Origin of the sequence: Mycolicibacterium bacteremicum, from assembly GCF_002086115.1 — a bacterium.
Lineage (GTDB): Bacteria > Actinomycetota > Actinomycetes > Mycobacteriales > Mycobacteriaceae > Mycobacterium > Mycobacterium bacteremicum.
The window spans coordinates 1-57,671 of the sequence record NZ_MVHJ01000009.1 but is presented as its reverse complement, the minus strand read 5'-3'; the positions used below and the strand labels follow the sequence as shown (position 1 = coordinate 57,671).

Annotated in this window: 40 protein-coding genes and 2 pseudogenes (1 of these 42 running past the window's edge); 29 read left to right on the top strand and 13 right to left on the bottom strand. The window is 65.8% G+C overall.

Features of this window, described 5'->3' with window-relative positions; all coding sequences use genetic code 11:
• The 23 genes and pseudogenes from BST17_RS12720 to BST17_RS12610 all read left to right on the top strand — a co-directional run.
• Positions 1–296, top strand: partial view of a MaoC family dehydratase gene (locus BST17_RS12720; RefSeq protein WP_083058375.1) — the 3' portion only. The gene continues 127 nt to the left of window position 1, outside the view; 296 of the gene's 423 nt are visible here — the last part of the coding sequence; the start codon falls outside the window, past its left edge; its stop codon occupies positions 294–296.
• Positions 293–1,471, top strand: coding sequence for a 17-hydroxy-3-oxo-4-pregnene-20-carboxyl-CoA lyase (locus BST17_RS12715; RefSeq protein ID WP_083058374.1), 1,179 nt, complete (start codon positions 293–295; stop codon positions 1,469–1,471). Before BST17_RS12720 ends, BST17_RS12715 begins: the two co-directional genes overlap by 4 nt.
• A gap of 44 nt (positions 1,472–1,515) precedes the next feature.
• Complete coding sequence (locus BST17_RS12710) at positions 1,516–2,616, top strand: hypothetical protein (protein ID WP_083058372.1); 1,101 nt, start codon at positions 1,516–1,518, stop codon at positions 2,614–2,616.
• Positions 2,617–2,622: 6 nt separating this feature from the next.
• Positions 2,623–3,384 (top strand): PE domain-containing protein, encoded by a 762-nt coding sequence (locus BST17_RS12705; protein ID WP_083058371.1) that lies wholly within the window; start codon positions 2,623–2,625, stop codon positions 3,382–3,384.
• A gap of 906 nt (positions 3,385–4,290) precedes the next feature.
• Positions 4,291–5,232 (top strand): glycosyltransferase, encoded by a 942-nt coding sequence (locus BST17_RS12700; RefSeq protein WP_165762272.1) that lies wholly within the window; start codon positions 4,291–4,293, stop codon positions 5,230–5,232.
• A 442-nt stretch (positions 5,233–5,674) separates the two neighbouring features.
• Positions 5,675–6,475 (top strand): LuxR C-terminal-related transcriptional regulator, encoded by an 801-nt coding sequence (locus tag BST17_RS12695; RefSeq protein WP_407937746.1) that lies wholly within the window; start codon positions 5,675–5,677, stop codon positions 6,473–6,475.
• 152 nt (positions 6,476–6,627) lie between these two features.
• A complete protein-coding gene (locus tag BST17_RS12690; protein WP_234807665.1) occupies positions 6,628–7,389 on the top strand; it encodes a LuxR C-terminal-related transcriptional regulator in 762 nt (253 codons plus the stop codon).
• Between the two features lie 204 nt (positions 7,390–7,593).
• Positions 7,594–9,381, top strand: a complete 1,788-nt coding sequence (gene glmS, locus BST17_RS12685; RefSeq protein WP_083058364.1) for a glutamine--fructose-6-phosphate transaminase (isomerizing) — start codon at positions 7,594–7,596, stop codon at positions 9,379–9,381.
• Between the two features lie 47 nt (positions 9,382–9,428).
• A complete protein-coding gene (locus tag BST17_RS12680; protein WP_234807664.1) occupies positions 9,429–11,000 on the top strand; it encodes an AMP-binding protein in 1,572 nt (523 codons plus the stop codon).
• Positions 10,997–11,218: an acyl carrier protein gene (locus BST17_RS12675; RefSeq protein ID WP_083058361.1), complete on the top strand. Its 222-nt coding sequence runs from the start codon at positions 10,997–10,999 to the stop codon at positions 11,216–11,218. Before BST17_RS12680 ends, BST17_RS12675 begins: the two co-directional genes overlap by 4 nt.
• 11 nt (positions 11,219–11,229) lie before the next feature.
• Positions 11,230–12,645, top strand: a complete 1,416-nt coding sequence (locus tag BST17_RS12670) for a flavin monoamine oxidase family protein (protein ID WP_234807663.1) — start codon at positions 11,230–11,232, stop codon at positions 12,643–12,645.
• 9 nt (positions 12,646–12,654) lie between these two features.
• Complete coding sequence (locus BST17_RS12665; protein ID WP_083058357.1) at positions 12,655–13,641, top strand: NAD-dependent epimerase/dehydratase family protein; 987 nt, start codon at positions 12,655–12,657, stop codon at positions 13,639–13,641.
• Entirely contained in the window at positions 13,641–15,080 is a 1,440-nt protein-coding gene (locus tag BST17_RS12660; protein WP_083058356.1) for a P-loop NTPase family protein, read from the top strand. Before BST17_RS12665 ends, BST17_RS12660 begins: the two co-directional genes overlap by 1 nt.
• Positions 15,077–16,537, top strand: a complete 1,461-nt coding sequence (locus BST17_RS12655; protein WP_083058354.1) for an O-antigen ligase family protein — start codon at positions 15,077–15,079, stop codon at positions 16,535–16,537. Before BST17_RS12660 ends, BST17_RS12655 begins: the two co-directional genes overlap by 4 nt.
• Positions 16,538–16,581: 44 nt before the next feature.
• Entirely contained in the window at positions 16,582–17,685 is a 1,104-nt protein-coding gene (locus tag BST17_RS12650; RefSeq protein ID WP_234807662.1) for a glycosyltransferase, read from the top strand.
• Between the two features lie 4 nt (positions 17,686–17,689).
• Positions 17,690–18,967: a glycosyltransferase family 4 protein gene (locus BST17_RS12645; RefSeq protein WP_083058353.1), complete on the top strand. Its 1,278-nt coding sequence runs from the start codon at positions 17,690–17,692 to the stop codon at positions 18,965–18,967.
• A pseudogene (locus BST17_RS29645) lies at positions 18,964–20,505 on the top strand (bi-domain-containing oxidoreductase); the annotation flags it as partial. The gene BST17_RS12645 and the pseudogene BST17_RS29645, both read left to right, overlap by 4 nt.
• 676 nt (positions 20,506–21,181) lie before the next feature.
• Complete coding sequence (locus BST17_RS12635; protein ID WP_083058350.1) at positions 21,182–22,303, top strand: glycosyltransferase family 4 protein; 1,122 nt, start codon at positions 21,182–21,184, stop codon at positions 22,301–22,303.
• Positions 22,304–22,373: 70 nt separating this feature from the next.
• Positions 22,374–24,458 (top strand): heparinase II/III family protein, encoded by a 2,085-nt coding sequence (locus tag BST17_RS12630; protein ID WP_234807660.1) that lies wholly within the window; start codon positions 22,374–22,376, stop codon positions 24,456–24,458.
• A 5-nt stretch (positions 24,459–24,463) separates the two neighbouring features.
• On the top strand, positions 24,464–25,801 hold the full coding sequence (locus BST17_RS12625) for a nucleotide sugar dehydrogenase (protein ID WP_083058347.1): 1,338 nt from the start codon (positions 24,464–24,466) through the stop codon (positions 25,799–25,801).
• A 5-nt stretch (positions 25,802–25,806) separates the two neighbouring features.
• The gene (locus BST17_RS12620; protein ID WP_083058345.1) at positions 25,807–27,330 is read left to right on the top strand and encodes an oligosaccharide flippase family protein; all 1,524 of its coding nucleotides are present in this window, start codon (positions 25,807–25,809) and stop codon (positions 27,328–27,330) included.
• 9 nt (positions 27,331–27,339) lie between these two features.
• The gene (locus tag BST17_RS12615; RefSeq protein ID WP_083058343.1) at positions 27,340–28,503 is read left to right on the top strand and encodes a glycosyltransferase family 4 protein; all 1,164 of its coding nucleotides are present in this window, start codon (positions 27,340–27,342) and stop codon (positions 28,501–28,503) included.
• Entirely contained in the window at positions 28,500–29,681 is a 1,182-nt protein-coding gene (locus tag BST17_RS12610) for a polysaccharide deacetylase family protein (RefSeq protein ID WP_083058340.1), read from the top strand. Before BST17_RS12615 ends, BST17_RS12610 begins: the two co-directional genes overlap by 4 nt.
• On the opposite strand, the gene BST17_RS12605 is transcribed toward BST17_RS12610, so the two are convergent.
• From BST17_RS12605 to BST17_RS12570, 8 genes are all read right to left on the bottom strand, one after another.
• Positions 29,616–30,425, bottom strand: a complete 810-nt coding sequence (locus BST17_RS12605; protein ID WP_234807659.1) for a polysaccharide lyase family 20 protein — start codon at positions 30,423–30,425, stop codon at positions 29,616–29,618. The two genes, BST17_RS12610 and BST17_RS12605, sit on opposite strands and share 66 nt — an antisense overlap.
• An 8-nt stretch (positions 30,426–30,433) precedes the next feature.
• Positions 30,434–31,210, bottom strand: a complete 777-nt coding sequence (locus tag BST17_RS12600; RefSeq protein ID WP_083058337.1) for an FkbM family methyltransferase — start codon at positions 31,208–31,210, stop codon at positions 30,434–30,436.
• On the bottom strand, positions 31,197–32,345 hold the full coding sequence (locus tag BST17_RS12595) for a GNAT family N-acetyltransferase (RefSeq protein WP_083058335.1): 1,149 nt from the start codon (positions 32,343–32,345) through the stop codon (positions 31,197–31,199). Before BST17_RS12595 ends, BST17_RS12600 begins: the two co-directional genes overlap by 14 nt.
• Positions 32,346–32,383: 38 nt before the next feature.
• Entirely contained in the window at positions 32,384–33,271 is an 888-nt protein-coding gene (locus BST17_RS12590) for a hypothetical protein (protein ID WP_234807658.1), read from the bottom strand.
• Between the two features lie 115 nt (positions 33,272–33,386).
• A complete protein-coding gene (locus tag BST17_RS12585; RefSeq protein ID WP_083058332.1) occupies positions 33,387–34,838 on the bottom strand; it encodes a KamA family radical SAM protein in 1,452 nt (483 codons plus the stop codon).
• 1 nt (position 34,839) lies between these two features.
• Complete coding sequence (locus BST17_RS12580; RefSeq protein WP_083058331.1) at positions 34,840–36,378, bottom strand: sugar transferase; 1,539 nt, start codon at positions 36,376–36,378, stop codon at positions 34,840–34,842.
• A complete protein-coding gene (locus tag BST17_RS12575; RefSeq protein ID WP_083058329.1) occupies positions 36,375–37,322 on the bottom strand; it encodes a UDP-glucuronic acid decarboxylase family protein in 948 nt (315 codons plus the stop codon). Before BST17_RS12575 ends, BST17_RS12580 begins: the two co-directional genes overlap by 4 nt.
• Before the next feature lie 46 nt (positions 37,323–37,368).
• Positions 37,369–38,688 carry a UDP-glucose dehydrogenase family protein gene (locus BST17_RS12570; RefSeq protein WP_083058328.1) on the bottom strand — a complete coding sequence of 440 codons (1,320 nt, stop codon included), beginning with the start codon at positions 38,686–38,688 and terminating at the stop codon, positions 37,369–37,371.
• A gap of 596 nt (positions 38,689–39,284) precedes the next feature.
• On the opposite strand from BST17_RS12570, the gene BST17_RS12565 reads away from it, so the two are divergent.
• The 4 genes from BST17_RS12565 to BST17_RS12550 are packed head-to-tail and all read left to right on the top strand — an operon-like array spanning position 39,285 to position 51,132.
• Positions 39,285–43,625 (top strand): type I polyketide synthase, encoded by a 4,341-nt coding sequence (locus tag BST17_RS12565; protein WP_083058326.1) that lies wholly within the window; start codon positions 39,285–39,287, stop codon positions 43,623–43,625.
• Positions 43,618–46,863 carry a non-ribosomal peptide synthetase gene (locus BST17_RS12560; RefSeq protein WP_083058325.1) on the top strand — a complete coding sequence of 1,082 codons (3,246 nt, stop codon included), beginning with the start codon at positions 43,618–43,620 and terminating at the stop codon, positions 46,861–46,863. The genes BST17_RS12565 and BST17_RS12560 overlap by 8 nt, the downstream gene beginning before the upstream one ends.
• A gap of 4 nt (positions 46,864–46,867) precedes the next feature.
• Positions 46,868–50,125, top strand: coding sequence for a non-ribosomal peptide synthetase (locus BST17_RS12555; RefSeq protein ID WP_133053544.1), 3,258 nt, complete (start codon positions 46,868–46,870; stop codon positions 50,123–50,125).
• Complete coding sequence (locus BST17_RS12550; protein WP_165762270.1) at positions 50,122–51,132, top strand: thioesterase domain-containing protein; 1,011 nt, start codon at positions 50,122–50,124, stop codon at positions 51,130–51,132. The genes BST17_RS12555 and BST17_RS12550 overlap by 4 nt, the downstream gene beginning before the upstream one ends.
• Before the next feature lie 14 nt (positions 51,133–51,146).
• Here the strand turns inward: BST17_RS12550 and BST17_RS12545 are convergent, their stop codons facing one another.
• Positions 51,147–51,725, bottom strand: coding sequence for a YdcF family protein (locus tag BST17_RS12545; protein ID WP_308214761.1), 579 nt, complete (start codon positions 51,723–51,725; stop codon positions 51,147–51,149).
• 102 nt (positions 51,726–51,827) lie between these two features.
• Between BST17_RS12545 and BST17_RS12540 the strand changes: the two genes are divergently transcribed.
• Positions 51,828–53,042, top strand: coding sequence for a hypothetical protein (locus BST17_RS12540; RefSeq protein ID WP_133053543.1), 1,215 nt, complete (start codon positions 51,828–51,830; stop codon positions 53,040–53,042).
• 16 nt (positions 53,043–53,058) lie between these two features.
• On the opposite strand, the gene BST17_RS12535 is transcribed toward BST17_RS12540, so the two are convergent.
• The 4 genes from BST17_RS12535 to kstD form a co-directional block, all read right to left on the bottom strand.
• The gene (locus tag BST17_RS12535; RefSeq protein ID WP_083058319.1) at positions 53,059–53,781 is read right to left on the bottom strand and encodes a GAF and ANTAR domain-containing protein; all 723 of its coding nucleotides are present in this window, start codon (positions 53,779–53,781) and stop codon (positions 53,059–53,061) included.
• 52 nt (positions 53,782–53,833) lie between these two features.
• Complete coding sequence (locus BST17_RS12530) at positions 53,834–54,568, bottom strand: ANTAR domain-containing protein (protein ID WP_133053542.1); 735 nt, start codon at positions 54,566–54,568, stop codon at positions 53,834–53,836.
• A 374-nt stretch (positions 54,569–54,942) separates the two neighbouring features.
• Positions 54,943–55,806, bottom strand: coding sequence for an enoyl-CoA hydratase ChsH3 (locus tag BST17_RS12525; protein WP_083058316.1), 864 nt, complete (start codon positions 55,804–55,806; stop codon positions 54,943–54,945).
• A gap of 1 nt (position 55,807) precedes the next feature.
• Positions 55,808–57,490, bottom strand: coding sequence for a 3-oxosteroid 1-dehydrogenase (gene kstD, locus BST17_RS12520; RefSeq protein ID WP_083058679.1), 1,683 nt, complete (start codon positions 57,488–57,490; stop codon positions 55,808–55,810).
• A gap of 95 nt (positions 57,491–57,585) precedes the next feature.
• Between kstD and BST17_RS28750 the strand changes: the two are divergent.
• A pseudogene (locus BST17_RS28750) lies at positions 57,586–57,671 on the top strand (2-keto-4-pentenoate hydratase); the annotation flags it as partial.

The window sequence follows — 57,671 nt, the reverse complement described above, 5'->3', positions numbered from 1 at the left end:
ATGTCCACCACGATCGGGACAAGGCGCAGGCCAAGGGATCCAAGGACATCTTCGTCAACATCCTCACCGATACCGGGCTGGTCGGGCGCTACGTCACCGACTGGGCCGGGCCGAACGCGTTGGTCAGGTCGATCAAACTGCGCCTCGGGGTGCCCTGGTATGCCTATGACACCATCACGTTCAGCGGTGAGGTCACCGAGATCGACGGTGACCTGGTGACCCTGAAAGTGGTGGGTGCCAACAGTCTCGGCAATCACGTCATCGCCACCTCGACGCTCACCCTGGGGGACAAATGACGCTCTCCGGTAAGGCCGGTCTGTCCGGAAAGGCGGCGATCGCCGGTATCGGCGCCACCGACTTTTCCAAGAACTCCGGCCGCAGCGAGCTGCGGTTGGCCGCCGAGGCGGTACTGGATGCACTCGACGACGCCGGGCTGTCCCCGTCGGACGTCGACGGCCTGGTCACGTTCACCATGGACTCCAACCTGGAGACCGCCGTCGCCCGCTCGACCGGGATCGGTGACCTCAAGTTCTTCAGCCAGATCGGTTACGGCGGTGGCGCCGCGGCGGCGACGGTGCAGCAGGCCGCGCTGGCCGTCGCGACCGGTGTCGCCGAGGTCGTGGTGGCCTACCGGGCCTTCAACGAGCGCTCGGAGTTCCGGTTCGGTCAGGTGATGAGCGGGCTCACCGTCAACGCCGATTCCCGCGGGGTGGAGTACAGCTGGTCATACCCGCACGGGTTGAGCACCCCGGCCGCATCGGTGGCCATGATCGCCCAGCGCTACATGCACGAATACGGTGCCACCAGTGCCGATTTCGGTGCGGTGTCGGTTGCCGACCGCAAGCACGCCGCCACCAACCCCAAGGCCTTCTTCTACGGCAAGCCGATCACCATCGAGGATCACCAGAATTCCCGGTGGATCGCCGAGCCGCTGCGCCTGCTGGACTGCTGCCAGGAGAGTGACGGCGGGGTGGCCATCGTGGTCACCACCCCGGAGCGGGCGAAGGACCTCAAGCACCGGCCGGCGATCATCGAGGCCGCCGCCCAGGGCGCAGGGACCGACCAGTTCACCATGTATTCGTACTACCGCGACGAGCTCGGACTGCCCGAGATGGGTCTGGTCGGCCGCCAGCTGTGGGAGCAGAGCGGGTTGTCGCCCGAGGACATCCAGACCGCGATCCTGTATGACCATTTCACCCCGTACACGCTCATCCAGCTCGAGGAGCTCGGCTTCTGCGGCAAGGGTGAGGCCAAGGACTTCATCGCCGGTGGGGCCATCGAGATCGGCGGGCGGCTGCCCATCAACACTCACGGCGGTCAGCTCGGCGAGGCCTACATCCACGGGATGAACGGCATCGCCGAAGGGGTGCGCCAGCTGCGGGGGACATCGGTCAACCAGGTCGGCAATGTCGAGCATGTGCTGGTCACGGCCGGTACGGGGGTGCCGACCTCGGGCCTGATCCTGGGCTGATTTTACTGTGCCGACGCTATCGGGGGCACGGTAACCTCGAGGCCATGGGGATCCAGCCTGATGTGAGCCCATACGGGGGGCAGACGGTCACCGGCCCGGCCTGGCCGAACGTCGACGAGAACGCGCTGGCCGCGGCCGCGGCGCAGTACGAGGCGCTGGCCGCGAAGATCGGCGGCACCGTCGTGCCGCAACAGCAGGGGCAGTTGACGAAGTTGACCGGCGAGTGGGAGGGCGGCGCATCGCTGGCCGCGGCCGGCGAGGCCAGCACCATCATCGGCGGGCATGAGGCCAACGCCGCGCAGGCCGCGGCGATCGCGGCGAAGCTGCGCACCATGGAGGCCGCGGTCATCCAGACCAAGACGATGGCGAACATCGTCGCCCAGGAGACTCAGGCCGAATGCATGGCGATCCAGTCTATGCCGTTCAGCAACACCCAGGAACTGGTGCAGAGCCGGATCATGCTGGGGCTGTCGCAGAACACCGCGACCGTCACGGCCAATGCATCGTCGATGGCCAACACCATCGGCGCTCCGGCCAGCACCCCGTCGCCGGGCGCGCCCGCGGTCGGCGCGCAGCAGATCTCCCAGGCCGATCCCGGCCAGGCCATGCAGATGATGGGTCAGCTGGCCGGTCTGGTCGGACAACTACCCCAGATGCTCGGTCAGGCGATGGGCCAGGTGACCCAGGCTCCCCAGCAATTGATGCAGACCGTCGGGCAGCCGTTGCAGCAGCTCACCTCGATGCTCGGTGGCGGCAGCGGCAGCGGCGGCGGCATGGGTGCCGCTGGCGTGTCACCGTTCTCGGCCTTTTCGAACCACCCGCTGGCCGGTGGCGGCGGTGCCGCTGCCGGTGCCGGGATGATGCGCGCGGCATCGCTGCCCGGTGGTGCCGGCGGGTCGGCGCAGTCGCCGTTGATGGCGAGCCTGGTCGGAACCCCGCCGGTATCGGTGGCGCCCTCGGGCGCCAACGCCGGGACCGGGGCCGTCGGCGGATTGGCGCCGGTGGCCGCCGGCGGCGGGATGGGCGGTATGGGCGCGCCGATGATGGGGCAGCGGGGCGCCAGCGGTGGCACCAAAACCGGTCTGGCGCTACCCGAATCGCTGGACTATGACCTGGCCGAAGACGATGTCGACGACGATTGGTGAGCCGCGATGAGCAGCCCGTTACGCAAACCTGAAGGCATCAGCTGGAACGCCGCATCGGTGGAGCTGCCACCGATGCCGGTGATTCCGCCGGGTGCGGACGCCATGAGCATGACGATCGCCGCGGTGCTCCCCACCCTGGAAGCCTCGATGACGGCCAACGTGACAACGCTTGCGGCCAAGGAGAACACGTTCTCCGGCAAGGTCGGCGCAGCACAGGCCGCCTACAACACCGGGGATGAGTCCGGCGGGCAGTCCGTGGGGCAGGTGGGCGGCATGCTCGGTCAGCTCACCGGGCAGCTCGGACAGCTCGCGCAGATGCCCCAGCAGGCGGCGAGCAGCCTCGGCGGAGGCGGTGGCCAGGGCGGTGGCGGAGGTGGCTTCGGCCAACTGATGCAGCAGGCGATGCAGGCTGCTCAGGGAGCCGTCCAGCAGGGCACTCAGGCCGCCCAGCAGAATCAGCAGCCCGGCGGTCCCGCCGGCGCTGCGCCGCCCGGTGTACCGGGTGCGCCGACACCGGAACAGCGTGAGGCGCAACAGAATCAGCGTGACGCGCAGCAGGACGAGCGGGAAGTGCAGCAGAACGACCGGCAGGCCGGTCAGGACGCCCGCGAGCAGCAGCAGGATCAGCGTGAGGCCCAGCTGGATTCGCGTGACTCGGCCGCGGCCGGGCCGAGCACCGGCGGATCGACCGCGGGCCCGGCGCCGATCGGACCGCACGGCCCGTCCCGGCCGACCACCGGCGGCGAGGACCTGTCCCGGCAGGTCTAGGCCGGTAACTGTTGGAAAGCCGGGTCGGGTGACGGCGTCTTCGTATGACGCATTGCCGAGTCGGCTCGACGGCAACGGTCTTTGCCATAAGCGAATCCGTGAACTGTAGAACCGCGTGAGCCAGGTCCCGTCGTGTAGATCCACGGCTCGCTTTGTACGAATCATTGCCTAATTGGACGCGAGCGTCCGAACGTGGCTGGTCTGACGGGCACCGCGTCTGTGTCGACCTGAGGCTCGTTCGCCACAGATGCCTGTACGGGTGCAAAGAACCCTTGCAACCTTGTCGTGGGAAGTAGCGTCCGAGCTTTATTGACCGCTCCAGACCTTGGTGACCGAGATCGGTTTGAGACCGCGGGATTTCCGTATCGACCGGACGACCCATAGGGTCCGCGGATTTCAGGCGCGATGCGGAATGAGCTTGTCCTGCAAGGGCCAATCCAGACGGTGCGCTCGAAGGGGGTGAGCTGCACGGAATCGATGGATCCTGAGCCGTCGGACTTTTAGTTGCTTTCCGTGCGGATACTCGGGTGATTTGCTCCTGCATTGAACGTTCACTACGCCCTCGGTGGACTTTGCGGCCTGAGGGATTGGATCCTCTGGCGGCGGAAAATTGGATCCGAAGATCTATATACCGGCTTCGTCGACAGATCGATAGTGATCTCATATGCGATTTGTGCACGGTGAGGGGGCTCGATGGATTCGATAAACGCTACGGCATCAAGGAGGGCCCGCTGGCGGAATGAGCATGGCGCCGTTGATTGGTCCGTCGAAACCGGGCTTCCCAGATCAACATCCTTGAGGCGTGACGTTCATGTGAACGGAAAGTGGATGGCAAAAGGCAGATCCGAGGCTGGTCGTTACGCCGCTGGAATGTTGCGCGCGCTAGCATCAACAGGCTGGTGCAATGTGGTTCTGCATGCTCCTGCCGACGCGGATGACAATGTCTCCGGTTGGCCCGACTGCCAAAATATCGAGGTCCGAACATCCAGATTCTCCGGCACAAGCTTCGAGCAGGTCTATCTCCCCGCAGTCACGGCGGGCAAGGTGCTTTTGAACTTCGAGGGCACAGCGCCGATCTTTAAGCGCAAGCAGGTGGTGACCATGCACGACGCCGTTCCGTTCCGCCGTCCGGCTGGCTTCAGCTGGCGCTACTTGTTGCTGCATTCGCTGGCCTACCGGTGGATCGCCAGGACCGCCCACGGTCTGGTCGCTGAGACCATCTACACAGCACATGAACTCGCTGATGTACTCAAGGTTGATATCAACCGATTCATTGTTGCCGAGGGTGCCGCCGATTGGCTGAACGAGGTGGAACCTCTTCGGCCCGACCTACCGGTGTGGGGTGACCACTACTTGGTGATCGGCAGCGGGTCGCCACACGAGAGCATCGGTGCCGCGGCGGCGGCTATGGCGAACTCTGGTCGCCGGGTGGTGATCATCGGAATGCGAAGGTCGGATCCCACTCCGCATCAATCTGTGGTGTATGCCGAACAGGTGACGGATGCGGAACTGATCTGGCTCTACCAGCGCAGCTCGGCTCTCGTCTTAACTGCAAACTACGCGGGCTCAGCGCTCGCAGCAATCGAGGCCCAGGCGCTGGGCTGCCCAGTGGTAGCGACGGATTCCGGTGCTCATGCTGAAGTTTGCCGAGATGCTGCGCTCTACTTCGACCCGCATGATCCTGACACGTTGACAGCGCAATTGGACCGACTCGACTCGGAGACCGGCCTCGCCGCGGACCTGCGACGTCGGGGTCTTTCGAATGCGAGCCGCTACTCATGGGTCGACTCGATACGCAAGGTCACCGAACGAATGAATCTTCCACATTGCCCGGTAAAGATTTGCTGAAAGGGAGAGAATGCTCGAACGCGATCAGAAATGCTTCGAAACAAGTGGCGCCACATATTTTTGCCTCATCAATATAAACAATCCAATCATGGAGCACCAAGCCTTGAGGGGCCCAGATGCGAGTTCGCTGAAATCGAAGAGTGGGTTGCACACCGCACCGCCATAACTTACAGTCGGCGATAGCTGCGTAGCCCGGGACCCTGGTTGCGCCGGCTCGGGACAAGCTCTGGCTGCCTCGAGTGCCGGCGGCTTGGATGAAGCGGGCAATTGAGGGCACTGTCGGAAGGCGCCCGTAAGCACTCTCGCTCAACAACCCGGCGAATCACTCTGGGATTAGGAGCGGGTAACAGTACAGCGAAGTGCGTGTTTTGCCATATTCACTACGCAGGGGGGGCGAAGATGAAGGCATATGAACCGCCGGTATGTGGACAGGGTGGGAATCGTGACTGCTTCTGACGAGGGCAGCAAACCATTCCAGGTGGCGTCCGCCCTCCAGTCGCATCAGTTCTGGCCTCTGGGCGATTTGCACCGACGACCTAGTTCGCTTAGAGGAGTCGAGCGGCACAGGGAAGGTGTCGACGAAGTCGGCTTGCTCTGCGGCGCAAGGATTTTGATCGTCGATGACTGCAAGCTGTATCGCGACTATCTTGTCGCCTTGATCACCTCAGAGGGGTCGGTGACGCCAGGAGTAGCCTGGGACTGGGCCTCCCTGGTGGCCGCCGTCGAAATGAGCACGCCGACAGTCATTCTGGTGAACATGCGAACCCGGGACAGCGCGATGCTGTTGCGGCAGGCCCTGCAGTTGAGCCCGAGTTCCCGGGTGGTGGTGCTGGGCGTGTCCGGCGACGACGAATCGGAGATCGTCGGGTGCGCAGAGGCGGGCGTGGCGGGTTATCACCTGCGTTCGGAGACCCTCGACGACTTGATCATGGCGATCCAGAAGGTTGGGGCGGGGGGATTCCTTTGTTCGCCAGCAGTTTCGGCGATCCTGCTGAACCGGATCTCATCGTTGGCCGCCCAGCGGCAGCCGGCCAAAGGCCTGGTGCTGACGACCCGCGAGGTTCAGATCCTGCGGATGCTGGAAGCGGGCCTTTCGAATCGGGAGATCGCAGACCAGCTCTGTATCGCGGTCCACACGGTCAAGAACCACGTACACAGCCTCTTGACCAAGCTCGGGGTCACCTCGCGGGCACAGGCGGCGGCCTTGGCGCGCACCATCTTGCCCGCAGAGAACTCCTTGTAACCGGAACCTCGGGGATCTGGTGATCCAGTCCGAATTTCGCTCCATCGGTCCATGTACCAATCGCTGTCCTGCCCCGATAGTGAAGGCATGTCATACGGTGCAGCTCCGGTCCATCGACCAGCCGGACCTGTGAGCGCGTGAATCCCGGCGTAATGGATGACGGGTGGTCGACCGGCAACGGCCGGCCCCCGACCGAACTGCATTCCGTCGGGGGGCGGCGCGAAGAGCCGGCCGGCCCCGATGACGCTGGCCTCCTGCGCGACCTGCGGATCCTGATCCTCAACGACTGCGCCATGTTCCGCGATTACCTGGTCGCGGTACTCGCGTCCTACGGAGCGGAATCCCCGGGTGTGGCGTGGGACCTGGTATCGCTGATCGCGGGCTTCGCGACCACCCAGCCTCGAATTATTCTCCTGGACAGCAGGACACGCGACAGCGCGATGCTGCTCAGACAGGCGATGAAGCTGAGTCCGCATGTGCGGCTTGTGGTTCTCGGCGTGTCCGAGGACGACGAAGCCGAGATCGTTACGTACGCCGAGGCTGGTGTGGCGGGCTACCACCTGCGCAGTGAGTCGCTCGAGGACCTGCTTGTGTTGATACACAAGGTTGCTGCCGGGGGGGCGCTGTGTTCGCCAAGAGTATCGGCAATTCTGCTCCGTAGACTGTCCTCGCTGGCGTCACAGGGCCGTTCTGCAACCAAGGAACTGGTCCTCACTTCCCGTGAGATCCAGATCTTGCGGATGCTGGAGATGGGCCTCACCAACCGTGACATCGCCGAGCAGCTCCGAATTGCCGTTCATACCGTCAAGAACCACGTCCACAGCCTGCTGACCAAGCTCGGCGTGAGCACGCGCGCCCAGGCGGCGGCACGTGCCCGCGCCATCCTTCGACCCCAAGGTCCCCCGGGGAACTAGTCCTGGAACCGGGCGGAGGTTCAGTTCGAAAATCGCTCGGATGGTCCATGTACCAATGGCTCCGGTTCGCCGATAGTGATGTGGTGCTTCGGGGTTTACTCAGGACTATTCGGGAGGGTCGCTGGTGGTCAACATGACGATGCAGCCGACTGAATCCGAATTCGCGCCAATGCCTTTCACGGGCCCACATTTTGGGCACCGTTGATGTGCGGCATCATCGCGTGCCGGACGGACCGGCCGGCGGTCGACTACCTACGGGTGGGGCTGCGCCGACTCGAGTACCGCGGATACGACTCCGTCGGGGTGGCGCTGCGGACGGTCTCCGGTGATATCGCCCGCCTGCGCACCACCGGGCGGATCGGTACCTTGGAGAATCTGCTGGACGGGTGGTCCGGTGCCAAATTCGACGGCATGGGGATCGGGCATACGCGTTGGGCGACCCATGGTGCGGTGACCGAAAAGAACGCGCACCCACATACCGATTGCACCGGCCAGCTGAACCTGGTGCACAACGGAATTATCGTGAACGCAGTCGAACTGCGTGCCGAACTCATGGCCGCCGGACACCGATTTGCCACCACGGTCGACAGCGAGGTCCTCGTGCACCTGATCGAGGACGAGCGCCGGCGCTGCGAGGACATCCTGCACGCAGTGCAGAATGCGCTGAGCAGGGCCCGCGGATCGTGGGCGCTCGCAGTGCTGGAGCAGCAGACGAGCCGAATCGTGGTTGCGTCCCTGGACTCTCCATTGTTGTTGGCGCACACCAGCCATGGTGATTTCGCCGCCAGTGATATCACGGCGATCGCCGACTGGACCGATGAATTCCGGGCGCTGGGCTCGGGCGATGTCGTGGAACTGACCAGCCGTGACAGGTGGCACCGCGGCGGCGTCAGCGTGGCGCCGCCGGCGCTCACTCGGCATCAATGCCGGAGCAGTGATGCCGAACTGGGTGCCTACACGGACTACATGGCCAAAGAGATCGACGAGCAGCCGGAAGCGGCGGCCCGGGTGATCGATCAACTCGCCGAAGGGATCACGACCGGCGAGGCATGGAACCAGCTAGGGCTACCGCCTTTCGAGCGTCTGCGCGTGCTCGGCTGCGGCACGTCGCTGAACGCCGGAAGTGTCATCGCGAACCTGGCGCGCGGACTCGGCAGGATCCCGGTGACCGCCACCGTGGCGAGCGAGGCCGCCACCGATGTCCCGGAGCCCGGGCAGCTGTGCCTGGCGCTGAGCCAGTCCGGCGAGACCGCCGACGTGCTCCGAGCGATCGACACGTCGGGCATGGGCGATTCGACGCTGCTCGCCCTCACCAACAACCCGTACTCCACGCTGGCCCGGCATGCGGACGCGGTGGTGGGATTCCCGGCCGGTCCGGAGATCGGGGTGGCCGCCACCAAGACGTTCATCTGCCAGATCATCGCCGGTTCAGCGCTGATGCTCTCGGCGCTGGTGGCGATGAACCGGCTGTCGCCGGAGGTGGCCGGACGATTGGCCGACGACCTGCGACGGCTACCGGAGCAGCTCGCTGCCGCCGGTGCGGTGGCCAAATGCGCCGTACCGTCGGTCGTCGAAGAAGTGCTCACCGCTTCGGGTTTCATCTTCATCGCGCGCGGTGCCGGCCTGCCCTACGCGGCCGAAGGCGCCTTGAAGCTCAAGGAGCTGACCTATCGGTGGGCCGAACATTACCCGGCGGGCGAGCTCAAGCACGGACCGCTGGCCTTGGTCGAAACCGGCACTCCGGTCGTGGTCGTGGACAACGGTGATCCCAAGCTGGCGGCCAACATCGCCGAGGTGGAGGTTCGCGGTGGCCGGGTGATCACGATCGGATCCGCGGGGAGCACGGTACCGGTCGTCCTGGGACCGGTCGCGCCGTGGGGACCCATCGCAGCGACCATACCGCTGCAGGTATTGGCCCGTACGACGGCACTCGCGCTCGGGCGCGATGTGGACAAGCCCAGGAACCTTGCCAAATCGGTCACCGTCGAGTGACTGCGAACGATCGGCACACGGTGAGCATTCAGATGGGAGCACGAGAGATGAGCGATATTGCGGCGTTGGACGCGAGCGAGCCGGGAGTCCTTCTCGACCGAAATCCGTTCTCGCCCAGTGTCGGCTGCGCTGACGACGTCATGGACGACTTCGCTGCGATCGTGCGAGCGCTACCGGACCATGCCGCTCTGCTGCACAACGGCACCAACGTGAGCTATCGCGAGCTCGCGCAGAGCATCGGCCGTCACGCATTGCGCCACCGCGCTCTCGGATCGGCTGTGGACGCGCCGTCGCGGCTGATCGGGACGATGGTGTCGCATTCGCCCGCGGTGGTCGAGGAACTGTTCGGCATCCTGGGAGCGGGGGCGGCTTTCTGTCCGATCGACTCGGGACTTCCGGTCGCCAGGCAACAGCAGCTCGCCGAGGTGATCGGGCTGGACCGGGTGTTCACCTCCTGGGACGAGGCGCCCGTAGCAGACGATTGCGCGGGAGCGGCCGAACCGGCCCCGCCACGGTGGCAGCCGGAGGATCCGGCGTATGTGTTGTGCACGTCGGGCTCGACCGGTCGGCCCAAGCCGGTGGTGGTGTCGCGCAGCGCCCTTGCGGTGACGGTGCGCGCGTTGCTGAACCTGTTCGCGCTCAGCCCCGGTGACCGCGTCCTGCAGTTCGCGTCGCTGGGCTGGGACACCTGCCTGGAGGAGATCCTGCCGGCTCTGACCGCAGGTGCGACAGTGGTCTTCGACGACGCGGCCCACTCCCATTCGTTCCCGCGGTTCGTCCGCATGCTGGCCGAGCGGGAGGTGACGGTCCTCGATCTGCCGACGGCGTTCTGGCACGAACTGGTGCTCTTCCTGCACGAGGAACACGTGGCGCTACCCGAGAGCGTGCGGCTGGTGGTGATCGGCGGCGAGCGGATCGACCGAACCCGATTGGCGCAGTGGCGCGATCACGCCACCGGCCACATCCGGTTGCTCAACACCTACGGATGCACCGAGACGACAATGGTGACCCATGCGGTGCAGCTGAGCGGGCCCGGCACCGAACCTGCCGTCTCCGACGGCAAGGCGGAGTCTCCACTCGGTCGTGCACTCCACCATGTGCGCGATCACGTCACCGACGAGGGCGAGCTTCTGGTGTCGGGGCCCGCGCTGGCCGACGGCTACCTGGGGTTGCCGGAACGCACCGCGGCGGAATTCCCGATGATCGATCACGGCGGCGGTCCGGTGCGCTGGTTCCGTACCGGCGATATCGTCACCCGCGACGAGAACGGTCTGCTCTACCCGCGCGGTCGCGCCGACGAACAGGTGAAAGTTCTCGGGGTACGGGTCCATCCGGCCGAGGTTGAAACGCATCTGAGTGCGCATCCGGCGGTGCGGGGCGCCGTCGTGATCGGCGAACGGTCACTCGGCCGCACGACACTGGCGGCCTACGTCGTGCCGGTCGGTGCGGTGACTCCGGGCGAGCTGAAGCGCCATCTCCGGGGTCTGCTGCCCAGCCAGTTCGTGCCCAGCAAGCTGATCTTCGTGCGTGAGCTGAGCTACACGGCCAGCGGAAAAGTCGACCGGGCGGCGACCCAGCGCGCCGCCACCGAGCAGGACACCAGAGGCTCGGGCCGATGAGCGCCGGTCACATCATCCAGATCTTCCGGCGGGTACTCGGTCCGGTGGAGGTGGCTCCGCACTCCGACTTCTTCGAGCTAGGCGGCGACTCCCTGTTGGCCACCCGGGTGCTCAGCGCGATCGCACGGGACTTCGGCACGGAGTTGTCGTGGGATGACTTCATCGAAAACCCCTCGCCCGACGGGTTGTTCGCCAAGCTCACGGCAGCGGTGCGATGAACGGGGAGAGCATGCGTGTCGTGGTTGTCGGGGCCGGCCTTGCGGGGCTCGCCGCCGCCGCCGACCTGGTGGCGGCGGGCGCCGATGTCACCGTGCTGGAGGCGGATGACCGGGTGGGAGGCCGGGTACGCGGCGTCGACATCGCTGACGGTGTGGTCGCCGACGGCGGCGCCGCCTACCTGGGAATCCGGCATACCGAATTGCTTGCTCGGATGCGGGAACAGGGTCTGAATGTGGTCTCCACAGGGATGACGGGGGACAGCACTTTCCTGCTGTCGGACCGTCGGACGACCACTGCGAGCCGAGTGCCACCGCTGGACGCAGTGGCACTCGGCGACCTGTTCGACCGGCTGGAGGAACTCGTCGCGGAGATCCGGCCGGACAAGCCGTGGCTGAGTCCCCGAGCCGAAGAGCTCGACCGGCTGACCGCCGCGCGCTGGCTGGCCGACGAGATCGACAATCCGGATGTGAAGACCTTCTTCCCGCTCTTCATCGGCGAGATGATGGCGGCCGATCCTGCCGCGATCTCCGTGCTGCACATGGCCTTCTACCTGCGCTCCGGCGGTGGCATCCGCTATCTCAACGCGTTCGAGGGTGGGGCCCAGCAGTGGCGGATCGACGGGGGTGCACACCTGCTGTGCCTTTCACTGGCCGATCAGCTCGGAGACCGGGTTCGGTTGGGACAGAGTGTCTGTGCTATCGATCAGACCTCCGCGGAGGTGGAGGTGCAGTGTGCACCGGGAGCCGATGGCACACGACCGAGGTATCGGGCCGACCGGGTCATCGTCGCGCTGCCACCGGCGCTCGCGCAGCGCATTACCTTCCGGCCCGGCCTGCGCAGCCCTCGGGCCACGGCGTCCACCGGCCCCGGATGTGCGGTCAAGGTACACCTGGGCTATCCGGCTCCGATCTGGCGCGAGCAGGGTCTGTCCGGATGGTCGGTGAGTTCGCACGGGCCACTGCTGTCGACCGTCGATGACTCTCCGTCCGACGAATCGGCCGGGGTGCTCACAGGATTCGTCACCGGTTCCGAGGCATCGACGTTCTCGGCGCTGTCGGATCGCGAGCAACAGGATGCCGTGCTGGCCCACGTGGGACGGCTGTTCCCGCAACTGCCACCGCCGGACCGGTGCACGGTGACGGACTGGCTCACCGCGAAGTACAGCAGAGGCTGCTATGCCGCGCTGTTCGGCCCCGGAGATTGGCTGCGGCTCGGGCCCACCCTGACCACCCCGCACGGCCGCGTGCACTGGGCCGGCACCGAAACCAGCATCGAATTCTTCGGGCTGATGGAGGGTGCCATCAGGTCCGGCCACCGTGTCGCCGCCGAATTGGTGCACCGAACCGGACCCGGGGACGCGGCGGCCGGCGTGCTCGTATCCAGCCACGCGAGTGGCGCAGACCTCAACCACAGTTCCGTCGAATAGGAGTAGATCATGCGATATCTGGTGACCGGCGCGTGCGGATTCATCGGCTCCACCCTGGTGGACCGGCTCCTGGCCGAAGGTGACGAAGTGATCGGGATCGACAATCTCAGCACCGGCGTCCCGGCCAACCTCGACCAGGCCCTGCGCTACAACAGGATTCGCCCGGGCAAGTTCACCTTCTTGAAGGCCGACATCCAGGCTACCGAGCTGGCCGGCATCGTCGACGGCGCCAACCCCGACGTCGTCTGCCATCTTGCCGCGCAGGTCGACCTCCGCGCATCGGTGACGGACCCGCAATTCGACGCCCGTGCAAATGTGCTCGGCACGATCAACCTTCTGGAGGCCACTCGGCGCGCGGGTGTGCGGAGGCTGGTCTACGCCGCCTCGGGGGGGTCCCGGTACGGTGCGCCGACCAGCCTGCCGGTCGCCGAATCAGCCCCGCTGAACCCGCTGTCCCCGTATGCAGTCGCCAAGGTTGCCGGCGAAATGTACATCCGCGCCTACGCGAGCATGTACGGTATCGCGCCGATCTGCCTGGGTCTGTCCAATGTGTATGGACCACGCCAGAACCCATTCGGTGAAGCCGGCGTGATCGCCGTCTTCGGCAGCAGGATGATCAGCGGGAAACCCGTCACCGTCTACGGCGACGGCACCGCCACCCGCGACTATGTCTACGTCGACGATGTGGTGGACGCATTCGTGCGTGCCGGTCGTGCCCCCTTGTCGACCGTGGGTACCTACAACATCGGAACGGGACAACAGGCCAGCGTCGCCGAGGTGCACCGCGCCATCGCCGCGGTTCTCGATGACCCAGCTCCGCCGTGCTTCGCCGCGTCCAGGACCGGTGAGCTCCACGAGATCGCCCTGGACGCAACGCAAGCAAGGAACGAACTCGGATGGGAGCCCGCCGTCGATCTCGCCGAAGGGATCGAGCGCACCATGCGGTGGTTGCGCACCACACTGGATCCCGAGCCGGCACTGCTGATGGATGCCTGATGAATCCCATGGTGAGACGCCGCATCGAGCAGATCCGGCAGCGGTGGTGGGTGGTGGTCCTGGTGGCCGGAGCGGCCATGCTGACCGCGGTGCCTGCACTGCTGGTCGCCAAGCCGACGTATGTGGGTACGTCGACCCTCGTGCTGTCCTCACCGGGGCGCAACCCGGTCGACGATGCGACGATGGCCGTCGGGTACGCCAGCCTTTTCAACGAGCCCGAGATGATCACCCGGTTGCGGGCCAACCGGAACATCCCGGACGACGTCACCTTCACCGGCCGGACGGTGGCCGCCAGCCCCATTCTCGTCGTCGAGGCCACGGCCACAGATCCCCAGGTGGCCCAGCGAACTGCGGCCAACATGGCCGAGGCGTTTCGTGACGACATCAACTCGGTCCGCAAGACGGGCTATGACAAGGCGATCAAGAACACCCAGAAACAGCTCGATGTGCTCCTCAGCAAGCCGGGCCCGGACGGCATGATCAATCCGCTGGCGCCCGTGGTACAGCAGAAGCTCGACAGCCTGCGGTCCGACTCGACCAATCAACTCCAGGATCTCCAGCTGCAGGCGGGCGTGACCATGATCGCGCCAAATGCGATGTTCGAAATCGCGTTGCGGGCAGTCGGCGGGTTGCTGCTCGGTGTGCTCGCGTCCATCGGACTGGCCGCCACGTCTACCCGGCTCACGAACTCGAGCGACCTGATGGCCAAGACGGGTATGCAGCCGTTGACCGAGGTGCCCGACGGTGGCTCGATCGAGCTGAACAGGTTGCGCGAGGACCGCTTACGCACCCTGGCCAACATCGTCAGCCTCCAGGATCTGTCCAAATCGATGGTCATTGCCCTGACGGATGCCAGGGGCGCCCGCGGAGCGCGCGATCTCGCGGAGTCGCTGGCCAGATTGTCGGCGCAACAGGGACACCGGACCGTCCTGGTCTACGCCGACAACGATGCATCACAGCACGCCCATGGCGCCGGATTCAACGACGCACTGGTCAACAGCGCGCTGGCCAACAGCATGCTCAAAGACGGCGCGGTCGACTCGCTGAGAGTGCTGGGTGCCGGCCCGGTGGTGGCCGATCGCTACTCGCTGATGAGCCGCGACCGGATCTCGGCGGTGTTCGACGAGCTTCGTGCCGACGCCGACACCATCGTCGTCGCGGCTCCTTCGATCGCGGAGACCATCGATGCGCAATCAATCTGCGCCGTGGCTGATTTCACCATGGTGATCGTCGGCAGGCAGTCCTCGCGGGTGGCCGACGTCACGACCGCGGTGGATGCTCTGGCCGACGCGCGGGCGGCGCTGCTGGGCCTGGTCCTGATCGAGGGGAGGGAGCGCACCGCCCCTGCGCGCTCGTTCTGGCGCCGGGCAGGTGCCGACGAGTCGGCCGACCCGACGAGCGCGGGCCGGGCGCCGATGATCACCTGGCGGTCCGAATGAAGGCTGCGCTCTGGTTCGGGATCGTCGCGGCCATGGCGGCGGTGCTGCTCGTCGGCTCGAAGTCCGGCTTTCTGCTGGCGGCCGGCATCGCAGCGTTGGCCGTCGGGCTGTGCGTCCTGATCAGTCCGGTCTTCGCCGCCATCCTGCTGCTGGTGACGATGTTCATGCGGCTTCCGATCCGATCCGAGATCGCCCTGCCTGTCGAGCTGTTCCTCTTGGTCTTCGCCGCACTGGTGGCCGCGACCGTGCTGTGGATGGATCGGACACCCGGTCGAGTGCGTGGCCTCGGGCCGATCGAGTGGGCGATGGCCGCATACCTGGCGTGCAACGTCTACTCGATGCTCGCCGCACACGAGTACCCCGCTGGTGATCCACTTTTGGGCGTAGATCTGCCGATACCGCGGTTCATCGTAATCGCGGTGGGGATCCCGTTCGCGCTCTATGTGATAGGGCGCTACGTTGTCGACAGCACCTCGGCGGTGCGGGCCGTGCTGTGGGCGGTGCTGGGGACGGCGACCTACTCGGCGGCGGTCAGCATCATGCCGGCCGTGGGGTTGTCCGACCTGGTCTGGCCCCGCTATATCGTGACCGAGATCAGGCCGAGCTGGGCCGGCCGGGCGGTCGGCGTCTTCAACCAACCGGTCGTCAACGGCATGGTCCTCGCGCTGGGATTCGCGATCGCGATGGTACTGCTCAGTCGGCGCTCCGACCCGGGATGGCAGCGGTGCGCGGCGCTTGCCGTCGCGGTGGCCAGCGGTTGCGGGCTGTACCTCACTCACACCCGGGCGGTCTGGCTGGCCGGCGTGGCAGTGCTCATCATCGGTGCAGCCCTGGCCAAGGGATACCGCAAGGGCTTCGTCGCGATCCTGGTGATGTTGGGGGCGACGGTCGCGGTGAACTGGTCGACGTTCACCAGTGCCGATCGCACCGCAGGTGGTGTCGCCTCCGATGTCGAGCTGGAGTCCCGGCTCAACGATATGCAGACCGCGCTGTGGGCCTTCGCACAGAGACCGATCGAGGGATGGGGAATCGGCCGGTTCCAGTCCGTCAATACAATCCACCACCAGCAGTGGGCCTCGGACGTTCCGTGGGCCAGCGGCTTCGGCGAGGTATCGCATCAGAACGAACTGGCCATCCTGGCCGAGCTGGGCATCATCGGGTTGACGGCATGGATCGCGGTGTTGGCGCTCATCGCACACCGACTGTGGCAGGCCTACCGGACGCTGCCGGACCAGGAGCTGTGCGGTAAGCCCTTGGTGGTCATTGCGATGATGGCACTGGCCATCATGCTGTGCGCCGGGATCACGGTGGACCTGCGGTACTTCGACTTCTCCACGGCCACCATCTTCCTGCTCCTCGGCGTTGCCGTCGGCTGGTCCGACCGGCACAACACCGCCTCGGTGCCCAACGGCGACGCCCAGACCGTGCGGGACCGCCAGCTCGAGGTGGTCCGATGAATGGGCGTGCGATCAAGGTGCTGTTCATCGTGCCGAATCTGTCGGTGGGTGGCGCCGAACGGCATGTGACCACGCTGCTCCCGCGGATGGACCCGGAGCGGTTCACACCGTCGGTCGTCTGCATCGGTGCGGAAGGCGGGCTCTTCGCCGACCTCCCGGCAGCCGGGATCACTGCGCGCGCTCTGCATCTGGGCGGCAAGTGGCAGATGATCGCCGCGCTGCGCGGACTCCTGTCGCTGCTGCGGCAGGACCGGCCGCATGTCGTGGTGGTCCGGGGGTACAACGCAGAAACCTTGGGCCGCATCGCCGCCCGCGCCGCGGGTATCGAGCACACGATCATGTGGGTGCACAATATCGGTGATCCCGAGCCGCGTGGCACTGTGCGAACCGTCATCGACCGGGCATTGACGCGGTGGACAAGCGCGTACTTCGGAGTGGCCGAAGCGCAGCGTCGTTACATGTCCGAAGAACTCGGCTACCCCGCCGAGTCAATCCGCATCATCCGCAATGGCGTGGACCCGGCGTTGTTCGATGCCGGCACGGACCGCGGTGCGCTGCGTGAGTTCGGCTGGGAAGAAGGAGATCCCGTGGTCGGGATCGTGGCCGAACTCAGTCCGATCAAGGATCACGCCACCTTGCTGCGCGCGGCGCGCATCGTGGTCGACCAGGTGCCGACGGCGCGGTTCCTCGTCATCGGCGACGGTGCGTGCCGCGCCGAACTCGAAGCGCTCAGCGCAGAGCTGCAACTCACGCCGAATGTCCACTTCACGGGCGTGCGCCGCGATGTCGCACGCCTGCTCAGGGCGATCGATGTCTTCACACTGAGCTCGGTGACGGTCGAGTGCTTCTCGATCGCGCTGCTCGAAGCCATGGCGGCCGCCCGGCCCGCGGTCTGCACGGCTGTCGGCGGCATACCCGAGATGATCGACGACGGCGAAACCGGCTACCTGGTACCACCGAGGGATCCGCGGCTACTGGCGGCCCGGCTGCTGGATGTGTTGACGAATCCGCCTGCAGCCCGTCGCATGGGCCGGGCGGGGCGTGCCCGCGTGGAAGACGAGTTCAGTCTGGATCGCAGCGTCGATGCCGCCCAGCTGGCCTTCGAAGACGTCGTAGCCGGCCAATTCACATCGAGTAGACGGAGCTGAAACAGTGCGCCACATATTGATCCTCGTCGAGAACCTCTCGGTGCCGTTCGACCGACGGGTTTGGCAGGAAGCCCGGGCATTGACCGAGGCCGGGTTCAAGGTCACCGTCATCTGCCCGGTAGGCACCGGTCAGGACCGCGAGTCGGAGACGGTGATCGAGGATGTCCGGATACTGCGCTACCCGCTGCGTCCGGCGACCGGTGGCCCGAGCGGCTACCTGAGCGAGTACACGCTCGCGCTGTTCCACACGCTGCGACTGGCCATCAAGGTTCGCCGTGACGGGCCCGTCGACATCATGCATGCGTGTAACCCTCCCGACCTGCTGTTCCTGATCGCTCTGGTGCTGCGCCCGGGCGGCACCCGGTTCGTCTTCGACCATCACGACCTCGGGCCCGAGATGTTCCTCTCCCGGTTCCCCACAGGTGGACGAATCCTGTACTGGCTCACTCGATTGGTCGAACGACTGACCTTCGCCACGGCCGACGCGGTGATCTCGACGAACGAGAGCTACCGCCGCATCGCGATCGAACGCGGCAAGGTCGCCGCCGAGCGGGTGACCGTGGTGCGCACCGCACCCGACCTGAGCCGCTTCATCCGGCGAGAACCCGATGACAGCCTGCGTCGCGGCAAGCCCTATCTGCTCGCGTATCTGGGCGTGATGGGGCCCTCGGACGGCGTCGACTACGCGGTGCGGGCCATCCAGCAGTTGCGTGATGTGGTCGGGCGAACCGATTTTCACTGCATCTTCATGGGCGCCGGCGACTCGCACGACGCAGTGGCCGCACTCAGTGCCGATCTCGGGTTGACCGACGTCGTGGAATTTCCGGGCCGGGTGTCCGACGAGTTCGCGCAACGTTGCCTGTCCACCGCCGATGTGTGCCTGGCCCCGGACCCGCTGAACCCGCTGAACAACGTGTCCACGATGAACAAGGTGGTCGAGTACATGGCCATGGCCCGGCCCATCGTGTCCTTCGATCTGGTCGAGGCACGGGTATCGGCGGCCGATGCGGCGGTGTACGTCGAGCCCAACGACGAGCTCAAATTCGCGCAGGCCATCGACGCACTACTGCGCGACCCCGAGCGGCGCCGGCGGATGGGGGAGTCCGGCTACCGCAGAGTGGCCCGCGAACTGTCCTGGGAGGTGTCACGGCGCGCTCTGGTCCAATTCTACGAGCAGCTGCTCAGCCGGGGCTCGTCCGGACACGTACCGGCCAAAGCCATCGAAACAGACGCGTATCACCTTGATGTGACCAACCGCCCGCACCATTCGGAGGCGAAATGAAGCAGGCCGTGCAGAACTTGAAAACCGGTGAGGTCTCGGTGCGGGAGGTACCCCCGCCCCGGCTGAACCGGGGCGGCGCACTGGTGGCGACGCTCTCGTCGCTGATCAGCGCCGGCACCGAGCGCAACAAGATCGAGCTCGGCGAAAAGGGCATGCTCGGAAAGGCCAAGGCGAGGCCCGAACTGGCCAGACAGGTCGTCGAGAAGGCCCGCCAGGACGGTGTGAAGGAGACCTACCGCACCGTCATGCAGCGCCTGGAAGCCCCCAATCTGCTGGGTTACAGCGCCGCCGGCCGGGTGCTGGCCGTCGCCCCCGACGTGCCGGGCATCGAGGTGGGCGATCTCGTCGCCTGCTCGGGAGCGGGCTACGCAAATCACGCCGAGGTCAACTTCATTCCCAAACATCTGCTCGCCAAGGTGCCCGACGGCGTGGGCGCAGACGAGGCGGCCTACGGAACGCTGGGTTGCATTGCGATGCACGGGGTACGGCAGGCCGAGATCGGGCTCGGGGACCGTGTGCTGGTGGTGGGGCTGGGGCTGGTCGGGCTGATCGCCGCGCAACTCGCCAGAGCGGCCGGAGCCAGGGTGTTCGGCACCGACCTGGATCCGCGCGCGTGCGCACTGGCCGAAAGCATCGGAGTCGAACGGGCCGCGCCACGGGCATCCATCGAGGCCGTCATCGGCGGTATCACCGGTGGCGTCGGTGTCGACGCGGTGGTGATCTGTGCGGCCGCCGCGTCCAATGATCCCATCGAGCTCGCGGCGCAGCTCGTCCGCAACCGCGGACGGGTGGTGCTGGTGGGCACCGTCGGGCTGACGCTGCCCCGAGATCCGTTCTATATGAAAGAAATCGAGCTGAAGTACTCACGGTCCTACGGACCGGGACGCTATGACCCCGGATATGAGGAGCACGGCCACGACTATCCCATCGGATATGTCCGGTGGACCGAACAGCGCAACCTCGACGAGTTCCTGCGCCTGGTCCGTGACGGCCGGGTGGACGTCGCGACACTGACCACGCATCGTCTGCCCGTCGACGACGCGGCCGATGCCTACGCCCTGATATCCGGCAGATCACCCGATGAGACCCGACCGATCGGAGTACTGCTGCAGTACCCCGACGGGCAGGCCGTGGCCGCCCGCACCCAGATCGCGGTGAAGCCGCGCAACCGGCTACCGGCCGAGCGGGTGGGCCTGGGCATGGTGGGTGCGGGGAACTTCGCGACCCGTGTCCTGCTGCCCGCCCTGATGGACACGGGCAAGGTGCAGCCGGTCGGGATCACCACCTCGGGCGGCACCACCTCGGGGCAGGTGGCCCAGAGCTACGGATTCGGGCATTCCACCGCTGACGCCGATGCGCTGGTCAACGACAGCGGCGTCGACGCGGTCGTGATCGCCACCCGTCATGATTCACACGCCGGGCTGGCAACGCAGGCACTGCGGGCCGGCAAGGCCACGTTCTGCGAGAAGCCGCTCGCCACCACGTGGGATGACCTTGAGCAGGTGGCGTCGGCCTGGACGGAGAGTGGCGCGCCGCTGCTCGTCGGCTTCAACCGGCGTTTCTCGCCGCTCACCACGAAACTGAAAGGGGCGCTCCCGCGCGGTGTGCCGCGGGTCATGATCGCCCGCTGCAACGCCGGCCAGATGCCACCCGATCACTGGATGCGCGACTCCATCTTCGGCGGCGGACGGATCGTGGGCGAACTCTGCCACTTCCTGGACCTGGCGTGCTCGATGGCCGAGGGCCGTCCGCTGCGGGTCTCTGCAGAGGCCATCGGCTCGGCCGACTCCGCCGAACTGGCCGACACGATCGTGGTGCAGGTCGCGTTCTCCTGCGGCTCGATCGCCAGCCTGCAGTATCTGGGCAACGGCGACCCGAGCATCCCCAAGGAGCGCATCGAGGTCTACTGCGGTGGGGTGGTCGGAATCATCGACGACTTCTTCGCTCTCGAGATCGCGCAGGGCGGCAAGCGAAAACGTTCGCGAGGTCGCCGCCAGGAGAAGGGCCACCGGGAGGAGATGCGGCTGTTCGTCGACCTCGCCACCGGGTCGGGAGACTCCGAAACCGTTGCCGAGGACGCATTCTGGTCCAGCGCGCTGACTCTGCAGGTGCCGTGGGCGCTGGCCCAGGGCAGGGCCGTGCTGGTCGATCTGCCCAAGGCGCTCGGCGGCCGGGGGCCGACGCCGGGCTGGCCGGCGCCGAGGAACAACCCGGATGAACGTGCGAAGCCGGCTCACCGTCGCGCTGGTGGGTCCGTTCCCACCACCGTACGGCGGCATGGGCGTCTACTTCTCCGCCATCGAGGCGGGCCTCCGTCAGCAGGGGATGGCGCCGCTGCGAATCCCGGTCCCGTATGCCGCAGTGGGAGGATGGCGCCGCGACCTGGGCCGGGTGGCGGCCTTCGCGCGCGCCGCGCTGACCGTGCTGCGCACCCGGCCCGACGTCGTGCACTGCGTGACGGGCAGCCAACCGAATCTTGTCGGCAACATCCTGCCGTTGCTCGCCGCCAGGGTGGCGCGCAGACCGAGCGCGCTGTCGATCGCCGGCGGAGAGTTCCCCACCGCGATCACCGGATACCGCGGTGCCCGTAGGCAGCTCGTAAGGTTCATCCTCACCCGCCCGCAGTTGCTCATCGCGTGCACCGATGAGATCGCCGGGGCGCTGGGGGCGGTCGGCGTACCGGCATCGCGCGTCGTGGTGGTGTCCAATGCCCTGCCGCTCAGGCTGGATCCGCGCGCCGATCAGGTGCTGCCGCCCGAAGTCGCCGAATTCGCCGACACCCATGCACCGCTGATCGCCTCGATCAGCGGCTGGTACGACCTCTACGGCAGCCAGGATCTCGTCGAGGCCGTCGCGGAGCTCCGCGTGACGAACCCCGCACTGGGGCTCGTCCTGATGGTCAAGTCCGGCGGGGACGCCGCGTTCCGCGGCGCGCTGCTGGACCGTGTCGCGCGCGACGGCCTGGCCGACGCGGTCGTGGTGCGTGAGGACGAAAAGGCGGTCTTCCCGATTCTGCGCAGGGCAGACGCTTTCGTGCGCACCCCGCACCACGAGGGAGACGCGATCTCGGTGCGCGAGGCCCTGGCCGTCGGTACGCCCGTGCTGGCCAGCGATGTCGGATTCCGGCCGAGTGGAGTCGTCCGCTTCCGTCCCGCCGACGCGGCAGACCTCGCGACCAGGCTCAGCGAGATCCTCTGCCGAAGCACTGCCGACAGTGCGTTCGCCGATCGCGACCCCGGCGAAGGAGAACGGAACCTGGAGCTCCTGCTGTCGTCCTACCGGCGCCTGGCCGGTGTGGGCGCGTCTGACCGGGAGGCCCAAGATGCCCGAGCTTAGCTGGTATGCCGGTCGGGCAGCCACCATGTCGCCCCGCGAGATGGTCTGGCGGGCAAAGAAAATGGGCGAGATGGTGATTCGCCGCGACGTCTGGCTGGAACCGATCGATTCCCGGATGCTGCGCCGGCCGGTGGCGGACTGGGATGCGCTGCGGCAGCGATTCCGGGACGGCGACGGGCGACCGGTGCTGCTCGACCAGGAGCGGGCCCGGTGGATCGCGGCAGAACAGCCCGCGCACGTGCGCGAGGTGCTGGCCGAGGCCGATCGATGCATCGCCGGCGAACGCGCCTTCTTCGGGTACCCGAGCGTGAACATCGGTCGCTACATCGACTGGAGCTACGACCCGATCACCGACTTCCGCTGGCCCGAATCCACCGGTGGCAGAATCGACCACCGCGAGGCGATCAGCGATCCGAAATGGATCTGGGAGCTCAACCGCCTGCAGCACCTACCGGTGCTGGCGCAGGCATGGCTATTCACCGGTGAATCACACTATGCCGAAACAGCTTTCGATCACCTCGAATCCTGGCTGGACCAGAACCCGGTCGCCACCGCAACCATGTGGCGCAGCCCCTTCGAGGTGGGCATGCGAGCCATCTCGGTGGCGATCGCACTACAGGGGCTGCGGAACTCACCCGCGATGACCACGCAGCGTTACCGTCGGGTGGTCCGCATGCTCGACGCGAGTGCCCGCCACTGCTGGCACAACCGATCCCGGTTCAGTTCGGCCAACAACCACCTGGTCGGTGAACTCACCGGACTGCTGACCGTGCATCTGTTGTTCCCCGAACTGGCCGCGCCCGCCTCGCTGCAGCGACGTGCTGTGCGCGCACTCGAAGCCGCAGCCGAACAGCTGATCCTGCCCGACGGTGCGGGTGCCGAGCAGTCGATCTCCTACCAGATCTTCACCGCCGAACTGTTCTCGACGCTCGCCGCGTTGTGGCGGTTGCGCGGTGATCGGGTGCCGGCACCGATCGGCACCGCGCTGGCGCGCAGTGCACGGTACCTGGTGTCGGTCGTCGGATCCGGCGATCCGGATCCGCGCTTCGGGGACGATGACGACGGCTTTGCGTTGAGATTGGGAGCCGAGCCGAAGCGCACCGTGCGTGCACATCTCGGCATCGTGGCAGCAACCACCGGGGACGAGAGCGCGGCCAGGTATGGCGAGATGACAACTTCCGCCGCCTGGTTCGCCGCCGCACTGGGCACATCGGTGCGCGGGATCGGCAAGGGCGTCGGTCGGGGCGGCAACGAATCGAGCATGTATGCACCGAACGGGGGACTGGTGGTGCTACGACAGAGGCGGAACCGGCTGACCATGGATGTCGGGCCGCTCGGCTATCTCTCGACCGCGGCCCACGGTCACGCCGACGCCCTGTCGGTGACGCTCAGCGACGGCGACGGAGAGATCATCGTGGACCCGGGGACCGGCAGCTACTGCATGAATCCGGACTGGCGAGCCGTGCACCGGGGCACCCGCGCGCACCCCACCGTGTGTGTGGACGGTGCCAACCAGTCGGTGATCGGAGGACCGTTCTACTGGCGCAGGCACGCCGCGACCACCGCACGCTCGGTCGATCTGGAGAACGGCGTCGTCGACGCCGAACACGACGGCTATCGTCGGCTCGACGACCCAGTGACGCACCGGCGTTGGCTGATCGCGCCGCCGGGTGAGTCCACCGTGGTGGTGGTCGATCTGCTGGACGGAAAGCGGACACACGACATCGCGGTGTCCTGGCCCTTGCACCCTGCGCTGGACTGGCTTCCCACCCAGGACGGTCACATGGTCTCCCGGGACAGTATCCCGGTTCTGCAGTTGTGCTATGCCGCAACGACACCGGTCGAAACCGGCCAGGTCCGGGGCGACACCGATTCCGGCCTGGGCTGGTGGTCGGATCGGCTGGAGGGCAGGGAGCCGGCCTGGCTGCTCACCGCGCACACCGGGGCGGGGCTGCCGGTAGCGCTGGTGTCGTTCCTGCACACCGTCGACGCCGGGGTCATCGCGCTGCCCGAGATCACCCGCAGCGGTGAGGAACTGTCTGTCAGTTGGTCCCAGGACGGCATCCGGCGTGGCCTGACGATCGACACCCGTCGGTCGGGGGCCGTGACAACCGTGCCGTGTCCGTCGATTGTTTCGTCCACGCGAGGGTGGTGAGCAGGATGAATCCTGAAACAAAGTCAGCAATAAGTGTTTTCGGCCTGGGCTATGTCGGTTGCGTGAGCGCGGCGTGTCTGGCCTCCCGCGGGCACCACGTCATCGGTGTGGACGTGAACCCCGCGAAGCTGGACGGGCTACGCCACGGCAGGTCTCCGATCGTGGAGAGTGAGATCGGTGAGCTCACCGCCGAGGTGGTGGCCGCAGAACGCCTCACGGTGTCCGCGGACGCCCATGCCGCAGTCCTGAACACCGACATCTCACTGATCTGCGTCGGAACGCCGTCGACCAGTGGCGGCGGATTGACCACTCGGTATCTCGAGGAGGTGACCTCCGAGATCGGTCTGGCGATCCGGGAGAAGAACCGACGCCATGTGGTCGTCTATCGCAGCACCATGGTGCCCGGGACCTGCGAGACGCTGCTGATACCACTGCTGGAGCGGGTGTCGGGCAAGCGTGCGGGCATCGACTTCGGCGTGTGCGTGAATCCCGAGTTCCTGCGCGAGGGCACCAGCGTGCGGGACTTCTTCGGGCCGCCCAAAACCGTGGTGGGGGCCACGGACTCGGAGAGCGCCGAGACGGTCATCGGGATCTACGAGGGTCTTCCGGGCCCGGTGTTCCAGGTGCCCATCAGGGTTGCCGAGATGACGAAGTACATCGACAACAGCTTCCACGCGCTCAAGATCGGCTTCGCCAATGAGGTCGGAGCACTTTGTGCCGCACTGGGTCTGGACTCGCACGCCGTGATGGATGTATTCGTGGCCGACACCAAACTCAACATCAGCCCCGCATACCTGCGGCCAGGATTCGCCTTCGGTGGCTCCTGCCTGCCCAAGGACCTGCGGGCGCTGACCCACACCGCGCGCCGCAACGACGTCGACATCCCGCTGCTGTCGAACCTCCTGGTGTCCAACGAGGTCCATCTGCGACGTGCCCTCGACCTGATCGTCGCGCACGGGCGACGAAAGGTGGGAATCTTCGGGATGTCGTTCAAACCGGGAACCGACGACCTGCGCGAGAGCCCGATGGTCGAACTCGCCGAACGACTCATCGGCAAGGGTTTCGACGTCAAGATCCATGATGCCAACGTCGTACTCTCACGGCTGCTGGGTGCCAACCGTGCCTATATCGACGAGCGGCTGCCACATGTGGGCGAGCTGCTGACCGACGATATCGACACGGTGCTCGAACACGGTGAGGTGCTGATCGTCGGTTCCTGCGCACCGGAGGTCGTCGAAGCCATGTCACGGGCCGGGGCGGACCGGCTGATCGTCGACCTGGTGCGGTTGCCGGATGCCGTGCGACTTCGTGAGACCGTCCACTATCAGGGCATCGGCTGGTAGGTGACATGAAGCAGGCCAACAACGACGTCTCCGGAGACGGTCTCAGCGGAGTGCTCAAACGAGGGGTTGGGTACTCCGCTGTCGGCGTCGTCGTCTGCCAGGTCGTCGTCGTGGTCCAGACGATCGTGCTGGGACGGATACTGGGGCCCGAAGAGGTGGGCGTCTTCACCGCGGGATCGGTGCTGATGGGGTTCCTCCTGACGTTTTCGCAAGGCACGCTGGCCCAGGCATTGATCAAGCGCGAGAACGACATCGAGGACGCCGCGAACACCGTTCTCGTCGTGACCGCCGCGACCGGTGTGGTGCTCGCTCTCGGTGTCCTGGTCACATCGCCGCTCATCGGCGACCTCTTCCACAGCCCCCGGGCCGGGCACATCGCGGCGGCGACTTCGGGACTCGTACTGCTCTACCTGTGCGTGAGTGTCCCGGAGGCCCTCATGCAGCGTGCGTTCCGGTTCAAACAACGAATGATCATCCAGCCCGCGGCGAAGATCTCGTTCGCGGCGGTGTCGATCATCTTCGCTGTGCGCGGGTTTGGAGCATGGGCACTGGTCATCGGCTCCTACGCATCGATCCTGACGCTGTTGGTGCTGAGCTGGTGGATGGCGAGATGGCGCCCGTTCAGGGGTCGCTTCTCGGTCAGGGTTTGGCGCGAAATGGCAGTCTTCTCCTTGCCCTTGCTCTTCGACAACATCGCCACCAGCATTCGGGACACCTTCCAGCAGGTGCTTCTCGGCCGCCGGCTCGGTACGACCGATCTGGGCCAGTACCGCTACGGCTACCAGATGGCGGGCATCCCCGCGATGGCGATCGTCGAGATATTCGGTTACACGCTGTTTCCCGCCTTCGCCCGGATATCGGCCGACAGGAGCCGATTCCGGGAGGCATTCGTCCGGGTTCTCGGGTGGACCTGGTTCGGCGCTCTCCCGATCGGGGCGGTGCTTGCCGTGACTGCAGAACCGGCTGCCGTCCTGCTCCTCGGTGACGACTGGCGTCCCGCGGGCACCACCGCCATGGCGATGGCAGCAGTTCCGTTCGGTGCGGCGCTCAATGCGTTCGGTATCACGGTGATGAAGGGTGCGGGCCGGTCATCACTGGTGAATTGGCTGAGTGTGCTCGGGTTGGTGCTCCACCTACCGCTGATCGTGCTTCTCCTGCCGTTCGGAGTCGCCGGGGTGGGCCTCGGACTGTCCGTCACATATCTGGTCTGCGGCATCGTCAGTGTGTCCCTGAGCTGTTCGGTGGCAGATGCGTCGCCCCGGGACGTCCTGGCCTGCCTGTGGCCGTCGACGGTGTCGGCCGCTGTGGCCTTCGCCGTCGCCTTCTTGCTGGAACATCTTCTGATCAGGTCAGACCGCTTTGCCGAGCCCGTGGGGCTCGCGCTGATCCTGGTCGACTGCCTGGTCTTCGCGCTGGTCTATCTAGGTGTCCTGCGCGTGGCGTCACCGGCCAGATACCGATCGGTGCGCGCCCTTGCCGACAAGGCGGCAACGAAACTGGCCGGCCCCGTCGGTGGCCGGCGAGAGTGAGGTGGGGACATGGGCTTGAAAGTTCTAGTGATCGGGACATATCCGCTGGAGCCCGGTGTCGTGCGTGGTGGGGTCGAGTCGGCGACCAGCACGCTCGTGCCGGCTCTGGCCGAGCGCGATGACATCGACAGCGTCACCGTGCTGCGGTTCCACCACGGAGAGGCATCGACCGAGTACCGGCGGGAGACGCCGAAGATCGACATCCACTACGTACGCGGTCAGTACCGGTTCCGGATGCTCACCGGGGCGTACCTGGACCTGCGCAAGGCGCGAAAGCTGATCGCCGAGGTGGATCCGGACGTCATTCACGGCCAGGAGATCGGACTGAACAGCGATATCGCGGCACGGTGCAGCCCGAACTGCGTGGTGACCGTGCATGGCATCACCTACGTCGAGACACACCTCTATCACCGGAAGAGCATCCGCACCACATTGCGGGCCAAGCTGATACACCGTGTGGCCCGGCGAGTGCTACACCGCGCCAAGGTCGTCATATCGATCTCGAAGTACGACGCAGCGGAACTGTCCGGACTCACCAGGGGGACACGGGTGAGCATCGACAACGCGACCGATCCGCGGTTTTTCGAATTGGCGCCGTCACCGTCGACCGCACCCCGGTTGCTGTTCGCGGGTGCGCTTATCCCACTGAAGAATCCGCTCGGTCTGGTCAATGCCTTCGCCCAGGCACGCAGGACGGTTCCGGATGCACGTCTCGTGCTGGTGGGTCCGCACCCGGATGAGGCCTACGCGGCTGAGGTCCGGGAGCGGGTGGAAATACTGGGCCTGTCCGACTGTGTCGAGATGGAGGGGTTTGCCGACAACGACCGGATGCTGCATGAAATCGCGATCGCGCGAGCCGTCGTGTTGTTCTCGCGACAGGAGAATGCGCCGACGATCATCGCGCAGGCCATGGCGGCGGGGAAGCCGGTGGTCGCCAGTCGGGTTGGGGGAATCCCGGGCATGGTGCAAGACGGTGTATCCGGGTTCCTCATGGATTCCGAGGACGAGGTCGCGCTGGCCGACCGGTTGCGCGCAGTGCTCGATGACCAGAGCCTGTGCCTGCGGATGGGCAGCCGTGGACACGCGATCGCGATGGACCGATTCACCCCAGAGACCGTGGCCGCGGCGACGGTCGATGCCTATCACACCGCTTTGATGAGGAGTCACGCATGATCACCAAGCCATCGCAGCCCGAGAATACCGGGGCAGAGGATGTGGCCGCCCGCCGTGCGCGGATGAAGCTGCTGGCGGCGCGGACGCTCTGCGCCGCAGGCGTTCCGGCGTTCGCGCGGTGGAAGAATTCGGGCAGGCTTGCGATCCTCATGTTCCACGGTGTGGAGGGCGAACCACTCTCGCCGGCCTGTGATTACGTGCATGACGCCGCCACGCTGCGGCGTCAGTTGGGATACCTCCGCCGGCATTTTCACGTACTGCCCCTGCAGGAGGCGCTTGAGCGCCTCCGTGACGGTACGTTGCCGCGCCGGGCGGCGACGCTGACCTTCGACGACGGTACCCGCAATCTCGCGATCCACGCCGCGCCGGTACTGCGCGATCTCGGACTACCCGCCGCGGTCTTCCTCGCCACCGGGCCGATGGGCACCGGCGAGGCGCTTTGGCCCGATCAACTCTGGATTGCGTTCGCGCACACCGCGGTGACCGAGATCGACCTCGGTCCCGTGGGACTCGGCCGCTACTCGCTGCGCAACGTCGCCGATCGCACCGAGGTGCGCAACACGGTCGTCCAGCACTTCAAACAGTTGCCCGATGCCGAACGCATCGCGCGGGTCGACTGGCTCGTCGCCGAACTCGGTGCGGACATCGACGCCCGCGGGGGTCCGTTCGAGATGCTGTCCTGGGACGAGGCGCGCGTGCTGGCCGGGGACGGTCTGGTATCGCTGTACCCGCACACCGTCACCCATCCGATCCTTTCGCGATGCACCGACAACAAGGTGGACTACGAGATCTCGGAATCCTGCCTGGTCGTAGAGCGACAAACGGGCAGTAAACCGACCATCTTCGCGTACCCGAACGGTGGTGTGCAGGACTTCGACATGCGTGCGAAGGGTGCGCTGCGTCGTAACGGAGTCCGCTGGGCGCTCTCGACGACGCATGGATTCGCAGACTCCGATTCCGATCCGCTTGCGCTGCCCCGCATCGGAATCGGGAGCAACCACTCACTGGCGTTGTATCGCCTCAAGATCTCCGGTTTCGAACTGCGCAGGCCACGTCTGCGGGGTGCGGTCGCACGCCGGCGAATCGGTGCCGCCGTCGCCGGCCCGGTGCCTTCAGGGCAACGGCTCGGCGTCCGAGGAGCGGAATCCGGAATGGTAGACGATGTCCGTGGAGTCTGACGGCTCCCGGTACATGCCCTCCTTATAGTAGACAGCGCTCGCCCCGGGAATCAAGGTGCGCACCTGGAACGTATCCGAGCCGTCGCGAAAAGACTGCCGTGCTCCGTTGTGCCACAGGCGTATCCACCCGTCATCGTCGGAGGACGACCAGTGGATCTGCATCGCCACGTCGTGCCACTGCCCGACGTCCAGCGGTGTGTCGAAGATCGAGAACTGCTCAAGATAGGCGCCCGGCGCGGCCTGCTTCTCGATGGTCAGTGACCACTGACCGTTCTCCATGTCCACAGTCCAACTGACCGGTGGACTGCCTCCGGCATAGGCATGCCACTGGTTGGTGACCCCCCAGCCCAGATCGGCGTGGTTCAACGGGAACGACACGTCGAACTTGGTGGAGAACTGATACCAGCACGTCTGTCCCTCGACGCCGCCGGTTCCGGAGCCGCCCTGTACCTCGGCGCGTTCACCGCCACCGAACGGTGGCTTGTCCCCGGGCCGGACCTCGAAACGCGCGGCGCGTCCTTTGGCGGCGTCGGGGACGACACGGGCGGAATAATCGGGGACGAAATCGCTTCCGCTGTCGTTGTATCCTTTGACCTGCACGGTCGGCCACTGGGAGAAATCCCCGGTGGAGTAGTCGCCGACGAACAGCGTGCGCGCGCCCGCTTGCGGTGCGGTGGAAACGGCTATGGCTACGGCCGCCGCAATCACGGCGCTGGAAATACGGTGGGCACGTAGGCGCATCATGGGTGCTTTCAGCCTGATTTCGGGAAGAACAGGAAGTTGTTCACATAGCCGCGGGGCATCGCATGCGGTACGAACTCCGCGGTCAGATAGATCAGCTGGTGTTGCTCGATGTCGAACTCGGCGATGGGATGGGTGCCGTCCTCGTCGAGGAAGAAGCAGTCGTAACCCACCTCGACGATGCGCCCGATGATATCGGTGACCGGCGCCTGGCGGTGCCGTTGCTCGATCTCGATGGCCATCGTCGGCCGGTCCCTGGTGATGGTCTGCCATGCGCCGTCGACGACCTCGTCCTCATGACCCTCGACATCGCATTTCACGAATCCGAGCGGGCCCGCGCTCGACGGGAGCACGCTGTCGAGTCTGCGTTTCTCGACCTGCACCGGCACGAAGCGTTCATCGATGGCGGTCGTCCTGAGACTGGCCAGCGCGTCGATGTCGAGCCGGTGATGTCGCGGGACGTGCAGCGTCGCCTCGCCGTCGCTGTCCGACAGCGCCACCGGATACACGGTGATGTTCGTTCTGGCCATCGACAGCGCGTTCAGCCGCTCGACGTTGGCCGGATAGGGCTCGAAGGAATGGACGGCGCCGTCCGGCCCGACCAGACGCGACATCATCCAGGTGTAGACGCCGCGATTGGCGCCGATATCCAGCACCGATCGGCCGGGCACGGCGCACCGCCGGATGACATCGCACAGCCGATTTCGGTGAAGCCGCAGTTTGAGCCCGCGCAGCTCCGCGCTCAGCCTGGGATCGATGGTGTCGATCCGTCTTTCAAGCAGATTCATGATCCGTGCTCGCTTTCTTCTTGGCTGACCGGGTCCCGCCGAGTGCTCGATGTTCGATGCGGAATCGGAGCCGTGGCTTCTGTACGACTGTCCACGACAGCGTCTCGGTGCGGTTCCCGAAGCTGCGTTTCAGCCGATTCTCACCGGCCATGAAGTCGTAGATCTCGGCACCGTCCTGCCACGCTTTCTTGATGGCCAGAGCGTGGGCGATGACTCCGGGCCGCTCATGTGCCCGTGGCTGCACGAAACCGCTCTGGTAGGCGTAGATCCGATTGCCACGGCGGAAGTTGTAGAGCACGCCCAGCGTCCGGTCGCCGCTCTGTACCCGGAGCAGTTCGACGGCGCCCTCGGCGAACCCACGTTCGATGAGGCGCTCGTGGAAACGCTCGAAGAACGGGTGCACGAATGCGTGTGGCAGTCCGCGCTGCTCCCACCAGGGGATGTGCAGTTCCTTGAGCATCCGGAAGAAGGCCAGTGCCTGCTGCTCGTCGGACGCCGCTTCGATCGTGACCGGGTCGAGCTTGCGCAGTGCCCGGCGCAGCTGTGACCGGGCATTGGGGCTCAGGATCGCGGTGATGTCACCAGCACTGGCCGACAGCGTGCCGAGATCCACGGCGAACGACGACTCCGGCCGCTCCTCCCGGAGCAGGCCACGTGCCTCGACCAGGGCGTCCGGCGGGGGAGTGGCAATGCCCGGGAAGCTGATCTCATCGACTCCTACTGTGGCACAGAACGCCTCGATCAGCCCTTCCCAGCCCACGTCCGGGTCGGCCAACAGACCGTTGTGCTCCAGGAAGATGCAGTCGAGCCGGGGATCCCCGGTGGCGTTGAGAACCCACCGACGGGTGCGCACGATATGGTGCCGCCTGATCTGGGCGTCCCCGAGCACGGCGAGTGCCACGGTCCGGCCGTCCGCCGTGCCCCGCAGTACGCGCGGCATCGCGCTCGGCGGGACCATCTCGAGCAGGGTGCCGATCCAGTGCCAGGACAGGAAGAATGACGGTGCGGCCTCGGCCTCCAGTCGGCGCCATTCCCGTTCCAATCCGTCGAGTGTGTCGATGGGTTCGACGCTGAAGACGACGTCTCCGGAATGCCGCGGCACAGCTTGGAGGCGTGCCTGTTCATCCTGGGCCATGTGCGGTCCAGGTCTCGGGTCGGGAAGCCGACGGCCGGCTACCAGGGCACACACACGAGCTCGCTGTAGAGGTCGTCTATCTGCCTGGGTTCCAGGCTGGCGCTGCGGAACATCTTGGGCCAGTTCGTCAAGCTGAGCGCTAACGGCGGCTTGTGCCCGATGGTCCGACGTTCGGCGAGGGTCGCCAGCAGGCGGTGGCGGACCAACAGGTGGCGGGTCAGCGGTGCCACGGCGTGGCGCAGCAGATCGGGATTGCTGACGTGCAGCAGCATCGCGACCGGTTGATCTTTGTATCTCGACCGTCGATACATGACGTAGCAATGACGCGAACCACGGGTCAGCACGAGATGGTGTGCGGCAAGTGCTTGCGCGTGGTCGATGTAGAGGGCGAGTTCGTTTCCGGTGAGGGTTCTTTCGATGACGGCGGGATCGGAGGTGATGGTGGTCAGTCCCGGGACGGTGGGCCACGGCAGATTCGGGATGAGTACCGCGGCCGTATCGAGGTACCGAAATCCCCACCAGGCCAGGATCTCCTGGGGCTGCACATCGGCGGTCAGCACCGTGAAGTGGTAGTTCTCCTGGGCGAGCAGTGCTTGTAGCAGCGACATGCTGCGCGACCGGAACTCCGGCAGCACACACCAGGACCCCATGTTGCAGAACCGCTCCACCCGGCCGTTCACGAGCCGCTCTGAATACAGGGCCAGCAAGGCGCCGACGACCCGTCGGCCGTCCCAGAGCATGAATCCGTAGTTGGGCGCGTCGACCTTCCATGGCACTGTCGAGCACGCCTGTTTCCACGGGACCCGGTCATTGAGGTTGGCGTGCAGGAATGCTGCGACCCCGGCCATGTCGTCGTCCATGATCGGAGACAACTCGACGTGCACGCCGTCCGCTTTCCCGGAGCCCAGCACCGACGTCTTTGTCACAGCGGGACTTCGGGCCGTAGCGACGTGCTGAGCCTGCGGCTCATTGCACCTGTCGCCATACGCATCATCCATGGCCCGTTCGGTTCCTTCCAGCTGCATGTGGTGTGGCCTGGGGTCAGGCGGGTAGTCGCACAGACTCGTGTTCGGCCGCGGTGTCATCGGCCGGCGGGATATTGTCCTCGGCGCGATCCCAATTCGCGCGCCACCATGCCTGCCCGGATGCCGGCAGGCTGCCGATCGGATCGTAGAACGGGTAGACACGGCTCAGAGCGTCGGCATCGGCCAGCTCCAGACCGGTGCGGTAGTTCTTGTTCCAGTACGAGATGCCCAGTTCGCGCTCGTATTTGACCATCTGGTGTACCCACCGCTTACCGACGTAGGGAACGTCGCACACGAGCCGAGGAGTGGCGAACCCCGGCAGATACCCCATGATCGCCAGCTGAAGCTGCTGGGCCTCCGCCAACGAGGTACGCCAGTGCTCGGCGTGCGGGATCATGTCGCAGAGGTAGAAGTAGTACGGCACGATGTTGGCTTCGCCCTGCAGTGCGAAGCAGAGGTCGAGCAGGTCGTCGGCGGTGGCGTTCACCCCGCGCATCAATACGCCTTGGTTGCGTACGTCCCGGAGGCCGGCGTCGATGAGTGTCCGAGCCGCCGCCGCGACCAGCGGTGTCACCGACTGGACGTGGTTGATGTGGGTGTGCAGAGCCAAATTCACCCCGCGAGCCGCCGCCGTCAGCGCGACGCGATTGATTCCGTCGACCACCTTGGGTTGCAGCCAGTGCTGCGGCAGTGCAGCAAGCGCCTTGGTGGCCAGCCGGATGTCGCGGATGGTGTCGATGTCCAGCAGCTGTGCGATGAACGCCTCCAGCCGCGGCCACGGGACGTTGGCGAGATCTCCACCGGACACCACGACATCACGCACGGTGGGGGTGGACCGCAGATAGCTGAGCATGCGGTCCTGCCGGTCGGCCGACAGCAGGGGCAGGGTGGACTTGGTGATCGCCGGCGTGGACTTGCCGACCAGATCCATGCGCGTGCAGTGCCCGCAGTACTGCGGGCAGGTGGACACCAGCTCGGCGAGCACCTTGGTCGGGTACCTGTGGGTCAGGCCTTCCACCACCCACATGTCGGCCTCGTGCAGCGAGTCTCGTTCGGCGTAGGGGTGCGAGACCCATTCCGGATCGCGGTCGCTGAGCACGGGCAGCATGTAGCGCCGGATGGGATCGGCATAGAAGGCCTCGGTGATACCCCGGCGTTCGGGCCCGCAGTGCGGAGCCATGGTGTTGAGCATCTGCGGGGGCAGCAACATCTGCATGGTGGCGCGCTGCTGCTGGTCGGCAATCAGGTCTTCATAGAACCGATCGTCGAGCAGATGCCCCATCACAGCCCGGAGTTGCGCGATGTTCTTGACCGAATGTGCGCGCTGCCACTGCGGATCCTGCCACTGCGCCTCGGTGACCGCAGCCCAGCCCGGGTACCGCCGCCAGTCCGGCTCGGCCAGTTCCTTGCGGGTGTAGACATACGGCTGGTCGGTTGCGGCGGTGAAGTCCGCTGTTTCGGCCGACATTTCAGTACGCCCCGCCATGCCCGAACACCGCGCGCAGGGTCTTCGTGATGATCAGCAGATCGCCGGCCATCGACCAGTTGTCGACGTAGGAGAGATCAAGGCGGATCGCGTCCTCCCACGCCAGGTCGGATCGGCCGCTGACCTGCCAGAGCCCCGTGATCCCGGGCTTCACCAGCAGTCGGCGCAGCGTATCACTGCCGTCCTCCTCGTCCTGAATCCAGAAGAGGGGCCGCGGTCCGACCACACTCATGTCGCGTCGCAGGACGTTGATGAACTGTGGCAGCTCATCGATGCTGAACCGCCTCAGTATTCGCCCGACCGGCGTCACCCGGGGATCGTTCTTGATCTTGAACAGTTGTCCGTCGCACTCGTTGCTTCCCATCAGGTTGACGAGCTTCTGGTCGGCGTCCTGTGCCATCGTGCGCAGTTTCAGCATACGAAACACCCTTCCGCCGAGACCGATTCGCTCGGAAGCGTAAAAGACGGGGCCGGGGCTGGTCAGTTTGATGGCGGCACCCGCGATCAGCAGAACCGGCAATGCGACAGTCAGCGCCGCGGCGGCGAAGCAGATGTCGAAGGCCCGTTTCTGGAACCGCTCCGCACCCCGATACTGCGGCTTCTCGATGTGCAGCAGGGGCAGTCCGGCTACCGGCAACATGGTCAACCGGGAGCCCGCGACGTCCGTCACTCCCGGGGACACCAGCAGTTCGACGCCGAGAGGTTCCAGCTTCCAGATGAGCTTACGAATCTGCTGAACTCCGAGATGCTCGGTCCCGACGACTGCCAGTGTGTCTGCGCCGTACGTGCGAATCAGTGCCTCCAAGTTGGCCAGATCGCAGCTGCCCCCGCCGACGATGGGTATCTGTTCGCCACGGACCAACAAGTATTCGTCGGGGAATGCCCGGCTGCCCGGAATGCAGGCGCCCACGAAACGGAATCCGTCCGCCGGGCGCCGGGTGAGGTCGTTGGCCAGGCCCGTCACCGCGTCACTGTTCCCGACGGCGAACACAGTGGTCTGATAGCTCCCGTCGGTGCGCTTACGTGCCACGTATCGGCGCGCCAGCCACCTGCTCACCACCAGTCCGAAGACGCCTGCGGGAAGTGCCACCGCGAGGTAGCCTCTGGCGATCTCGAGATGGAAGATGTACTCCGTCATCGCGATGGCGCCGAACGTCCAGATGGACGCCTCGACGGCGCGCCGGTACTCCTCCATGCCCCTGCCGATGATCCGTGTGCACCTGGCGCGGAACCCGGCCAGCAGCGACAACCAGATGATGACGGTCAAGACCGAACAGGCGGTTGCATAACGGTTTTCGTGTCCGGTAACGAAGGGCGGCAGACCGAAGCGAACATACTGCGCGAACGCGACTGCCGCGCACACCACGATGGCGTCGGTGATGCGCAGGTTGGCGGCATAGCGCTCCTGCCACCGCGGACGGGTGAGGTCGGTCCGCGGCGATCGCGCCGTATCCAGTGCCGGCCCTCGTCCGGTATCGGCCACCTGAACCCGCTTGTCGGCGGTACTTCCCGGCGTACTCATGATGCGCGGATCTCCTGCATCGTCGCGATATGCCACTCGATGGTGCGCGCGAGCCCGTCCTGCAGCTCGACCTCGGGGGTCCACCCGAGTAGTTCGCGGGCCCTGGTGATGTCGGGCTTACGGCGGGTGGGATCGTCCTCGGGGAGCGGGTGGCGCTCGATCTCAGACGAGGAGACCACCAATTCGGCTACCAACTCTGCGATCTGGTGCACCGTGAGCTCGGTCGGGTTGCCCAGGTTGATCGGCCCCTGTTCGTGCGAGTCGAGCATCGCCACCAATCCCCGGACGAGGTCGTCCACGTAGCACAGGCTCCGGGTCTGGCTGCCATCGCCGAAGACCGTCAGGGGTGCGCAACGCAGTGCCTGGTCGATGAAGTTGGTCACGACCCGCCCGTCGTCGGAGCGCATCCCGGGTCCGTAGGTGTTGAAGATGCGCACGATCCCGGTGTCCACTCCGCACGAGGAGCGGTAGGCGGTGGTCAACGATTCCGCATAGCGCTTCGCCTCGTCGTAGACGCTGCGCGGGCCGAGCGGGTTGACATTGCCCCAGTAATCCTCTGATTGCGGATGGACCAGCGGGTCACCGTAGACCTCACTGGTCGAGGCCAGGACGAAGCGGGCCGAATGCTTAAGTGCGAAGTCGAGCGCGTTACGGGTGCCTTCCGAGCCGGTGCGCAAGGTGAAGATCGGTCGCTCAAGGTATGCCGGCGGCGAGGCCGGACTGGCCAGATGTACGACGCCGTCGACACATTCGGTCAAAGAGATCGGTTCCAGGACAGTGCCTTCGATGAAGGTGAACTGGGGTGAGGTGAAGAGGTGTTCCAGATTCGTGCGGCGGCCGGTCGACAGATCGTCGATGCAGAACACCGTGTCCCCACGTCCGACGAGCACGGTGCACAGGTTCGATCCGAGGAAGCCGGCTCCACCGGTGACGAGAATCCTCATGAGTGTTGTCCTCTGCTGTCCGAGTAGGTCCGATCAGTGAAAGTCGTCATTGGCATCCCAGCCCGCGATAGGTCCAGCCCGCCGCTCGCCAGATGTCCGGATCGAGGCAGTTTCGCGCGTCGATGATGCGCCGGGATGTGGTGACAGCGGCCAGTTCCTCTGGCCGAAGCCGGCGGAACTCGTCCCACTCGGTGAGCACGAGAACGGCGTCGGCTTCCATGCAGGCCTCGACAGCGGAGAACGCAAAGTTGAGCGCCGGGAAAGATTTCCGGGAGTTGTCCATCGCCTTGGGGTCGTAGACCGTCACATCCGCACCCTCCGAACGGATCTGGTCGGCGACGGCCAGCGCGGGCGAATCGCGGATGTCATCGGTGTTCGGTTTGAACGCCGAACCGAGGACGGCGACCCGTGCTCCGGCGAGTGATCCACACTCCTCCCGGGCCATCGTGACAACGCGGGTACGGCGCCGGAGGTTGATGCCGTCGATCTCCCGCAGGAAGTTCAGTGATTCGCCCACACCCAGTTCGTGTGCGCGGGAGATGAATGCCCGGATGTCCTTGGACAGACAGCCGCCACCGAACCCCAACCCGGCATTGAGGAATCGGCGTCCGATGCGGTCGTCGTACCCGATCACGTCGGCGAGCGATGTGACATCCGCAGAGGCGGCCTCACACACTTCGGCGATCGCGTTGATGAACGAGATCTTGGTGGCGAGGAACGCATTGGCCGCGACCTTGGCCAGTTCGGCGGTCTCGAGGCTCGTCACCAGGAACGGGATGCCCTCGTCCAGAAGCGGGGCATACAGTTCCCGGATGGTCTCCTCGGAGCGGAGATCGCGACGGTCCTCCAGGCCCAGCACGATCCGGTCCGGATGCAAGGTGTCCTGTATCGCGAACCCTTCCCTGAGGAACTCCGGATTCCACGTCAGCTTCACCGCGGCGCCGGCGGGGGCGGTCCGGCGTACCCGATCCGCCAGCCGCTGGGCGGTTCCCACCGGCACCGTCGACTTGCCGACGATGAGCGCGGGCCGGTCGAGATGGCGGCACAGGGAGTCGATCGCCGCCTCGACGTAGGACAGGTCGGCGCTCGCATCGTCCTTGTTCTGCGGTGTGCCGACGGTGATGAAATGTATGTCGGCGAATGCTGCTGCCTCAGAGGATGATTCGGTGAACTCGAGACGTCCGGAGGCCATTCCGTCGTGGACGAGGATGTCCAGTCCGGGCTCGAAGAACGGTACTGCGCCAGAACGCAGTCTGGACACTTTGTCCGGATCGGTATCGGCGGTCAGCACGCTGTGCCCGAGTTGCGCCAGACATGCGGCATGTGTCAGCCCCAGGTACCCGGCTCCGATTACGGCGACCTTCACGTCAGATCCCCCATTCAGGCCGCGGCTCGGACTCCGGTGAAGATTCCGGACGGCGAGACGGCCGATCAATGTCAGCAGGCTGGCTGCACGAACACTCGTGGCGGACACCATGTCGAGTCATCTCGTGAAGCACATGCTCACTATTGTTTGCTGGCTGCCGGCAGTACATGGACCATAGGAACGATATTTCGGATGAATCGCTACCCAGTCCCTGGATTAACCCGGCTAGCTCTCGGTTTCGTGCGCTCGCACCCACGCCGGACCATTACGCTGGTTGTGCAGACGTTTCCGCGGCGGGCGCGGCGCCCTGAGCGCAGATGCACGGTGAAACGAGGGTCCAGAGGAACTAGACCCGGGGGTGATGGAGAACTAGCCCCCGGTTCACCGGTGGGTGTTGCAGGGGCCTCCGGAAGCCGGTGTCGGTGACGAAAATGCCTACACCCCTTTCGGTTACGTCTTGTAACCCCTAGCGAAACTCGCCGCATACTCGTACTCTTCGGTGACAGAAGAGACGTCATATCGTCTTTCGAGCCATGTGCGGGCCAGAGTCAAAAAACCAGCACACCAACATAACCGGACGTGGGGGCGGCCATCCGATGTACTCCGACGCATACGATCCGCTCGACGGCATTGCGATCATCGGCATGGCCGGACGCTTTCCGGACTCGCCGAGTGTCTCCGCGCTGTGGCAGAACCTGCTGGCCGGCCGCGAGTGCATCACGCGCTTCGGATCCGAGGAACTCGAACGTCCGCAGGGCGAAGCCGGGGATGCACAGACCCGTGCGCACTACGTGCGGGCCCGTGGTGTGCTGGAGGGTGTCGACGAGTTCGACGAGGAGTTCTTCGGCTTCACCCCGAAGGAGGCCGCCATCGTCGATCCGCAGCAGCGGCTCTTCCTGCAGGCGGCATGGGAAGCCATCGAGCAATCCGGACACGATGCCCAGCGGTTCGACGGCCTGATCGGTGTCTTCGCCGGGGCCACCACCAGTAGTTACTATCTGCAGAATCTGCTGTCGCGCAACGATGTAACCGATCCACTCGGTCCGATCATGGTCATGCTGGGCAACTCGAACGACTACGTCGCGACCCGGGTGTCCTACAAGTTCGACCTCAAGGGCCCTGCCCTGAACATCCAGAACGCCTGCTCGACCTCATTGGTCGCAGTCTGCACCGCGGTGCAGAGCCTGCAGACCTATCAGTGCGATATGGCGCTCGCCGGTGGGGTGTCGATCATGCTGCCGCAGCGACGCGGGTATCTCCACGAAGAAGGCTCGATCCTGGCTCCCGACGGTCACTGCCGGCCGTTCGATCGTGATGCCGCAGGCACGGTGTCCAGCAACGGACTCGGCGTCGTGGTGCTGCGCCGGCTGCGCGACGCGATCGAGGACGGCGACACGATCTATGCCGTCGTCAAGGGATCGGCGCTCAACAATGACGGCAATGCCAAGGTCGGGTTCACCGCGCCGAGCGTCGACGGTCATGCCCGGGTGATCTCCATGGCGCAGATGCTCGGGGGTATCGATCCCGCGACGATCTCCTATGTCGAAGCCCACGGCACCGGCACCGCGCTCGGCGACCCGATCGAGATCGCGGGGCTCACCCAGGCCTTCCGCACCGGCGGCGCCGAAGAGAACGGCTTCTGCGCGATCGGGTCGGTCAAGTCGAACATCGGACACCTGGACGTCGCCGCCGGTGTCGCGGGACTGATCAAGACCAGCCTCGCACTGCACCACCGGGTACTCCCCGCGAGCATCAACTTCGAGTCGCCGAACCCGAAGCTCGGCATCGAGAGCACCCCGTTCTTCGTCAATGCCGACCAGCGCCGTTGGCCCGAGGGACCGACCCCGCGTCGGGCCGGCGTCAGCTCGTTCGGCCTCGGTGGGACGAACGCACACGTGGTACTCGAAGAGGCGCCCAGTGCGGGACCGGCTGTGCCCGCCTCCCGGCCTGCGCAGCTGCTGGTGCTGTCCGCACGCGACCCGCAGGCCCTCGATCGGGTGGCCCACAATCTCAAGGACCACCTCGAACAGGACCTCAGCGCCGATCTCGCCGATATCGCGTACACCCTTCAGGTCGGCCGCCGTCGCTTCGGGCACCGCCGCGCGGTGGTGTGCCGCGATCGCGACGACGCGATCGCACTGCTGACCACCGCCGACCCGCTGCGGGTGCAGGGCCGGGGCGCACCCGCCGAATTGTCCGGTGGCGTCGCGTTCATGTTTCCGGGGCAGGGTTCGCAGTACGTGGACATGGGCCGTGGACTCTACGAATCGGAGTCGCTGTTCCGGGAGACGATGGACGCGTGCGCGCGGGTGCTGCGGACCGAGACCGGAATCGACCTGCTCGGTGTCCTGTATCCGGGTGACCCCGATCGTGACAGCGCGCACGCGCAGCTGAGTCAGACCGCGATCACCCAGCCGGCGCTCTTCGCGATCGAATATGCCTTGGCCCAGGTGTGGATGTCCTGGGGGGTGCAGCCCACCGCGATGATCGGTCACAGTATCGGTGAGTTCGTCGCCGCCTGTGTCGGCGGCACGTTCTCGCGGGACGAGGCGCTGCTGCTCGTCGCGGCTCGCGCCCGCCTGATGGGCAGCATGCCGGCCGGGGCGATGCTCGGTGTGCGCGCCCCCGCGGATCTGGTCACCGCCGAGCTGACTCCCGATGTGGCGATCGCCGCATTCAACGGACCCAAACACACCGTCGTCTCGGGTCCGCACGACGCCATCGCCGGCTTCGAGGCGAGGTTGACCGCGATCGGTGTCGCGCACCGACGCCTGCACACCTCACATGCGTACCACTCGCCGATGATGGAGCCCGCGGTACAGCCGTTCGCCGAACTGGTGGCCGGAACATCGCGCACCGCACCGGCATTGCGGTGGATCTCCAGCCTGACCGGGCGCCCGATCACCGATGCCGAAGCGTGCGATCCGCACTACTGGGCCCGACAGCTGCGGGAGCCGGTGCAGTTCGCGACCGGTGTGGGGGCGCTGCTGGATCCGCGGATCGCGCTCGTGGAGGTCGGTCCGGGCCAGACGCTTTCCATGCTGGCCCGCCAGCATGAGCGGCGACTGCCCGAACAGCTGATCACGACATCGCTGCATCCCGGTCAGGAGTGGGGTCCGGACGTCGACTGCCTGCTGGCCGCCGCGGGCCGGCTGTGGACTCGTGGTGCCGATATCGACTGGCACGGTCTGCACGGCGGGACCCGCCGGCGCGTCGCGCTGCCCACCTACCCTTTCCGGCGCCGCCGGCACTGGGTCGACCCGAGTCCGGGGCGTGAATCGACACAGCCGGCTGCCTCACCCGACCCGGTGCCGAGTTCCTCTGCATCCCAGTCGATCACGCCCGACTCCGGTGACCGTTCCGCCACCCTGCTGGCTCACCTGCACACGGTGTTCGTCGAGCTGTCCGGAGTCGACCGGTCGGATCTGACGCCGGGTGCGAGCTTCCTGCAGATGGGCTTCGATTCGCTGTTCCTCACCCAGGCCGCCAGTGCGTTGCAGAAGCAGTTCGCGACCACGATCACCGTCCGCACCCTGGTCGAGGAAGCGTCGACATTCGACCTGCTCGTCGACCTCATCATGGCTGCGACACCGGATGACGCCCCTGACCTCGCGGCCCCGCGGATCGCACCCGCCCCGGTCCCGGCTGCGCCGACACGCGCGCCCGTGGTCGGGCTGACCGATCGACAACAGCAGCGTCTCACCACACTGATCGAACGGCACCGCTGGCAAGAGGCGGTCGGGCCGGCCGTCGCGGTGCAGTCCTCGGGTGCGTACCTGCGCGATGCCGGCGGGCGGGCGCACATCGATCTCACCAACGGCGGCGGCGCCGTCTTCTTCGGTCATGACCCGGCCTTCATCCGCGACGCCATCGAGACCGAGTACGCCTCCGACTCGGCGAGCGGATCGCCGGACGCGCTGGCGACCGAAGTCGCCGCCCTCGTGTGCGAGATGGTCGGCATGCAGCATGCTGCGTTCTATCCCGACGAATCCGGTGCCTTGACGGCGGCCGTCCAAATGGCCCGCACCCGGTCCGGGTGCGACACGATCGTGGCGGTCACCGGCGCGGGCCACACCATGGATACCGTGCCGGGAGGCCGGGTGGTCGCCCTCGAGTACGGCAGTGCAGCGGCGCTCGCGACGATCAGGTCGATGCGCGGGGAGCTCGCCGGCGTGCTGGTCGAACCCGTGCCGGTGCGGCGGCACCCCCAACACGCCCCACGGGAGTTCCTGAACGCCGTGCGCGAGGTGACCGCCGAGACGGGCGTGGCACTCATCCTCGATGAGGTCCGCTCCGGATTTCGCACCCACCCCGGCGGCGCCCAGGCGCTGTTCGGTGTGCAGTCCGACATCGCCGTCTACGGCAAGGTCGCCGGTGGCGGACTGCCGATCGGGATCGTCGCGGGCAGTGCGACGTATCTCGATGGTTCGCACGCCGGTGGCTCTCCGCTGGCCCTGGCAGCGGCGCGCGTGGTGTTGCGACGACTCCGCGACGATGGTCCCGCCCTGCAGCGCGGGCTCAACCAGCGCACCACCGCCTTCGCAGAACGGCTGCGCACCGTCAGCGCCGAACTCAATGCGCCGGTGCACATCCGGCATTTCTCGTCCTGGTTCGACGTGTCATTCCCGCCCGGACTGCCACTCGAACCGCTGTACCACGCACTCATGCGGGCGCGCGGTGTGCACACCAGGGAAGACGGGCCGGGATTCCTGACGCTCGCGCACACCGATGCCGATCTCGAGTGTGTCGTCTCGGCCTTCGGTGAGAGCCTCGCGCAGATGCGGGCCGACGGTGTCCTGCCCGAGCGCGCCGCGACACCGCGCCGAGGCCGCGACGCCCACGGGCGCGAGGCCTGGTTCGTGCCCGATCCGGACCGTCCGGGCAAATATCTGCAGGTTGTCGGTGCCAGTGTCGGGGAGGAGATGGCGCATGGATGAGGTGGTGGACAGCTACGAGCTGTCGCCGATGCAGGCGAGCATGCTGTATCAGGCATTGAGCGCGCCGGGGGACGGCACGAACATCGAACATGTCGTCATCTCGGTGGACGAGGAACTCGACGTCGCGCTGTTCGAGCAGGCCATGGCACAGGTGATGCAACGGCATTCGGTCATGCGCACGCGATTCCGCTGGGTGGACGTCGGGGAGCCGTGCCAGGAAGTGCTGGCGCATGCGCCACTCGCCGCCACAGTCGCCGACTGGCGCGATATCGCCCCGGAGGTGGCCGACGAGCGCTTCGATGCCCACGTGCTCGCCGACAGCCGCCTCGATGTCGATATGTCCCGGGCCCCGATGATGAGGCTCTTCATCGCCCGGCTTCCCGCGGGAAAGAGCAGAGTTCTGTGGACATTTCACCACGCCCTGCTCGACGGACGTTCCTACATCGTGTTGCACGAATGGTTCGCGCTCTATGAGGCCGCGCTGCGTGGGGAGTTGTTGTCATTGCCGGCGGCACGTCCGTACCGCGACTACATCGAATGGCGTCGCTCGCTCGATCACGGTGTAGCCGAGACATTCTGGCGCGAGCGGCTGGGTGACTTCGGCACGTCGACACCCTTCGGGATCGACGCACCGCATGCCGCCGATGAGAGCACCGCACCGGCGAGCGCCTGTGAGCAGCGTCTGCCGAAGGATCTGACCGAGCAGCTGCGCCACGCGGCGCACCGGGCCGATGTCTCGGTCAGCACGATGGTGCAGGCCGCATGGGCGGTCCTGCTGCACCGCTACTCCGGAGAGTCCGACATCGTGTTCGGGGTGACGCGCGCCGGCCGCATCACCGGATTCGATGACGCCGACCGGATCACCGGCCTGTTCATCAACACCCTCCCCATGCGGGTCGGCGTCGACGACGACGCCGAGATCGGGCCGTGGCTGCGCGCGCTGCGCGCTCAGCAGAGCGCGCAGCGCCCCTACGAGCAGACCCCGCTGGGCACCGTGCAGGCGTGCAGCGGGGTGGCACGCGGCGCACCGCTGTTCGAGAGTGTGATCGTCTACGACCACCACACTCTCGACATGCAACTCCAGATGCCGGGCCGGCATTTCGAGTACCGGGGACAGACGAACTTCCCACTCGCACTGATGGCCTACGGCGACGACGGCTCCGGCGCCATGCTGCTGCGGCTGGACTACTCGACCAAGCGTTTCGCCGCGGCGGCCGTCACGCGGATGCTCGGCCACCTGGTGCACCTGCTGGCGCAGTTCGCCGATGGCGATACGAAGTTCCTCGGTCAACTCGACCCGCTGAGTGCGGGTGAGCGTGTGGTGTTGGTGGGTGATGGTGGGGTTCCGGTGGTGGTGCCTCGGGATGTGACGTTGCATGCGGGTTTTGCGCGTCAGGTGGCGGCGCGTCCGGATGCGGTGGCGGTGTGTGCTGATGGTGTGGGTGGTCGGGTGGAGTTGAGTTATGTCGAGCTTGACTGTCGGGCTGAGGCGGTGGCGGGGTGTCTGCGTGGGTTGGGTGTGGGTGCCGGTGCGGTGGTGGGTCTTCGGGTTGCCCGTGGTGTTGATGTGGTGGTGGGGATTCTGGGGATTTTGAAGGTGGGGGCGGCTTATCTGCCGTTGGATCCGTTGTATCCGGTGGAGCGGGTGGGGTTCATGCTCGCTGATGCCGGTGTGGGGGTGGTGTTGACCCAGCGTGGTGTGGCTGGGGAACTGGGTGGGCTGCCGGTGCGGTGTGTGTGTCTTGATGAGCCGCTGCCGGTGGTGGGCCGCGATCCTGCGTCGCCGGCGGCGCAGGGTCGCGGTGGGGATCTGGCGTATGTGATGTATACCTCGGGTTCGACTGGTCAGCCCAAGGGTGTGCGGGTGACTCACCGTAATGTGTTGCGGCTGTTCGAGACCACGATTGAGCGGTTTGGTTTCGGGCCCGATGATGTGTGGACGTTGTGGCATTCGTATTCGTTTGACATCTCGGTGTCGGAGTTGTGGGGGGCGTTGCTGGTCGGGGGTCGGCTGGTGGTGGTCGATCATGACACCAGTCGTGATCCGGCGGCGTTTCGTGGGTTGGTGGAGCGTGAACGGGTCAGTGTGCTCAGTCAGACGCCGACCGGGTTTTGTGCGTTCATCGATGTTGATCGGGTTGCTCCGCGTGCTGGGTTTGCGTTGCGTTATGTGTTGTTGTGCGGTGAGGCATTGCAGTTGGCGAGTTTGGCGCCCTGGTTCGGGCGTTACGGTGATGACAGTCCGCAGGTCATCAATATGTACGGGCCCACCGAGGCGACGTTGTATGTGACCTATCGGCGGATCGCCGGGGCTGATCTGGTTGCGGGTGTGGGCAGTGTGATCGGGGCGCCGTTGCCCGATATCCGGATCTATCTGCTCGATGAGCAGGGGCGGCCGGTGCCCATCGGTGTGCCCGGTGAGCTCTATATCGCCGGTGCCGGGGTGGCGGCGGGGTATCTGAATCGTCCTGAGCTCAATGCGCAGCGTTTTCTGACCGATCCGTTCCATGGTGGGCCGATGTATCGCAGTGGGGATCTGGCGCGGCGTGGGGCCGGTGGTGAGTTGGAGTATCTGGGCCGTATCGATCAGCAGGTCAAGATCCGTGGTTTCCGTGTCGAGCTCGGTGAGATCGAGACGGTGATCGCCGAACATCCTGCGGTGCATCAGGTTGCGGTCATCGATCGTGAGGATGTTCCCGGTGAGAAGAAGCTTGTCGCGTATCTGGTGGCCGCGGATGCGGGGCCGTCGTTGATCGCTGATCTGCGTCAGGTGCTGCACACCCGGTTGCCCGAGTACATGGTGCCTGCGCACTTCCAGTACCTCGATGCGCTGCCGTTGACCACCAGCGCCAAACTCGACCGCAAAGCCCTACCCGCACCCACCCACCAACGCAGCAGCAACGGCGAACCTCCGTCGGGTCCGCGTAACCCGGCAGAGGAGACGATCGCCGACGTCTGGAAGGCGGTACTGCGCGTCGACAGCGTGGGTCTCGACGACCACTTCTTCGAACTCGGCGGCGATTCGCTGCTCAGCATCAGGGTGCACGCGCAACTGACGGACAAACTGCGCGCCGATCTGCCGATCGTCGCCCTGCTGCAGTACCCGACCGTGCGCACGCTGGCGCGCCACCTCGCGGGTGAGCAGCACAGCACCGTCAGCACCGGCGAGGCGATGGATCGCGCACGCAGACAACGCGAAGCCCACGCGCGCAGCCGTGCCCTGGTCGGGCGGCGGTGACGTGATGACGCACTTCGAATCCGTCGATTTCGATCCGTTCGCGGCGAACGACGACGACTTCCCACTGACCGAGCCGCAACGTGAGATCTGTGCGGCGACCCTCATGAGCGATGAGGCCAACTGCTCGTACAACCAGTGTTTCGTGCTGACGCTGCACGGTGCGCTGTCGGTGGAATCGTTGCAGTATGCGCTGTCCGAAATCGTACAGCGGCATGAGGCCCTGCGCATCTCGATCGATCTGGTCGACGAATCGCAGCGCATCCTGTCCGAGGTGGCGGTTGCACCGGTACTGACCGACCTCTCCGGACTCGAGCCCGGAGAGCGTGAGACGGTGATCGCGGGCATCGTCGATCGAGAGACCCGCACACCGTTCGATCTGGGCGCCGCACCGTTGTGGCGCGCGGAAATCGTCCACGAGGCCCCCGACCGCAACCGATTCGTGTTCACCGCGCACCACGTGATCGTCGACGGATGGTCCTCGACCGTGATCTTCGATGACCTGGCCCGAATCTATGCGGCCGACCGGGTCGGGCTGGCGGCCGAGCTGGCCCCGGCCGCATCCTTCCGTGACTTCGTGGCCGACCAGCAGCGAGCCGATATCCTCGCCGAAACCGATGCGGCACTGAACTTCTGGGCCGAGCAATATGCAAGTGGAGTCCCGTCTTTCGAACTGCCCCTCGATCACGCACGCCCGGTGTACAAGACCTACAGCGCCGGCAGGCAGGTCCTGAGCATCGACAAGGCGGTCTTCGACGACTTCCGCGCGACCGCGGCGCAGCAGGGGGCGACCCAGTTCGTGGCGATGCTGGCGGCCTTCGAGGTGCTCGTCGGGCGCCTCACCGCCGCCGATGACTTCATCATCGGTGTGCCGATGGCGAGTCAGGCGCTCCAGGAGAACCGTCATCTGGTGGCGCACGGTGTCAACACCATTCCGCTGCGCTGCCACATCGATGAGGAGCTGACCTTCGCCGAACACCTGCGCGCGGTGCGCAGCGCATTCTTCGATGCCCAGGCGCATCAGCGCCTCACCTTCGGCACGCTGGTGCAGCGGCTGAGGCTGCCCCGGGATCCGGGCCGGATGCCGCTGGTGTCCCTGTTCTTCAACGACAAGTTCAGCAGCACCTTCGATTTCGGTGATGTCGTTGTCGCCGGTCTTGAGATGCCGAAGGCGTACTACAACTTCGAGTTCGGTGTCACCGCCATCGATGACGGCGACCGCGTCGTGCTCGAATGTGAGTTCAATGCCGATCTGTTCGACGAGGCGACGGTCGCACGCTGGCTTGCCCAGTACCGCCTGCTGCTCGAACAGATCGTGGCGGAGCCGACCCGTCGACTGGCCGACATGTCACTGCTGAGTGCGGGTGAGCGTGTGGTGTTGGTGGGTGATGGTGGGGTTCCGGTGGTGGTGCCTCGGGATGTGACGTTGCATGCGGGTTTTGCGCGTCAGGTGGCGGCGCGTCCGGATGCGGTGGCGGTGTGTGCTGATGGTGTGGGTGGTCGGGTGGAGTTGAGTTATGTCGAGCTTGACTGTCGGGCTGAGGCGGTGGCGGGGTGTCTGCGTGGGTTGGGTGTGGGTGCCGGTGCGGTGGTGGGTCTTCGGGTTGCCCGTGGTGTTGATGTGGTGGTGGGGATTCTGGGGATTTTGAAGGTGGGGGCGGCTTATCTGCCGTTGGATCCGTTGTATCCGGTGGAGCGGGTGGGGTTCATGCTCGCTGATGCCGGTGTGGGGGTGGTGTTGACCCAGCGTGGTGTGGCTGGGGAACTGGGTGGGCTGCCGGTGCGGTGTGTGTGTCTTGATGAGCCGCTGCCGGTGGTGGGCCGCGATCCTGCGTCGCCGGCGGCGCAGGGTCGCGGTGGGGATCTGGCGTATGTGATGTATACCTCGGGTTCGACTGGTCAGCCCAAGGGTGTGCGGGTGACTCACCGTAATGTGTTGCGGCTGTTCGAGACCACGATTGAGCGGTTTGGTTTCGGGCCCGATGATGTGTGGACGTTGTGGCATTCGTATTCGTTTGACATCTCGGTGTCGGAGTTGTGGGGGGCGTTGCTGGTCGGGGGTCGGCTGGTGGTGGTCGATCATGACACCAGTCGTGATCCGGCGGCGTTTCGTGGGTTGGTGGAGCGTGAACGGGTCAGTGTGCTCAGTCAGACGCCGACCGGGTTTTGTGCGTTCATCGATGTTGATCGGGTTGCTCCGCGTGCTGGGTTTGCGTTGCGTTATGTGTTGTTGTGCGGTGAGGCATTGCAGTTGGCGAGTTTGGCGCCCTGGTTCGGGCGTTACGGTGATGACAGTCCGCAGGTCATCAATATGTACGGGCCCACCGAGGCGACGTTGTATGTGACCTATCGGCGGATCGCCGGGGCTGATCTGGTTGCGGGTGTGGGCAGTGTGATCGGGGCGCCGTTGCCCGATATCCGGATCTATCTGCTCGATGAGCAGGGGCGGCCGGTGCCCATCGGTGTGCCCGGTGAGCTCTATATCGCCGGTGCCGGGGTGGCGGCGGGGTATCTGAATCGTCCTGAGCTCAATGCGCAGCGTTTTTTGACCGATCCGTTCCATGGTGGGCCGATGTATCGCAGTGGGGATCTGGCGCGGCGTGGGGCCGGTGGTGAGTTGGAGTATCTGGGCCGTATCGATCAGCAGGTCAAGATCCGTGGTTTCCGTGTCGAGCTCGGTGAGATCGAGACGGTGATCGCCGAACATCCTGCGGTGCATCAGGTTGCGGTCATCGATCGTGAGGATGTTCCCGGTGAGAAGAAGCTTGTCGCGTATCTGGTGGCCGCGGATGCGGGGCCGTCGTTGATCGCTGATCTGCGTCAGGTGCTGCACACCCGGTTGCCCGAGTACATGGTGCCTGCGCACTTCCAGTACCTCGATGCGCTGCCGTTGACCACCAGCGCCAAACTCGACCGCAAAGCCCTACCCGCACCCACCCACCAACGCAGCGAGCCGTGCCCGTTCGTGGACCCCCGGTCCACCAGTGAGGCGCTCGTCGTCGCTGCGTTCAGTGAAGCGTTGCGCCGCAGCGATATCGGTGTCTTCGACAACTTCTTCGACCTCGGCGGGCATTCGCTGATGGCGGCGCGGGTGATGGCGAATGTGTGCGAATCGGCGCGTGTCGAGCTGCCTCTGCGCAATCTGTTCGAACGTCCGACACCCGAACAGCTCGCCGCCGCCATCGACGCGCTGTCATGGGCCACCGTCAGTAGCGACCGGCTCGCATTCGCCGGCAGTGGCGAGCGGGAGGAGATCGAACTGTGACGACTGCCGACCTTCTGGAGGAGCTGCGCAAGCTCGACGTCCGGATAGCGCTGGACGGAGACCGGCTGCGGCTCAATGCACCCGTCGGGGCACTGACCGACGAGCACAAGCGCGATCTCGCGACGCGCAAGCCCGAAGTGATCGCGTTCCTGCGGGAGGCGCAGCGGCTGGTCTCCCAGCAGTGTGCGATCGTGCCGCTGCAGCCGGACGGGCCGAAGACCCCGATCTTCGCCGTCGCCGGGCACAACGGCGACGTGTTCACCTATCGCGCGCTGGCACAGCACCTCGGCACGGAGCAACCCTTCTACGGCCTGCAGCCGCCCGGACTGGAGGAGGGCAGCGAGCCGCTGACGACCGTCGAGGACATCGCCGGCTACTTCGCCGATCAGATCCGCGCGTTCCAACCGGGCGGACCGATGATCATCGCCGGTTACTGTGCCGGCGGCTCGATTGCGTTCGAGCTCGCCCGCCGGCTCACGAACTCGGGAACGATGGTCACCGACCTGATCCTGTTCGGTGCGCCGTACTGCACGTTCTACCGACGGTTGCAGTGGACCATCGCACTGGGTCGTCACTACGGCAGCCGCGCGATGACGCACGCCCGCCGGCTGTGTGCGATCCCGATGGCCGAACGCGGGCGGTACATCGCGATGCGCGGGAGACATCTGACCGACACCGTACGCAGCGTGCGCGAGCAGAGGTCCGAGCCCGCGGACGATGCGGTCCTGATCCGCCGCCGCGCCGTGGTGGCGGCGACGCTGGCCGCCGCGCGGGCCTATGTGCCGACACACTCGGGACTGCACATCGACGTCATGCTGCCGTGCGCATCGTGGCAGCGATCCGCGGCGCACCCGTTGCGTTGGAATCGGCTGGCCGCCGGCAGCACCGTGTTCGCGGGACCCGATGGCTGCAGCAGCGACACCATGCTGCTACCCGACCATGCTGCGACCTTCGCGGGTTTCGTCGTACAGACACAGCAGCGACACGCACACAGTGGCCCGACGTGACCCCCGCCGAGTACTCAGCAGCCGGGTTGCAGCAGTGCCCGGACGTAACCCGCGGTCTGGTAGAGGTACTCGAACGCCCACCGGCGCACGGAGATCGGGGTCGGGTTCGGCACCATCACGAGCTCACCGTCGAAGCACTTCTCCAGGATGTACCTGGACCGCGAAACGTGGGGCCAAAATGTCACCACGATGACTGTGCGCCAAGCATGTTCGGAAGCGAGCCGGTGCAACTCCCGCGCCTCACCCTTCGTGGTGGCCGGGTCCGGGGCGAAGCAGTACACGGTGAGCCCGGGGTGCGGGTCGGCGCAGTACCGGGTCAGTCGCGGGTTGTCCGTTCCGCTCGGATTCGACACGACCAGGTTGGGCGCCCAGCCCTGTTCGGCGAGATCGAATCCGAATGGATACCGGCCGTGGTGCGGCCCGCTCAGGATCAGGATGGCATCGGCACGGCGCAGTGTGTCCACCTGTGGATGCACGAAGACGGGCAACCCGGCAGCGACCGTGATGATCAGCGTGAAGACGAGAAACAACGAACGGCGCAACAATTTCCGTGCCTTCGCGACCGTGGCGCGGTGCAAGAGATCAGGGCGCACAGGGGTCTCCGCGGTGGACCCGCATGGAGCTCGTCATACCGCCACACGGTAGTCGGGCCCGACCGGCCGGCGCCATGATCATCCACACCAGGAGAGCAACCGATGACCGAGCAGTCTGAAATCCAACCATTGCCCCCGTTGACGGCGATTCACGAGCCCAGAGTCGGTGGGCGCGCAGCTTCGCACCCGATAGGGCGCAGCGTCACCCCCCTGGGCGTCACGGGTAAACGCGGCTTCCTGGTGCTGCTCGTCTCGGGCGTGGCAGTCAACGCATGGGCGCTCTTTCCGTCGGCTGTCGAATCCGGGGTCTATCTGCCCTTCGCGCAGGGGCCGCCTCCGGTTGCCGCCGAGGCCAACCCGGTCCGGGATGCCGGCGGCGACCTGTCGGTGTCGACGAGCCGGATCAGTTTCAGATTGATGGACACCGCTCGGATGCCCGCGGTGCCGGCGAGATACGGGTCGTTCTCCCAGGCGAGTGCGGCGCTCGCCGTGTCGATGGTGCCGCTGAGGTCGAAGCTGCAGGCGCTGCTGATGCTGCTCTATTCTCGCTATGGCCACGACGTGGATGTGGCGGCGCTGGAGCTGAAATTGCAGGCGCTGCTGCGACTGCCGGATTCCCTACTGGCGCAGTTGATCCAGCATCCCGATCTGGCCGATCTGGCCCACGTGTTGGACGCCGTCTTTTTGCACTCGAACGACCTGTCGGGGATCAGGACCGAGCTGGACAAGATCGACATCAGTTCGACCGCTGGTCCGATCGAGCAGGTCGATGTGGTGACCATCAATGGCAGGCAGGCCTACATCGTGTATTCCCCGATGGTGCCGCCTGCGGCCGAGAACATCTCGGTGACTACGACGTCGGTGGTGATGCAGCGTCCCGTCGAATTCGCGGTGGTGGTGCAGATCGTGACGCCGGCCGCCGAGATGACCGCCTTCTCGTTCGCGCCGGCCGCGGAGACGTTCACCGCGATTCCCGAGCAGGCCGACCCGATCCTGGCCGAATTCGTCGCCCCGCCGAGCATCGAGCCCGTGGCGACTGCAGAGCCGTCCTTTGCGATGATTGAGGTGTTCGACGAGCCGACCCATGCTCCGCAGCCGGAATTCGAGGACGCCGTGGATCCCGACGACCCCTTCGAGTCGGATGACCAGTCCGAGGAACAGGGTGATCCGTTCTCCGCTCCCGGTGAAGTCGACACGACCACAGCTCACGACGATCCGCCCATCGCAGAGCAGAATGAGCCGGAGGCCGCCGACGAACCGGCAGGCGCGCACGACGATGACGGCGGAGAAAGTTCGTCCGCCGAGCCGAGCCCGTGACGAACCGGCCGGTGACTCAGCCTGGGTTGAGGATGGCGGTGGTATCGGCGCCGTCGACGACCGAGCGCGCGACCTCGGCAAGGCGCCTGTTGTTCCTTCTGGCGTATCGGCGCAACAGACCGAATGCTGCGTCCATGTCGACGTGACCCCGCTCGGCCAGAACCCCCTTGGCCTGCTCGATGACCGTCCGGGTGTTCAACGCGGTCTGCAGCTGCTGATTCAGCACATCGGACTGCAGCGCGACACGTTGATGGACGATCCCGATCGTCGCAACATCGGCGAGTGCCTGTCCGATCGCGATATCGGTATCCGACATCTTGCCGGAATCGAAGCGCAGCAGGTTCAAGGCGCCGACCCGGTCGTTGCGTAATCGCAGTGGTAGAGCATGGACGGACAGGAAGCCGTAAGCGATGGCGCGTGCGGCAAACTCCGGCCAGCGGTCGATGCCGATCCGCAGATCCGCGACGACCACCTGTTCGCCGGTGCGGTAGGACCGCAGGCACGGACCGTTATCGTGTTGGATCTGGAACAGTTCCAACAGGCGGGTCTGTTCGCTGTTGGAGGCGAGCACCTGGAATCTGCCGTCCACATCGGCCAGAACGATGCCTGCGGCATCGATCGGAAGCAGTGTCATGGCGTTCTCCACCAGCTGTTGAGCCAGTTCGACAACGTCGAAATCGGCCACCAGCGTGTCTGCCAGACCCACGAATGCGCGGGCCAAACCCTCGTACCGGTCCATTTTGCTCCCTACGGCATTCTGCCACGATGTGGCCTGGTGTTCCTACGGCGTGTCATGACGCCGGAGTCTGGTCGCCATCGGGACCCCTGTCGATTCGCAGACCGCGATGCACCACTTGGGCAGCTACTTCATCGAGTCCGAGCGCGTTGGCGAAGGCGTATCCCTGCAAGCGGGCGTACGCCTCGCGGGCGCGGACGCCCAGTTGCGCGACCACCATCCCCGTGGCCTGATGGATCTCCCGGGATGACCGCGGTTGCACCCACCATTGGTCGAGTGGGTCCGGATCGTCGGTCGTCCCAGACGCGAGCAGCAGCGACGTGACGAGATCCGCTATCGCGACTGCGTCACCGAAATCGCGAGCTTTCAGCTTGGATCCGGCGTCCAGATAGAGGCTGAGCACCCCCACCCGGATCGCGCCGAGCTGGAGCGGAAGTGCGTGCACCGACCCAGCCCTGGCTGCCGCGGCTTCCAAGGCAAGTAGCGGCCAGCGGGTGTCAGGCATCGCCACGTCCGGTGTAGATATTGGGCCGGCGACGGCGAAGGCTTCCACGGAAGGGCCTTGTCCCAAGGCAATCTGAGACCACTCCATGCGTTCAGCGACATCATCGCTGGCGCAGAGAAATTCGTGTCCGTCGTCGCCGGATATGACGGATATGCCGACCCTTTTCACCGGGAGCGTCAACAGGCACGCCCGACACAGCCGCTCACCGCCTCGGACATCTATTGGTGATTGACCGACGGCGGCGAGAAAGCGGGCGAGGACGCCGGTCCGGTCGGCGGATATCACGAACCAGAACCGTTTGCGCGCGAGCGCGGCGCGTGGAGGCCCGCGGTAAATACCAAGAGCTCCGCCTCCCGGGGCCTCCGATTCTGCACCGCATGCTGCGGACGGCCCGTCCTGGGTCAGTGTACCGCCAACGTGGTCCGCTCCCGAGTCCAGCGGACAGGCTCTCCCTCGGGCCTTCGGGCCAACGACGGGTCGGCCTCGACTCGGGGTGGGATGTCGTCATATTGCCGACCGCGTCTTCGCGCGGCCCGGGCCGGCCGGGGGTATCGAATACTCGCCCAGTCCTTCGAAGATCGGATCAGAACCGCAAGTCGCCGTCGGTGAGCCGCGTGTTCGACGCGGTGTCGGCCGTCCCACCGCCGTTGTCGTGCGTTCTAGTTGGCCGGTATCAGCTCCACGCCGGACAGCACCACGGTGTTGTCGCGGCTCGGTGCGGTCAGCGTGCCGATGAACTTGCCGTCCTGGCGCCAGATGTTGGCCTGCAGGGTCTCGCCGGGGATGACCGTGCCGGCGAACCTTGCACCGTAGCTGCCGACCTGCGAGACGTCGGCGTCCAGGAAGTGGTCGACGATGGCCTTTGCGCCGATGCCGTAGGTGCACAACCCATGCAGGATGGGTCGGTCGAACCCGGCCGCCTTGGCGAACCCCGGATCGGAGTGCAGCGGGTTACGGTCACCGCACAACCGGTACAGCAGCGCCTGCTGCGGCAGCGTCGGCAGCGGTATCTCGGCGTCGGGGGCACGGTCGGGCAGATCCACCGAGGTGGACGGACCGCGCTCGCCGCCGAAACCGCCCTCGCCGCGGGCGAAGATGGAGCGTTTCGTCGTCCACAGCACGGTGCCCGACTCATCGGTGACCGTGGACTCGCTGACGATGACGGCCGCCTTGCCCTTGTCCCAGATCTCCGTGAAACGCTGCTTCGAATAGCCGGTGCCGCTGGTCGGGATCGGTCCCGGGACGGTCACACCCTCGCTGGCGTGCAGCACCCTCGACAATTCGATCTCGATACCGGGGAACTGCACCGTCGGTGCCTCGGTCATGTGGAAGCTGGCCGCTACGTTGCCGAAGGTCGGCAGCACCTGTGGGGTGTTGTCGGTGAGATAACGCAGTTCCCGCTCGTCCATCGGGTCCGCCCCGGCTCCGAGGCCGAGGTGGTACAGCTGGATATCGCTGCTGGTCCAGGAGAACTCGACCGGGTCCAGGTCGGCGGCGAGCGCCTTTTCGACATCGATGGGCATATCAGGCCTTTCCGGCCAGGTGAAGGGCCGCGAGGTAACCGAACGTCATCGCGGGGCCGATGGTCCCGCCGGGGCCGGGGTAGGTGTGACCCATCACCGGCGAGCTGACATTACCTGCGGCATACAACCCTTCGATCACCGTGTTGTCATCGCGCAGCGCGCGGCCGTGCACATCGGTGCGGATACCGCCCTTGGTGCCGAGGTCGCCGGGCACCATCTTCGCGGCGTAGAACGGGCCGTTCTTGATCTCGCCGAGATTGGGGTTGGGCTTGTTGGTCGGATCACCGTAGTAGCGGTCGTAGGCGCTCTCGCCGCGGTGGAAGTCCTCGTCCACACCGGTGCGGGCGAAACCGTTGAACCGCTCGATGGTGGCGTTCAACGAGTCGGCGGCCAGTCCGGTCTTCTCGGCCAGCTCGGCCAGGCTGCCGGCCTTGACCACGACACCGGACTCCAGCCACTTCTTCGGGATCCGTTGGCCGGGCTGCAGTCCCGCGAAGATATAGCGGTCCCGGTACTGCTGGTCGAAGATCAACCAGGCCGGCACATTCTCGCCCGGGCCGGGTCCCTGGCCGTACTCACCGCCGTACATGTGGTGGCAGGCCTCGACGTAGGGCATCGACTCGTTCATGAACCGCTTGCCGTTCAGGTTGACGATGATCGACCCGGGGGAGTTGCGTTCGGAGAGCGCGAACCAGGGGGCGTCCACCAGCGGGACCGTCGGTCCCCACCACGAATCCTCCATCAGTTCCAGTGCCGCACCGAGCTTCTCGGCGGCGATGATGCCGTCGCCGGTGTTGGCCACCGCTCCCACGGTCCACTCCGTGGTGATGGGTTGACGCTGGTACTTGGTGCGCATCTCCTGGTTGTGCTCGAAGCCTCCGGAGCCCAGGATCACGCCTTTGCGGGCCCGGATCAGCGTCGGCTCGGCGGATTCGGGGGAACCTGCCTCGCGGACGTAAATCCCGCGCACCACACCGTCCTCGACATAGAGATCTGTCAGCGCGGTGTTCAGCAGCACCGGCACCCCGGCCTTCTGCAGGCCGATGCGCAGCGGAGCGATCAGCGCTCGGCCCATGCCGACCAGGTTCTTGCCGGTGGCATTCGCCCACACCGACCGCACGCCCACCTTGATGCTGCGCAGCACGCCGCGCGGGTGGCGCTTGAGCTGGTTGAGCCGGACATAGTCCTGCTGTAGCACCACCATGTTCAGCGGTACCTTGCCATACGGCGGCTCCAGGCCCTTCTCGTCGGGTCCGAGCTTCTTGGCGTTGAACGGCTTCGGTTCCACCGATCGGCCGGTGGCCTTGCCGCCGGGGGTCTCCGGGTAGTAGTCGGAGTACCCGGGCACCCAGCACAGCTTCAGCGGTGAGTTCTTCAACACGAACGACAGCATCTCCGGACTGCGGTCCAAATAGGTGTCGATCTTCTCGGCAGGCACGACGTCGCCGATGATGGCGTGCAGGTACTTGCGGGCCTCGGCCGCGGTGTCTTTGACCCCGTCCCGCTTGAGCACCTCATTGTTCGGAATCCACACGCCGCCGCCGGATCGCGCCGTCGAACCGCCATAGTGCGGAGCCTTCTCAACGACTACTGTCGAGAGACCCTGGTGAGCAGCGGTGAGGGCGGCGACCATGCCGGCGGCGCCGCTGCCGACCACGACGACGTCGTACTCCTGTCCAGTCATGTAGAACACGTTATAGAATTGCAGTGCCTTTCGACAACAGGCCCGCAACAGTGCCGGTCGAGGGCTTGATGCGAATATGAGGGGAATTCACCACCATGCTTAGTGTCGAGGTGCGCGATGAGCTCGCGGCCGATCTGGCTGAGGCGGAGCGCAGCAGGGTTGCGACGGCGCCGTTGACGGA

Coding starts and splice junctions, on each gene's coding strand:
- BST17_RS12715 (WP_083058374.1), top strand. CDS start 293: ATGACGCTCTCCGGTAAGGCCGGTCTGTCCGGAAAGGCGGCGATCGCC.
- BST17_RS12710 (WP_083058372.1), top strand. CDS start 1,516: ATGGGGATCCAGCCTGATGTGAGCCCATACGGGGGGCAGACGGTCACC.
- BST17_RS12705 (WP_083058371.1), top strand. CDS start 2,623: ATGAGCAGCCCGTTACGCAAACCTGAAGGCATCAGCTGGAACGCCGCA.
- BST17_RS12690 (WP_234807665.1), top strand. CDS start 6,628: ATGGATGACGGGTGGTCGACCGGCAACGGCCGGCCCCCGACCGAACTG.
- glmS (WP_083058364.1), top strand. CDS start 7,594: ATGTGCGGCATCATCGCGTGCCGGACGGACCGGCCGGCGGTCGACTAC.
- BST17_RS12680 (WP_234807664.1), top strand. CDS start 9,429: ATGAGCGATATTGCGGCGTTGGACGCGAGCGAGCCGGGAGTCCTTCTC.
- BST17_RS12675 (WP_083058361.1), top strand. CDS start 10,997: ATGAGCGCCGGTCACATCATCCAGATCTTCCGGCGGGTACTCGGTCCG.
- BST17_RS12670 (WP_234807663.1), top strand. CDS start 11,230: ATGCGTGTCGTGGTTGTCGGGGCCGGCCTTGCGGGGCTCGCCGCCGCC.
- BST17_RS12665 (WP_083058357.1), top strand. CDS start 12,655: ATGCGATATCTGGTGACCGGCGCGTGCGGATTCATCGGCTCCACCCTG.
- BST17_RS12660 (WP_083058356.1), top strand. CDS start 13,641: ATGAATCCCATGGTGAGACGCCGCATCGAGCAGATCCGGCAGCGGTGG.
- BST17_RS12655 (WP_083058354.1), top strand. CDS start 15,077: ATGAAGGCTGCGCTCTGGTTCGGGATCGTCGCGGCCATGGCGGCGGTG.
- BST17_RS12635 (WP_083058350.1), top strand. CDS start 21,182: ATGAACGTGCGAAGCCGGCTCACCGTCGCGCTGGTGGGTCCGTTCCCA.
- BST17_RS12630 (WP_234807660.1), top strand. CDS start 22,374: ATGGTGATTCGCCGCGACGTCTGGCTGGAACCGATCGATTCCCGGATG.
- BST17_RS12625 (WP_083058347.1), top strand. CDS start 24,464: ATGAATCCTGAAACAAAGTCAGCAATAAGTGTTTTCGGCCTGGGCTAT.
- BST17_RS12620 (WP_083058345.1), top strand. CDS start 25,807: ATGAAGCAGGCCAACAACGACGTCTCCGGAGACGGTCTCAGCGGAGTG.
- BST17_RS12615 (WP_083058343.1), top strand. CDS start 27,340: ATGGGCTTGAAAGTTCTAGTGATCGGGACATATCCGCTGGAGCCCGGT.
- BST17_RS12610 (WP_083058340.1), top strand. CDS start 28,500: ATGATCACCAAGCCATCGCAGCCCGAGAATACCGGGGCAGAGGATGTG.
- BST17_RS12605 (WP_234807659.1), bottom strand. CDS start 30,425: ATGATGCGCCTACGTGCCCACCGTATTTCCAGCGCCGTGATTGCGGCG.
- BST17_RS12600 (WP_083058337.1), bottom strand. CDS start 31,210: ATGAATCTGCTTGAAAGACGGATCGACACCATCGATCCCAGGCTGAGC.
- BST17_RS12595 (WP_083058335.1), bottom strand. CDS start 32,345: ATGGCCCAGGATGAACAGGCACGCCTCCAAGCTGTGCCGCGGCATTCC.
- BST17_RS12585 (WP_083058332.1), bottom strand. CDS start 34,838: ATGTCGGCCGAAACAGCGGACTTCACCGCCGCAACCGACCAGCCGTAT.
- BST17_RS12580 (WP_083058331.1), bottom strand. CDS start 36,378: ATGAGTACGCCGGGAAGTACCGCCGACAAGCGGGTTCAGGTGGCCGAT.
- BST17_RS12575 (WP_083058329.1), bottom strand. CDS start 37,322: ATGAGGATTCTCGTCACCGGTGGAGCCGGCTTCCTCGGATCGAACCTG.
- BST17_RS12565 (WP_083058326.1), top strand. CDS start 39,285: ATGTACTCCGACGCATACGATCCGCTCGACGGCATTGCGATCATCGGC.
- BST17_RS12560 (WP_083058325.1), top strand. CDS start 43,618: ATGGATGAGGTGGTGGACAGCTACGAGCTGTCGCCGATGCAGGCGAGC.
- BST17_RS12555 (WP_133053544.1), top strand. CDS start 46,868: ATGACGCACTTCGAATCCGTCGATTTCGATCCGTTCGCGGCGAACGAC.
- BST17_RS12540 (WP_133053543.1), top strand. CDS start 51,828: ATGACCGAGCAGTCTGAAATCCAACCATTGCCCCCGTTGACGGCGATT.
- BST17_RS12535 (WP_083058319.1), bottom strand. CDS start 53,781: ATGGACCGGTACGAGGGTTTGGCCCGCGCATTCGTGGGTCTGGCAGAC.
- BST17_RS12525 (WP_083058316.1), bottom strand. CDS start 55,806: ATGCCCATCGATGTCGAAAAGGCGCTCGCCGCCGACCTGGACCCGGTC.
- kstD (WP_083058679.1), bottom strand. CDS start 57,490: ATGACTGGACAGGAGTACGACGTCGTCGTGGTCGGCAGCGGCGCCGCC.